Source organism: Nocardioides aestuarii (assembly GCF_039527245.1).
Classification (GTDB): domain Bacteria; phylum Actinomycetota; class Actinomycetes; order Propionibacteriales; family Nocardioidaceae; genus Nocardioides; species Nocardioides aestuarii.
The window spans coordinates 731,963-785,187 of sequence record NZ_BAAAJT010000002.1 but is presented as its reverse complement, the minus strand read 5'-3'; the positions used below and the strand labels follow the sequence as shown (position 1 = coordinate 785,187).

Annotated in this window: 58 protein-coding genes, 3 tRNA genes and 1 pseudogene (1 of these 62 cut by a window edge); 38 read left to right on the top strand and 24 right to left on the bottom strand. The window is 72.2% G+C overall.

Annotation, left to right across the window (positions count from 1 at the left end; translation table 11 throughout):
* Positions 1 to 65: 65 nt before the first annotated feature.
* From ABD091_RS03965 to ABD091_RS03950, 4 genes are read right to left on the bottom strand one after another with little or no spacing between them, the layout of a single operon-like run.
* A complete protein-coding gene (locus ABD091_RS03965; RefSeq protein ID WP_343915846.1) occupies positions 66 to 848 on the bottom strand; it encodes an enoyl-CoA hydratase-related protein in 783 nt (260 codons plus the stop codon).
* Positions 838 to 1,437 (bottom strand): nicotinamidase, encoded by a 600-nt coding sequence (locus tag ABD091_RS03960; RefSeq protein ID WP_343915845.1) that lies wholly within the window; start codon positions 1,435 to 1,437, stop codon positions 838 to 840. Before ABD091_RS03960 ends, ABD091_RS03965 begins: the two co-directional genes overlap by 11 nt.
* 13 nt (positions 1,438 to 1,450) lie before the next feature.
* Positions 1,451 to 2,215 (bottom strand): alpha/beta hydrolase, encoded by a 765-nt coding sequence (locus ABD091_RS03955; RefSeq protein WP_343915844.1) that lies wholly within the window; start codon positions 2,213 to 2,215, stop codon positions 1,451 to 1,453.
* Between the two features lie 15 nt (positions 2,216 to 2,230).
* Positions 2,231 to 3,523, bottom strand: a complete 1,293-nt coding sequence (locus tag ABD091_RS03950) for a nicotinate phosphoribosyltransferase (protein ID WP_343915843.1) — start codon at positions 3,521 to 3,523, stop codon at positions 2,231 to 2,233.
* A 77-nt stretch (positions 3,524 to 3,600) separates the two neighbouring features.
* Here ABD091_RS03950 and clpS point away from each other — a divergent pair, with 77 nt between their 5' ends.
* Genes clpS through ABD091_RS03915 form a run of 7 tightly spaced genes read left to right on the top strand, consistent with a single transcriptional unit; the run spans position 3,601 to position 7,854 of the window.
* The gene (gene clpS / locus ABD091_RS03945; protein WP_379189196.1) at positions 3,601 to 3,846 is read left to right on the top strand and encodes an ATP-dependent Clp protease adapter ClpS; all 246 of its coding nucleotides are present in this window, start codon (positions 3,601 to 3,603) and stop codon (positions 3,844 to 3,846) included.
* The gene (locus ABD091_RS03940; protein ID WP_343915841.1) at positions 3,847 to 4,431 is read left to right on the top strand and encodes a DUF2017 domain-containing protein; all 585 of its coding nucleotides are present in this window, start codon (positions 3,847 to 3,849) and stop codon (positions 4,429 to 4,431) included.
* 9 nt (positions 4,432 to 4,440) lie between these two features.
* Positions 4,441 to 4,902: an NUDIX hydrolase gene (locus tag ABD091_RS03935; RefSeq protein WP_343915840.1), complete on the top strand. Its 462-nt coding sequence runs from the start codon at positions 4,441 to 4,443 to the stop codon at positions 4,900 to 4,902.
* Between the two features lie 14 nt (positions 4,903 to 4,916).
* Positions 4,917 to 5,489 (top strand): M67 family metallopeptidase, encoded by a 573-nt coding sequence (locus tag ABD091_RS03930; protein ID WP_343915839.1) that lies wholly within the window; start codon positions 4,917 to 4,919, stop codon positions 5,487 to 5,489.
* Positions 5,490 to 5,507: 18 nt separating this feature from the next.
* Entirely contained in the window at positions 5,508 to 5,792 is a 285-nt protein-coding gene (locus ABD091_RS03925; protein ID WP_343915838.1) for a MoaD/ThiS family protein, read from the top strand.
* A complete protein-coding gene (locus ABD091_RS03920; RefSeq protein ID WP_343915837.1) occupies positions 5,789 to 6,739 on the top strand; it encodes a PLP-dependent cysteine synthase family protein in 951 nt (316 codons plus the stop codon). Before ABD091_RS03925 ends, ABD091_RS03920 begins: the two co-directional genes overlap by 4 nt.
* A gap of 8 nt (positions 6,740 to 6,747) precedes the next feature.
* Positions 6,748 to 7,854, top strand: a complete 1,107-nt coding sequence (locus ABD091_RS03915) for a DUF3152 domain-containing protein (RefSeq protein ID WP_343915836.1) — start codon at positions 6,748 to 6,750, stop codon at positions 7,852 to 7,854.
* Here ABD091_RS03915 and ABD091_RS03910 read toward each other — a convergent pair.
* A complete protein-coding gene (locus tag ABD091_RS03910; RefSeq protein ID WP_343915835.1) occupies positions 7,851 to 8,870 on the bottom strand; it encodes an alkaline phosphatase family protein in 1,020 nt (339 codons plus the stop codon). The two genes, ABD091_RS03915 and ABD091_RS03910, sit on opposite strands and share 4 nt — an antisense overlap.
* Positions 8,871 to 8,895: 25 nt before the next feature.
* A complete protein-coding gene (locus ABD091_RS03905; protein WP_343915834.1) occupies positions 8,896 to 9,957 on the bottom strand; it encodes a class I SAM-dependent methyltransferase in 1,062 nt (353 codons plus the stop codon).
* 108 nt (positions 9,958 to 10,065) lie between these two features.
* On the opposite strand from ABD091_RS03905, the gene ABD091_RS03900 reads away from it, so the two are divergent.
* Entirely contained in the window at positions 10,066 to 11,019 is a 954-nt protein-coding gene (locus tag ABD091_RS03900) for a LysR family transcriptional regulator (RefSeq protein WP_343915833.1), read from the top strand.
* On the opposite strand, the gene ABD091_RS03895 is transcribed toward ABD091_RS03900, so the two are convergent.
* Positions 10,988 to 11,884 (bottom strand): LLM class flavin-dependent oxidoreductase, encoded by an 897-nt coding sequence (locus tag ABD091_RS03895; protein ID WP_343915832.1) that lies wholly within the window; start codon positions 11,882 to 11,884, stop codon positions 10,988 to 10,990. The genes ABD091_RS03900 and ABD091_RS03895 overlap by 32 nt on opposite strands.
* A gap of 77 nt (positions 11,885 to 11,961) precedes the next feature.
* On the opposite strand from ABD091_RS03895, the gene murI reads away from it, so the two are divergent.
* Complete coding sequence (murI, locus tag ABD091_RS03890) at positions 11,962 to 12,783, top strand: glutamate racemase (RefSeq protein WP_343915831.1); 822 nt, start codon at positions 11,962 to 11,964, stop codon at positions 12,781 to 12,783.
* Positions 12,780 to 13,535, top strand: coding sequence for an MBL fold metallo-hydrolase (locus ABD091_RS03885; protein WP_343915830.1), 756 nt, complete (start codon positions 12,780 to 12,782; stop codon positions 13,533 to 13,535). The genes murI and ABD091_RS03885 overlap by 4 nt, the downstream gene beginning before the upstream one ends.
* Positions 13,536 to 13,613: 78 nt before the next feature.
* Here the strand turns inward: ABD091_RS03885 and ABD091_RS03880 are convergent, their stop codons facing one another.
* The 3 genes from ABD091_RS03880 to ABD091_RS03870 are packed head-to-tail and all read right to left on the bottom strand — an operon-like array spanning position 13,614 to position 15,790.
* Positions 13,614 to 13,964 (bottom strand): TfoX/Sxy family protein, encoded by a 351-nt coding sequence (locus tag ABD091_RS03880; protein ID WP_343915829.1) that lies wholly within the window; start codon positions 13,962 to 13,964, stop codon positions 13,614 to 13,616.
* Positions 13,965 to 13,976: 12 nt separating this feature from the next.
* On the bottom strand, positions 13,977 to 14,627 hold the full coding sequence (locus tag ABD091_RS03875; RefSeq protein WP_425571483.1) for a response regulator: 651 nt from the start codon (positions 14,625 to 14,627) through the stop codon (positions 13,977 to 13,979).
* Complete coding sequence (locus ABD091_RS03870; protein WP_343915827.1) at positions 14,624 to 15,790, bottom strand: sensor histidine kinase; 1,167 nt, start codon at positions 15,788 to 15,790, stop codon at positions 14,624 to 14,626. The genes ABD091_RS03875 and ABD091_RS03870 overlap by 4 nt, the downstream gene beginning before the upstream one ends.
* Positions 15,791 to 15,931: 141 nt before the next feature.
* On the opposite strand from ABD091_RS03870, the gene ABD091_RS03865 reads away from it, so the two are divergent.
* The 4 genes from ABD091_RS03865 (at position 15,932) to rdgB (ending at position 19,070) form a co-directional block, all read left to right on the top strand.
* Positions 15,932 to 16,828, top strand: coding sequence for an ABC transporter ATP-binding protein (locus tag ABD091_RS03865; RefSeq protein WP_343915826.1), 897 nt, complete (start codon positions 15,932 to 15,934; stop codon positions 16,826 to 16,828).
* The gene (locus ABD091_RS03860) at positions 16,825 to 17,610 is read left to right on the top strand and encodes an ABC-2 transporter permease (protein WP_343915825.1); all 786 of its coding nucleotides are present in this window, start codon (positions 16,825 to 16,827) and stop codon (positions 17,608 to 17,610) included. The genes ABD091_RS03865 and ABD091_RS03860 overlap by 4 nt, the downstream gene beginning before the upstream one ends.
* Before the next feature lie 124 nt (positions 17,611 to 17,734).
* Complete coding sequence (gene rph, locus ABD091_RS03855; protein WP_343915824.1) at positions 17,735 to 18,472, top strand: ribonuclease PH; 738 nt, start codon at positions 17,735 to 17,737, stop codon at positions 18,470 to 18,472.
* Positions 18,465 to 19,070 (top strand): RdgB/HAM1 family non-canonical purine NTP pyrophosphatase, encoded by a 606-nt coding sequence (gene rdgB, locus ABD091_RS03850; RefSeq protein ID WP_343915823.1) that lies wholly within the window; start codon positions 18,465 to 18,467, stop codon positions 19,068 to 19,070. Before rph ends, rdgB begins: the two co-directional genes overlap by 8 nt.
* Positions 19,071 to 19,171: 101 nt before the next feature.
* Here rdgB and ABD091_RS03845 read toward each other — a convergent pair.
* The 3 genes from ABD091_RS03845 to bcp form a co-directional block, all read right to left on the bottom strand.
* Positions 19,172 to 19,253 (bottom strand) — tRNA-Leu (locus ABD091_RS03845).
* Between the two features lie 40 nt (positions 19,254 to 19,293).
* Positions 19,294 to 19,641, bottom strand: coding sequence for an HNH endonuclease signature motif containing protein (locus ABD091_RS03840; protein WP_343915822.1), 348 nt, complete (start codon positions 19,639 to 19,641; stop codon positions 19,294 to 19,296).
* Positions 19,642 to 19,820: 179 nt separating this feature from the next.
* Positions 19,821 to 20,291, bottom strand: coding sequence for a thioredoxin-dependent thiol peroxidase (gene bcp, locus ABD091_RS03835; protein WP_343915821.1), 471 nt, complete (start codon positions 20,289 to 20,291; stop codon positions 19,821 to 19,823).
* Between the two features lie 68 nt (positions 20,292 to 20,359).
* On the opposite strand from bcp, the gene ABD091_RS03830 reads away from it, so the two are divergent.
* Genes ABD091_RS03830 through ABD091_RS03805 form a run of 6 tightly spaced genes read left to right on the top strand, consistent with a single transcriptional unit; the run spans position 20,360 to position 23,426 of the window.
* Complete coding sequence (locus ABD091_RS03830) at positions 20,360 to 21,061, top strand: energy-coupling factor ABC transporter permease (protein WP_343915820.1); 702 nt, start codon at positions 20,360 to 20,362, stop codon at positions 21,059 to 21,061.
* On the top strand, positions 21,058 to 21,414 hold the full coding sequence (locus tag ABD091_RS03825) for a PDGLE domain-containing protein (protein ID WP_343915819.1): 357 nt from the start codon (positions 21,058 to 21,060) through the stop codon (positions 21,412 to 21,414). Before ABD091_RS03830 ends, ABD091_RS03825 begins: the two co-directional genes overlap by 4 nt.
* On the top strand, positions 21,414 to 22,082 hold the full coding sequence (cbiQ, locus tag ABD091_RS03820; RefSeq protein WP_343915818.1) for a cobalt ECF transporter T component CbiQ: 669 nt from the start codon (positions 21,414 to 21,416) through the stop codon (positions 22,080 to 22,082). Before ABD091_RS03825 ends, cbiQ begins: the two co-directional genes overlap by 1 nt.
* Positions 22,079 to 22,822, top strand: a complete 744-nt coding sequence (locus ABD091_RS03815) for an energy-coupling factor ABC transporter ATP-binding protein (RefSeq protein WP_343915817.1) — start codon at positions 22,079 to 22,081, stop codon at positions 22,820 to 22,822. The genes cbiQ and ABD091_RS03815 overlap by 4 nt, the downstream gene beginning before the upstream one ends.
* 10 nt (positions 22,823 to 22,832) lie before the next feature.
* Positions 22,833 to 23,081 (top strand): DUF3618 domain-containing protein, encoded by a 249-nt coding sequence (locus ABD091_RS03810; protein WP_343915816.1) that lies wholly within the window; start codon positions 22,833 to 22,835, stop codon positions 23,079 to 23,081.
* 12 nt (positions 23,082 to 23,093) lie between these two features.
* On the top strand, positions 23,094 to 23,426 hold the full coding sequence (locus ABD091_RS03805) for a GroES family chaperonin (protein WP_343915815.1): 333 nt from the start codon (positions 23,094 to 23,096) through the stop codon (positions 23,424 to 23,426).
* Positions 23,427 to 23,433: 7 nt separating this feature from the next.
* Here the strand turns inward: ABD091_RS03805 and ABD091_RS03800 are convergent, their stop codons facing one another.
* Positions 23,434 to 24,669: an MFS transporter gene (locus ABD091_RS03800; protein ID WP_343915814.1), complete on the bottom strand. Its 1,236-nt coding sequence runs from the start codon at positions 24,667 to 24,669 to the stop codon at positions 23,434 to 23,436.
* Between the two features lie 66 nt (positions 24,670 to 24,735).
* Positions 24,736 to 25,293, bottom strand: coding sequence for a calcium-binding protein (locus tag ABD091_RS03795; protein ID WP_343915813.1), 558 nt, complete (start codon positions 25,291 to 25,293; stop codon positions 24,736 to 24,738).
* 311 nt (positions 25,294 to 25,604) lie between these two features.
* Between ABD091_RS03795 and ABD091_RS03790 the strand changes: the two genes are divergently transcribed.
* From ABD091_RS03790 to betT, 3 genes are read left to right on the top strand one after another with little or no spacing between them, the layout of a single operon-like run.
* A complete protein-coding gene (locus ABD091_RS03790) occupies positions 25,605 to 27,110 on the top strand; it encodes an aldehyde dehydrogenase family protein (protein ID WP_343915812.1) in 1,506 nt (501 codons plus the stop codon).
* Positions 27,107 to 28,876, top strand: a complete 1,770-nt coding sequence (betA, locus tag ABD091_RS03785; protein WP_343915811.1) for a choline dehydrogenase — start codon at positions 27,107 to 27,109, stop codon at positions 28,874 to 28,876. The genes ABD091_RS03790 and betA overlap by 4 nt, the downstream gene beginning before the upstream one ends.
* Entirely contained in the window at positions 28,873 to 30,894 is a 2,022-nt protein-coding gene (gene betT / locus ABD091_RS03780; RefSeq protein WP_343915810.1) for a choline BCCT transporter BetT, read from the top strand. Before betA ends, betT begins: the two co-directional genes overlap by 4 nt.
* A 15-nt stretch (positions 30,895 to 30,909) precedes the next feature.
* Here betT and ABD091_RS03775 read toward each other — a convergent pair whose 3' ends face one another.
* From ABD091_RS03775 to ABD091_RS03750, 6 genes are all read right to left on the bottom strand, one after another.
* On the bottom strand, positions 30,910 to 31,596 hold the full coding sequence (locus ABD091_RS03775) for an HNH endonuclease family protein (RefSeq protein WP_343915809.1): 687 nt from the start codon (positions 31,594 to 31,596) through the stop codon (positions 30,910 to 30,912).
* A 48-nt stretch (positions 31,597 to 31,644) separates the two neighbouring features.
* The gene (locus tag ABD091_RS03770; RefSeq protein WP_343915808.1) at positions 31,645 to 32,421 is read right to left on the bottom strand and encodes a LamG-like jellyroll fold domain-containing protein; all 777 of its coding nucleotides are present in this window, start codon (positions 32,419 to 32,421) and stop codon (positions 31,645 to 31,647) included.
* A 119-nt stretch (positions 32,422 to 32,540) separates the two neighbouring features.
* Positions 32,541 to 33,098 (bottom strand): antibiotic biosynthesis monooxygenase, encoded by a 558-nt coding sequence (locus ABD091_RS03765; protein ID WP_343915807.1) that lies wholly within the window; start codon positions 33,096 to 33,098, stop codon positions 32,541 to 32,543.
* A gap of 52 nt (positions 33,099 to 33,150) precedes the next feature.
* A complete protein-coding gene (locus ABD091_RS03760; protein WP_343915806.1) occupies positions 33,151 to 33,537 on the bottom strand; it encodes a VOC family protein in 387 nt (128 codons plus the stop codon).
* A gap of 109 nt (positions 33,538 to 33,646) precedes the next feature.
* Positions 33,647 to 33,719 (bottom strand) — tRNA-Lys (locus tag ABD091_RS03755).
* A gap of 76 nt (positions 33,720 to 33,795) precedes the next feature.
* Positions 33,796 to 35,253 (bottom strand): phytoene desaturase family protein, encoded by a 1,458-nt coding sequence (locus ABD091_RS03750; RefSeq protein ID WP_343915805.1) that lies wholly within the window; start codon positions 35,251 to 35,253, stop codon positions 33,796 to 33,798.
* A gap of 326 nt (positions 35,254 to 35,579) precedes the next feature.
* Here ABD091_RS03750 and ABD091_RS20215 point away from each other — a divergent pair.
* The 3 genes and pseudogenes from ABD091_RS20215 to ABD091_RS03740 form a co-directional block, all read left to right on the top strand.
* A pseudogene (locus ABD091_RS20215) lies at positions 35,580 to 35,747 on the top strand (ATP-binding protein); the annotation flags it as partial.
* A 66-nt stretch (positions 35,748 to 35,813) separates the two neighbouring features.
* Positions 35,814 to 36,761 (top strand): pirin family protein, encoded by a 948-nt coding sequence (locus tag ABD091_RS03745; protein ID WP_343915804.1) that lies wholly within the window; start codon positions 35,814 to 35,816, stop codon positions 36,759 to 36,761.
* 52 nt (positions 36,762 to 36,813) lie between these two features.
* A complete protein-coding gene (locus ABD091_RS03740; RefSeq protein ID WP_343915803.1) occupies positions 36,814 to 37,449 on the top strand; it encodes a response regulator in 636 nt (211 codons plus the stop codon).
* A gap of 19 nt (positions 37,450 to 37,468) precedes the next feature.
* On the opposite strand, the gene ABD091_RS03735 is transcribed toward ABD091_RS03740, so the two are convergent.
* The gene (locus ABD091_RS03735; protein ID WP_343915802.1) at positions 37,469 to 39,499 is read right to left on the bottom strand and encodes an ATP-binding protein; all 2,031 of its coding nucleotides are present in this window, start codon (positions 39,497 to 39,499) and stop codon (positions 37,469 to 37,471) included.
* Between the two features lie 215 nt (positions 39,500 to 39,714).
* On the opposite strand from ABD091_RS03735, the gene ABD091_RS03730 reads away from it, so the two are divergent.
* The 7 genes from ABD091_RS03730 (at position 39,715) to ABD091_RS03700 (ending at position 48,901) form a co-directional block, all read left to right on the top strand.
* Positions 39,715 to 40,704, top strand: coding sequence for a LacI family DNA-binding transcriptional regulator (locus tag ABD091_RS03730; protein WP_343915801.1), 990 nt, complete (start codon positions 39,715 to 39,717; stop codon positions 40,702 to 40,704).
* Between the two features lie 50 nt (positions 40,705 to 40,754).
* Positions 40,755 to 42,050, top strand: a complete 1,296-nt coding sequence (locus tag ABD091_RS03725; protein WP_343915800.1) for a sugar ABC transporter substrate-binding protein — start codon at positions 40,755 to 40,757, stop codon at positions 42,048 to 42,050.
* Positions 42,051 to 42,148: 98 nt separating this feature from the next.
* Positions 42,149 to 43,030 carry a carbohydrate ABC transporter permease gene (locus tag ABD091_RS03720; RefSeq protein ID WP_343915799.1) on the top strand — a complete coding sequence of 294 codons (882 nt, stop codon included), beginning with the start codon at positions 42,149 to 42,151 and terminating at the stop codon, positions 43,028 to 43,030.
* Between the two features lie 15 nt (positions 43,031 to 43,045).
* Positions 43,046 to 43,954, top strand: coding sequence for a carbohydrate ABC transporter permease (locus tag ABD091_RS03715; RefSeq protein ID WP_343915798.1), 909 nt, complete (start codon positions 43,046 to 43,048; stop codon positions 43,952 to 43,954).
* 29 nt (positions 43,955 to 43,983) lie between these two features.
* Positions 43,984 to 45,573: a glucoamylase family protein gene (locus ABD091_RS03710; protein WP_343915797.1), complete on the top strand. Its 1,590-nt coding sequence runs from the start codon at positions 43,984 to 43,986 to the stop codon at positions 45,571 to 45,573.
* A 6-nt stretch (positions 45,574 to 45,579) separates the two neighbouring features.
* The gene (locus ABD091_RS03705; RefSeq protein ID WP_343915796.1) at positions 45,580 to 47,031 is read left to right on the top strand and encodes a sulfatase family protein; all 1,452 of its coding nucleotides are present in this window, start codon (positions 45,580 to 45,582) and stop codon (positions 47,029 to 47,031) included.
* A gap of 22 nt (positions 47,032 to 47,053) precedes the next feature.
* Positions 47,054 to 48,901, top strand: a complete 1,848-nt coding sequence (locus ABD091_RS03700) for a GH39 family glycosyl hydrolase (RefSeq protein WP_343915795.1) — start codon at positions 47,054 to 47,056, stop codon at positions 48,899 to 48,901.
* Between the two features lie 54 nt (positions 48,902 to 48,955).
* On the opposite strand, the gene ABD091_RS03695 is transcribed toward ABD091_RS03700, so the two are convergent.
* A tRNA-His gene (locus tag ABD091_RS03695) sits at positions 48,956 to 49,031 on the bottom strand.
* 121 nt (positions 49,032 to 49,152) lie between these two features.
* On the bottom strand, positions 49,153 to 49,812 hold the full coding sequence (gene orn / locus ABD091_RS03690; protein ID WP_343915794.1) for an oligoribonuclease: 660 nt from the start codon (positions 49,810 to 49,812) through the stop codon (positions 49,153 to 49,155).
* Positions 49,813 to 49,901: 89 nt separating this feature from the next.
* On the opposite strand from orn, the gene ABD091_RS03685 reads away from it, so the two are divergent.
* The 5 genes from ABD091_RS03685 to ABD091_RS03665 form a co-directional block, all read left to right on the top strand.
* Positions 49,902 to 50,378, top strand: a complete 477-nt coding sequence (locus ABD091_RS03685) for a MauE/DoxX family redox-associated membrane protein (RefSeq protein ID WP_343915793.1) — start codon at positions 49,902 to 49,904, stop codon at positions 50,376 to 50,378.
* Positions 50,378 to 51,124 carry a DsbA family protein gene (locus ABD091_RS03680; protein WP_343915792.1) on the top strand — a complete coding sequence of 249 codons (747 nt, stop codon included), beginning with the start codon at positions 50,378 to 50,380 and terminating at the stop codon, positions 51,122 to 51,124. Before ABD091_RS03685 ends, ABD091_RS03680 begins: the two co-directional genes overlap by 1 nt.
* A 41-nt stretch (positions 51,125 to 51,165) precedes the next feature.
* Positions 51,166 to 52,182, top strand: a complete 1,017-nt coding sequence (locus ABD091_RS03675) for an adenosine deaminase (protein ID WP_343915791.1) — start codon at positions 51,166 to 51,168, stop codon at positions 52,180 to 52,182.
* Between the two features lie 151 nt (positions 52,183 to 52,333).
* Positions 52,334 to 52,978 (top strand): response regulator transcription factor, encoded by a 645-nt coding sequence (locus tag ABD091_RS03670; RefSeq protein WP_343915790.1) that lies wholly within the window; start codon positions 52,334 to 52,336, stop codon positions 52,976 to 52,978.
* A gap of 60 nt (positions 52,979 to 53,038) precedes the next feature.
* Positions 53,039 to 53,225, top strand: the start of a protein-coding gene (locus ABD091_RS03665; protein WP_343915789.1) for a response regulator transcription factor. It continues 434 nt past the right edge of the window; the window shows 187 of its 621 coding nt (coding positions 1-187); it begins with the start codon at positions 53,039 to 53,041; the stop codon falls past the right edge of the window.

Below are 53,225 nucleotides of genomic sequence, written 5' to 3'. Positions count from 1 at the left end.
CGCTTCCCACGGGTTCTAGCCCGTGGGAAGCGCATCGGATCCGACGTTAGCCACCGAGATGCGACCTACTCCCCGGTGAAGCGGGGCCGGCGCTTCTCGCTGAAGGCGCGCATGCCCTCGGCGGCGTCGGCGGTGCGCAGGAGCACGGTCTGACCGGAGCGCTCCCGCTCGAGCGCGGCCTCCAGGCCGGAGAGCGTGGCGGCGTTGACCGCCTTCTTGGTCGCGGCGAAGGCGAGCGGCGGCCCCGCTGCGACCCGGCGTACGACGGCGTCGACGGCGTCGGCGAGGTCGGTGTCGGGGACGACCTGGCCGACGAGCCCGGCGTCGAGCGCGTCGGCGGCCGTCAGCGGCTCGGCGAGCAGCGCCATCCGCATCGCCCGGGCGCGCCCGATCGACGCGGCGACGGTCGCGGTCGACCCGCCGTCGGGCATCAGCCCGATCCGGGTGAAGGCGAGCAGGAAGGTCGCCGACTCCGCCACGACCGCCAGGTCGGCGGCCAGGGCGATCGAGCAGCCGACGCCGGCGGCCACGCCGTTGACCGCGGCCACGACGGGCTTGTCGAGCATCGTGACCGCCCGGACGATCCGGTTGGCCCGGTCGAGCGCGGAGACGTCGAAGTGGTCGATCGCGTCGCCGCCGTCGACCGCGCTGATGTCGGCGCCGGCGCAGAACGCCGAGCCGCTGCCGGTCACGACCACGACGCCGACGTCGTCGTCAGGACCGGCCTGCTCGAGACGCTCGGCGAGCTCGTCGGCGAGGGTGTCGGAGAGGGCGTTGAAGACCTCGGGCCGGTCGATCGTGAGCCGCAGGACCCCGTCGGCGAGGTCGACCAGCAGGTCAGACGACAAGGATCCCGGCCTCCGACATCTCGGCGAGCGCCGCCTCGGTGGACTCCTCCGCCACGCCGGCGCACAGGTCGGTGAGCAGCCGCGTCCCGAAGCCCTCGCGGACGGCGTCGAGTGCTGTCGCGCGCACGCAGTAGTCGGTGGCGATCCCGCAGACGTCGACCTCGGCGACGCCGCGCTCGCGCAGCCAGTCGGTGAGCGACTGCTCCTGGGCGCGGCCCTCGAACCCGGAGTAGGCGGCCTGGTGCTCGCCCTTGAGGAAGATCGCGTCGAAGGGCTGGGGGTCGAGGTTGGGGTGGAAGGCCTCGCCGTCGGTCCCGACCCTGCAGTGCACCGGCCAGGTGTCGCGATAGTCGGGGTCGCGCGACCAGTGGTCGCCCGGGTCGACGTGGTGGTCCTTGGTCGCCACCACGTGGTCGTACGCCGGGGCGCGCGGGTCGAGGCCGCCGTCGGTGCGCCGGGTCCAGTGGCGCAGCAGGTCGCCGATCTCGCTGGCGACCCGCGCCCCGCCGGTCACCGGCAGGGAGCCGCCCTCGCAGAAGTCGTTCTGGACGTCGACGACGATCAGGGCACGCTGGGGGGAGCTGCTCATCGCCCCAACCTAGTCACGAACGGGGCAGCCAGGCGATGACGTCGGGGATCACCGCGTCCCACAGGCCCCACTCGTGGTCGCCCGGTCGGAAGTCGGTGGTGACGTCGATGCCGCGCTCGGCGGCCCGCGCGGCGAGCAGCTCGTTGACCGGCAGCAGCCGATCCTCGTCGGTGCCGCACCCGATGTAGAGCGGCGGGACGGTCGCGGGGTCGACCTGCTCGAGGAGGTGCTGGAGCATCGCCTCCTGCGGCACGGACCCACCGAAGGCGTTCTCGAGGATGTCGCGACGCTCGGGCCGCGACTCGAGCTGGGAGAGGTCGACGGCACCGGACAGGCTGGCGACGCCGGCAAACCGCTCGGGGTGGGTGAGGCCGAGCTTGAGCGCGCCGTAGCCGCCCATCGACAGCCCGGCGACGTAGGTGTCCTCGGGCCGCTGCGAGAGCCGGAACATCTCCGCCACCCGCTGCGGCAGCTCCTCGGAGATCCAGCTCCACCACCGCTGGCCGCGGGGCTCGTCGCTGTAGAAGCTCCGGCCGGCGGCCGGCATCACGACGGCGAGGCCGGCGGCGCGGGCGTGCCGCTCGATCGCGGTGTAGCGCACCCACGCGGTGTGGTCGTCGGAGAGGCCGTGGAGCAGGAACATCACCGGCCAGCCGTGCTCGGGCACCGGGACCGGCGGCACGCCGATCTGGGCGCGCGTGGACTGGGGGAGCACCACGGAGAGGGACGTGCCCATCTCCAGCGACTCGGAGAAGAGGTCGACGTCGAGGAGTGCCATGGGGTCAGCCTTCCATCAGCCTTCGATCCGGGTGGGGATGCAGGGCTCGCCGCGGCTCATCTGCTGGGCGGCCAGCGGGAGCTCGGCCCGGGCGGCGGTGTGGCGGTCGCGGGCGGCGGCCAGCGGCTCGCGGCCGACGACCTCGCCGTCGCGCACGAGCGGCACCAGCAGCGCCCGGTCGTCGCCGTCGTCGGTGGGGGCCTGGCCGATGCCGACGACCTCCGCCTCCGCGACGCCGCCCGGCGTACGCCGCCGCAGGGCGTACTTGCGGCCGCCGACCGAGACCTTGTCGTGGCTCTTCTTCGCGACGGGCGCGAGCCGGCCGTCGGCACCCTCGCGGGCGACGAGCTTGTAGACGAAGCCACAGGTCGGGTGGCCCGACCCGGTCACGAGCTGGGTGCCGACGCCGTAGGCGTCGACGGGCGCGTTGGCGAGCGACGCGATCGCGAACTCGTCGAGGTCGCTGGTGACGACGATGCGGGTTCCGGTGGCGCCGAGGGAGTCGAGCTGAGCACGGACCTGGTGGGCCAGCACGCCGAGGTCGCCGGAGTCGATCCGCACCGCGCCCAGCTCGTCGCCGGCGACCTCGACGCCGAGCCGGACCGCCTCGGCGACGTCGTAGGTGTCGACGAGCAGCGTCGTGCCGCGTCCGAGCGAGTCGACCTGCGCGCGGAAGGCGTCGGCCTCGGAGTCGTGGAGCAGCGTGAAGGAGTGGGCCGACGTGCCGGCGGTGGGGACGCCGTGGCGCTGCCGGGCGGCGAGGTTCGAGCTCGACGCGAAGCCCGCGACGTACGCCGCACGGGCGGCCGCGACGGCCGCCTCCTCGTGGGTGCGTCGCGAGCCCATCTCGATGCAGGGCCGGTCACCGGCGACCAGCGTCATGCGGGAGGCGGCCGAGGCGATCGCGGAGTCGTGGTTGTAGATCGAGAGCAGCACTGTCTCGAGCAGCACCGCCTCCGCGAAGGTCGACTCGACGACCATCAGCGGCGAGTGGGGCAGATAGACCTCCCCCTCGGCATAGCCCCACACGTCGCCGGAGAACCGGTAGGCCGCCAGCCACTCGAGGGTCGGCTCGTCGACGACGCCGCCCTCCCGCAGCACCGCCAGCACCTCGTCGTCGAAGCGGAAGGCCTCGATCGCGTCGAGTGCCCGGTCGACGCCGGCCACCACGCCGTACCTCCGGCCCTCGGGGAGCCGTCGCGGGAAGAGCTCGAAGACAGCCCGGCGATCGGCGGTGCCGGCGGCGAGCGCGGCCTGCAGCATGGTCAGCTCGTAGTGGTCGGTCAGCAGCGCCGAGGAACGAGTCACGCGGGCCACTGTGCCACCATGAGGACGTGTCAGCGCCGAGCCCGGTCGAGGTCGACCCGACGCAGGTCCCCGACGAGATCACCCTGGTGGCCAAGCCGTGGGTGACGATCGTCTGGAACGACCCGGTCAACCTGATGTCCTACGTCACCTACGTCTTCCAGAAGTACTTCGGCTACGACAAGGACAAGGCCGAGCGGCTGATGATGGAGGTGCACCGCGACGGCAAGTCTGCCGTCAGCACCGGGTCGCGCGAGGAGATGGAGCGCGACGTCCAGGCCATGCACGAGTACGGCCTGTGGGCCACGATGGAGAAGCAGAGCTAAGTGTCCGGATTCGCTCGCCACCGCCGCAGCGGCCACGTCATCGCGACCTTCTCCGGCTTCGAGGCCGACCTGCTGCGGTCGCTCGCCGGCCAGCTCGTCGAGCTGCTGCGCAACGAGGCCGCCGTCCCCAGGAACGTCGAGGACACCTTCGAGGCGATGATGGACTTCTCGGGCCCGACCTCCGCGCCGGAGGACCCCGTCCTCGCCCGGCTGTTCCCGACCGCCTACGAGCACGACGACGAGGCCGCCGCCGAGTTCCGCCGCTTCACCGAGGGCGCACTGCGCGACGGCAAGGCCGACGGGGCCGCGACCATCATCGACACCCTCGAGGACGCCGGGCTGCCGCCCGAGCTGACCGAGGACGGGCTGATGATCGACGTCGAGATGGAGGAGCCGGTCGCCGAGGCGTGGCTGCGGTCCTTCACCGACCTCCGCCTCGCGTTGGCCACCCGGCTCGGGGTCGAGGAGGACGACGAGGACCTGTGGGAGGCCATGCCCGACGACGACCCGCGCGTGCAGGCCTACGACATCTACCAGTGGGTGGGCCTGCTCCAGGAGACCCTGGTCGACGCCCTCTCCGAGTGAGGAGCACGAGTGCCGATCCCCGACCACGTCGCCGAGCTGCGCGAGCTCGTGGGACCCATGGAGCTCTGGCTGCCCGGCGTCACCGCCGTCGTACGCCGCGGGGACGACGTGCTCTTCGTCCGACGCGCCGACACGGGGGAGTGGACCCCGGTCACCGGCATCCTCGACCCCGGTGAGGAGGCAGCGGTCGGTGCCGTGCGCGAGGTGCTGGAGGAGACCTGCGTCGTGGCCCGCGCCGACCGGCTCGCCTCGACCTCCGTGGTCGCCGGCGTCACCTACGAGAACGGCGACCGCGCGTCCTACCTCGACCTCTGCTTCGCCTGCACCTACGTCTCGGGCGAGGCGGCGGTCGGCGACGACGAGAGCAGCGACGTGGCCTGGTTCCCCCGCGACGCGCTCCCGCCGATGAGCGACCACATGCGTGCCCGGGTCGACGCCGCCCTCGCCGACGAGGTCGCCGCCCGCTTCTAGCCCGGACGGCATACGTGCTGGTCGCCATGACGACCGGAGCGTATGACGCCCGGCGGAACGTCGAGAAGCCCACATGGTGGCCGTGGTGGGGCGCAAGCCGGGTGGTCCCTACCCTTGGAGGCGTGCTGAGGATCGACCGAGCGACCTACGACGGCATCGTCGCCCACGCGAAGCGGGACCACCCCGACGAGGCGTGTGGCGTGGTGGCGGGTCCCGAGGGTTCCGACCGGCCCGAGCGGTTGGTCGAGATGGTCAACGCCGCGGGCAGCCCGACGTTCTACGAGTTCGACTCCACCGACCTCCTCCACCTCTACAAGGAGATGGACGAGCGCGACGAGGAGCCGGTCGTGATCTACCACTCCCACACCGCCACCGAGGCCTACCCGAGCCGCACCGACATCGGTCTGGCGATGGAGCCGGGAGCCCACTACGTGCTCGTCAGCACACGGGAGCACGGGAATACTGACGGCCCCGTGGAGTTCAGGTCCTACAGGATCGTCGACGGCGAGGTGACCGAGGAAGAGGTCACCGTGACGGAGCCTGACACTGGGCCCGAGACCGACGGTCCTGCCCCCGCAACAGACTGAGTATTGAGGAGCATCCCCATGGCCATCGAGGTCCGGATCCCGACCATCCTGCGCACCTACACCGGCGGCGAGAAGGCCGTCACGGGCAGCGGCGCGAGCCTGGCCGAGCTCATCGACGACCTCGAGGCCAGCCACCCCGGTCTCCGGGAGCGGCTGCTCGAGGACAAGGACGGCAGCGACGACCTGCGCCGCTTCGTCAACGTCTACGTCAACGACGAGGACGTGCGGTTCCTCGGCGGTCTCGAGGCGGAGCTGAGCGACGGCGACCAGGTCGTGGTCCTGCCTGCTGTCGCAGGCGGATGACCCGCTTCGACCACCTCCTCGCCTCGGTCGGCGGTACGCCGCTGGTCGGGCTGCCGAGCCTCTCCCCGGCCCCCGACGTGCGGCTCTGGGCCAAGCTCGAGGACCGCAACCCCACCGGCTCGATCAAGGACCGCCCGGCCCTGAAGATGATCGAGATGGCCGAGAAGGAGGGCCGGATCAAGCCCGGCGACACCCTCCTCGAGCCGACCAGCGGCAACACCGGCATCTCGCTGGCGATGGCCGCGAAGCTCAAGGGCTACCGGCTCGTGTGCGTGATGCCGGAGAACACCTCCGAGGAGCGGCGCCAGCTGCTGCGGATGTGGGGCGCCGAGATCGTCTCGAGCCCGGCCGCAGGCGGCTCCAACGAGGCCGTCCGCGTCGCGAAGGGCATCGCCGCGGAGAACCCCGACTGGGTGATGATGTACCAGTACGGCAACGACGCCAACGCCCTCGCCCACGAGGAGGGCACCGGTCCCGAGCTGCTCGCAGACCTCCCCTCGATCACCCACTTCGTCGCCGGCCTCGGCACCACCGGCACGCTGATGGGCGTCAGCCGGTTCTTCCGTCGCGAGAAGCCCGACGTGCGGATCGTCGCCGCGGAGCCGCGCTACGGCGAGCTTGTCTACGGGCTGCGCAACCTCGACGAGGGCTTCGTCCCCGAGCTCTACGACGCCTCGCTGATCGACAGTCGCTTCTCGGTCGGCCCGCGTGACGCCGTACGCCGGGTGCGCGAGCTGCTGGAGCAGGAGGGCATCTTCGCCGGGATCTCGACCGGCGCGATCCTCCACGCAGCCCTCGCCCAGGCGACCAAGGCCGTGAAGGCCGGGGAAAGCGCGGACATCGCGTTCGTCGTGTGCGACGGTGGCTGGAAATATCTCTCGACCGGCGCCTACGAGGGCACCGTCGACGAGGCCGAGGACCGACTCGAAGGACAGCTCTGGGCATGAGGCAGACCGTGGCAGCCGTCGTCCTGACCCTGGCCGCCACGTTCGTGCCCGGCGTGGCCAACGCCGGCACCACCGAGCCGCCGGTGCCGACGTCGCCGCCCACGGTCACCGGTGACCCCGTCTTCCGCGGCGAGCTGCGCGCCGAGCCCGGCACCTGGGAGCCCGCCGAGGGCCTCACCTTCAGCTATCAGTGGCTGCGTGCGGGCGACCCGATCGACGGGGCGACCGCGCGACGCTACGTCCCCCGGCTCGACGACATCCGGGCTCGGCTCTCGGTGGTCGTCACGGCGACCGACTCCCTGGGTCAGCCGTCCGAGCCGGCGGTCAGCGAGCCGACCACGCGGGTGCGGAAGGCCGAGCTCGAGCTGCTCGAGCGCCCCGGGGTGACCGGCACCCGGCGCTGGACCCGCCGGCTCACTGCCGACACGGGCGACTGGAGGCAGCCGCGCGTGCGCACGTCCTTCCGCTGGCTGCGCGACGGCACGCCGATCGACGGCGCGACCCGTCGCCGCTACCGGCTCGACCACACCGACGTCGGCCACCGGGTCCAGGTCCGGGTCACGGCTCGCAAGGAGGGCTACCGGACCACCACGGCGACCTCGCGCCGTGGCCCGAGGATCGGCCACCTCCGGCCGGTCCGGCGTACGGCGACCTACCGGATCGAGACCCGCGGCCACATCACGGCGCGCATGAAGGTCTTCCGGCGCCAGGTCGCCGAGACCTTCGCCGACCCGCGTGGCTGGCGCTCCGCCGGCGTCGCGTTCCGCCGGGTGTCGCAGGGCGGCGACTTCTCCGTGGTCCTCGCCGAGGCCAGCGAGGTGCCGCGGTTCTCCTCGGTCTGCAGCGCCCAGTGGAGCTGCCGGGTCGGGCGCTACGTGATCATCAACCAGACCCGCTGGAAGCACGCGTCGCCGTCGTGGAACTCCGCGGGGCAGCCGCTGCGCGGCTACCGCCACATGGTGGTCAACCACGAGACCGGCCACTGGCTCGGGCACGCCCACCGCGGCTGCACCGGCCGGGGCGACCTGGCGCCGGTCATGCAGCAGCAGTCGAAGGGCCTCGACGGCTGCCGACACAACCCCTGGCCGCTCGCCTCCGAGCGCTGGTACGACTAGCGCAGGTCGAGCGCGGCGTCACGCCCGAACCGGCTCCCAGGGACCGGGTCGAGGCCGAGCAGCCGGACCACCACGTTGGCGACGTCGCCGTTGCGGACCGGCTGGCGCGCGGCCTGGTAGCGGGTCCGCCGGTGGTCCGGGTCGCGGTAGTCGGGGTTGAGGTCGTAGAGGTCGGCGCCGTCGGCCACCCCGGCCCCCCACGCCACGAAGGGGATCCGGTAGTTCGCTAGCTTCGTGGGGTCGTCGTGGCCATCGCCCCGGCCGCCGTGGTCGGCGGTCACGACCACGGCCGTGTGGCGGCGCAGCGACCGCTTCGACCGGATCGTGCGCAGCACCGTCCCGACCAGCTGGTCGGCGTGCTCGCACGCCTCCAGGTAGGCCTTGGAGGAGAATCCGTGCTCGTGCCCGGCACCGTCAGGCCACGAGAGGTGGAGCATCGTCAACGCCCGACCGCGGTGCCGCAGGTCGCGGCGAGTCATCCGGGCGAGCGTGTCGTTGTTCGGCTCCAGCACGAACCGGGCGATGCCCTGCGGCCAGGAGCGGTCGAGCAAGCTCAGCTTCGGCTTCGACGTGAAGAGCGCGGGGCGGCCGCCGTCCGCTCGTACCACCGAGAACATCGAGGCGACCCGGTGGCCGGCCGCCTCCTGCACGGTGGCCGGCTCGAGGCGCTCGTCGTTCCAGAAGACGCCGTGGCCGCCGTGGTCGGCCTCGATCCGGCGGCCGGTGACCATGCCCGTGTGGTTGGGCAGCGTCGCCGTCATCTCGCGCTCGGTCCGCGCGTCGAGCGTGCCGGCGCCCCGGTCCAGCATGCGGTGCAGGACCGGGGCGCGGTCGGGTCCCAGCCGCCGGAGGGCGTAGGTCCCGAAGCCGTCGAGCGTGATGACGACGACCCGGGTGGTGCGGGGAGCCTTCCGGGGCTGCGCGCCACGGTCGGCGCGGGCGGACGCGCCCGGTGCGACGAGCAGCGTCGCGACGAGAGCGAGCAGGACGGCGAGGCACCAGCGCGGGTTGGCCACGGGCCGAGCGTACGCCGCCGCGCGGTCAGGGGCGCACCTCCAGGACCCGGTTGAACGGGGTCTCGGCGGCCGACCGGAATCGCGTGAACCCGGCCTCGGCCACGATCTCCCGGACCCGCTCGGGACCCGCCTGGGTGCCGATCGCCAGGCCGACCTCCTGCGACAGGGACGCGGGCGTGCACAGCAGCGTGGAGAAGCCGTAGTAGGTGCGGCCGACCGGGTTGAGGTTGTCCTCGAGCCGGTCGCCGGCCATGGGCTCGACGATCATCCAGGTCCCGTCGTCGGCCAGCGCCTGCCGGACGTGGCGCGCGGCGCCGACCGGGTCGCCCATGTCGTGCAGCGCGTCGAACGTCGTCACCAGGTCGAACCCGCCACCCCCGAAGTCCTGGGCGGAGGCGCACTCGAAGCTGACGCGGTCGGCGACTCCGGCGTCGGCCGCGCGCTGCCGGGCGACCTCGACCGAGGCGCGGTGGTAGTCGGAGCCGACGAACGTCGCCTCCGGGAACGCCTGGGCCATGAGCACCGTCGAGGCGCCGTGGCCGCAGCCGACGTCGGCGACCCGGCCGCCGCCACGCAGGACGTCGACCACCCCGACCGCCGGGAGCCACTCCTGCACCAGGTGAGCGTGGTAGCCGGGTCGGAAGAACCGCTCGCAGCCGTGGTGGACGTCGGTGTTGTGCTCGTGCCAGCCGACACCGCCGCCGGCACGGGCGACCTCGGCGACCCGGCCGGCGTCGGCGACGGTGCCGACGGCGATCTGGAACAGGCCCGGCAGGAACGCCGGGCTCGACTCGTCCGTGAGGGCGACGGCGTGCTCGGCCGGCAGCGAGAACCGGCCGGTCGTGGCGTCGTAGTCGACGAAGGAGCCGGCCGCCTGGGCGCCGAGCCACTCGCGGACGTAGTGCTCGTCGGTGCCGGTGGCGGCCGCGAGCTCCTCCGGTGTCAGCGGTCCGCCGGCGAGGGCGCGGTACCAGCCGAGGCGGTCGCCGAGGACCACGAGGGCGGCGTTGAGCGTGGCGCCGACCTCGTCGACGGCGCGGAAGACGAAGGACATGAGGCGGTCCCCGTCGATCTGGGTGGTGGTCATGGTGGGTTCCCTCCGTAAGTGATGGTCCGTGGGTGGTGGTCCGTGGACGGTAGGGAGTCCGCGGGATTAGCCTCAACGGATGAGGCTGGAGGTCCATAAGCAATGCTGATGGAACACCTGCGCGCCGTGCGCGTGCTGTGCGCGATCGACGCCCAGGGCTCGTTCTCGGGGGCGGCCCGGGAGCTCGGCGTCAGCCAGTCGGCCGTGAGCCAGCACGTCGCGACCCTGGAGCAGCGGCTGGGCCTGGCCCTGGTCGAGCGCGACACCCGGCCCGCGGGACTCACGGAGGCCGGCCACGCGGTCGCCCGCCACGGCCGGGCCGCGCTCGCCCGGCTCGACAGCGCCGAGCAGGAGCTCGCCGAGATCGCCGGACGGCGGGCGGCCCGGCTGCGGTTCGGCAGCTTTCCGTCCGCGCTCGCGACCTTCGTGCCCGAGGCGCTCGCCGGCGTACGCCGCGCGCTGCCCACCCTCAGCCTGACCGTGGTCGACGACCACCTCCAGCGGCTGCTGCCGCGCCTCGACGACGGCGAGCTCGACGTGGCGCTGGTCTACGAGCACCCCGACCTGCCGGTGAGCACCGGCCGGCCGCTCCATCGCGTGCCGCTGCTCGACGACGAGTTCCGCCTGGTGCTCCCCGCGGGCCACCCGCTCGCGGGGCGTCCGGTGGCCGACCTGACCGCGCTGGCGCAGGAGCCGTGGGTGGGTGGTCTCCCCGGAGCCTCGTGGTTCCGGATCGTCCGCGAGCGGTGCCGGGCCGCGGGCTTCGAGCCCGAGGTCCGCTTCTCCTCCGACGACTACGTCGCCGTGCAGGCCTTCGTCGCCGCCGGCCTGGGGGTCGCGGTGATCCCGGGGCTGGCCGCCGAGGCGCTGCTGCCGGGGACGGAGGTGGTGCGGGTCCGCAGCGGCGTCCCGTCCCGGCGGGTGGTGGCGGTCCGACCCGAGGACGCGTTCCCCGCGCCCGCGACGCAGGCGATGCTCGACGCGCTGGTGGCCAGCACCCGGCGCTACCGCACCGCCGCGCCGCCGCCCGTCAGGCGAGGCGTGGGAGGACGTGCTCGCTGACCAGCGCCAGCTGGCGCACGTCGTCGGCCACCGGCCACAGGTAGGTACGGGTCACCCCGGCCTCGGCGTACGCCGCCAGCAGGTCGGCGCAGTGCCCGGCCGGGCCGACGCACACCCGTGAGTGGAGGGCGTCGGCGTCGGCGCCCAGCGCCGGCGCCAGACGGTCGCGCACGACCCGCTCTGCCTCCGCCCGGTCCTCGGTCACCCAGGTCCACGCCGTCGCGACCGCGACCGGCAGGTCGCCGCGCCCGGCCGCGGCGAGCTCGTCCCGCAGCAGCAGCCGGCCGTCGGCGAGCCGTCCCGGGTCGGTGTGCATGGCCGACGCGAGCCACCCGTCGCCCCACCGGGCGACGCGGCGTAGGCCGGCCGGTGATCCCCAGCTCGCCAGCCACAGCGGCACGCCGCCGGGCCGCACGGGTCCGGGGTCGAGCCGCCCGCCGGGAGCCGGGTCACCGCGGAGCACCCTGCGCAGCAGGGAGGCGTCGTCGTCGAGACGACGCCACCGGTCGTCGAAGTCGACCCCGACCGAGGCCAGGTCGTGGCGCGACGAGCCCGCCCCGACGCCGGCCACCACCCGACCCCCCGAGAGGACGTCGAGCGCCAGCAACGCCTTGGCGAGCGGCAGCGGGCCGCGCACCGTCGGCAGCGCCACGGTCGTGGCGAGCTCGAGGTCGCCGGTGTGCTCGACGACGGCGGCCAGCGCGGTCGGTCCGTCGAGCCACGGGACGCCGAAGTGGACGTGGTCGTTGGCCGACACGGCGGCGTACCCACCCTCGCGCGCAGCGCGGGCCACCTCGGTGAGCCGCTCCAGCGAGAGACCCTCGCCGCCCAGGTCGACCTGCGGCAGGTGCACCCCGAGCTCCATCCCGGCATTCTGCCCCCGACGTGACGTCCGCCGCGTCGACGTGCCAGCCGGGGTGCCGTGGTCGTAGCCTTGCGGCTGTGCCAGCAGCCACCGGGGTCGACCGCGACGCGCCGATCGGCATCTTCGACTCCGGCTTCGGCGGCCTCACCGTCGCCCGGTCGGTCATCGACCAGCTGCCGCACGAGTCGGTCGTCTACCTCGGCGACACCGCCCGCCAGCCCTACGGCCAGAAGCGGATCGCGGAGGTACGCGAGTACGCGCTCGAGTGCCTCGACCACCTCGTCGACCGTGGTGTGAAGGCGCTGGTCATCGCCTGCAACTCGGCGTCGGCCGCGGTGCTGCGCGACGCGCGCGAGAGGTACGACGTGCCGGTGGTCGAGGTGATCCTGCCGGCCACCCGCCGTGCCGTGGCCGCCACCCACGCCGGCCGGATCGGCGTCATCTGCACCCGCGCCACCGCCGAGTCGATGGCCTACGAGGACGCCTTCGCAGCGGCGCCGCAGGTCGACCTGCTGGTGCGGGCCTGCCCGCGCTTCGTCGACTTCGTCGAGGCCGGCATCACCGGTGGCGACGAGCTGCTCGCCGTCGCCCGCGACTATCTCGAGCCGCTCACCGAGGCCGGCGTCGACACCCTCGTCCTCGGCTGCACCCACTACCCGCTGCTGACCGCCGTCGTGCAGCTCGTCGTCGGCGACGGCGTCACGCTGGTCTCCAGCGCGGAGGAGTGCGCCAAGGACGTCTACAAGATGCTGGTCGAGACCGACCTGATGCGCGACGGCGGTGAACCGACCTACGAGTTCCTCACCACCGGAGCCCCCGACGACTTCGCCACCATCGGCCGTCGCTTCCTCGGCAACGAGCTCGCGATGGCCACCCAGTTCGCCGGCGGTCTCGCATGAGGCTGACCGTGGTCGGCTCCTCCGGCAGCTATCCCGGACCCGACTCGCCGGCGAGCTGCTACCTCCTGGAGTCCGACCACGAGGGCCGCACCTGGCGGATCCTGCTCGACCTCGGCTCCGGTGCCCTCGGTCCGCTCCACCGCTACGCCGACCCGCTGGCGATCGACGGGGTCTTCCTCAGCCACCTCCACGCCGACCACTGCCTCGACCTCTGCGGCTACCACGTGCTGCGCCGCTACCACCCCGACGGACCGCAGCCCCGGGTGCCGGTGTGGGGGCCGCCCGGCACCGCCGACCGGATGGCGCGTGCCTACGACCTCCCGCTCGACCCCGGCATGCACGACGACTTCGACTTCCGCGAGCACGGCGAGCCGGTCGACCTCGGGCCGTTCCGGGTGGAGGCGATCCGGGTCGAGCACCCCGTCCACGCCTTCGGGCTGCGGGTCACCGCCGACGGTGTGACGCTCGGCTACTCCGGCGACACCGCGCCGTGCCAGGGCCTCGAGGACGTCGCCCGCGAGGTCGACCTGCTGCTCGCCGAGGCTTCGTTCCACACGCTCGCCGACAACCCGCCGGGCATCCACCTCACCGGCGCCGACTGCGGCGAGACCGCCGCCCGCCAGGGCGTCAAGCGGCTGCTGCTCACCCACGTCCCGCCGTGGCACGACCCCGAGCAGTCGTTGCGCGAGGCGCGGGCGGCCTACGACGGCCCGACCTCGCTCGCCCGTGCCGGCGACGTCATCGAGCTCTAGTCGCGCGAGTCGCGGGTTTGTGACTGGCGAGTCGCGGGTCCGTGACACCCGAGTGTGCACAAGTCCGCGACTGAGCTGTCACAGATCCGCGACTCGGCCCTTCGGCGGGAGGGTGCGGACATAGGCGACCCCCGTCGCGACGTACGCCGCCACCGACTCGTCGGTGGCCACCGACGCCGGGTCGAGGTGGAGCCAGCCGGTCATCGCCCGACCCCGCATCTCCATCGGCGTGACGCCCGGCCGGGCGAGCAGGTCGGCGGACGACTCGGGATCGACCCGCAGCATCGCCCCGCCGTCGCTGGCCGCGGCGATCGCCATGTGGCCGTCGACCATGAAGCCGAGCCCGCCGAACATCTTCTTCTCGGTCACGCCCGGCTCGGCCGCGATCGCCGACCGGATCCGTTCGGCGAGCTCGTCGTCGTAGGGCATGGCGTCGTCCTCTCATTCCATCCCGGCGTCGTGGACCAGGATCGCGATCTGGACCCGGTTCGTCACCTGCAGCTTGTCGAAGACCCGGGACACGTGGGCCTTCACCGTCGGCACCGACAGGTGGAGGCGGGCCGCGATCTCGGCGTTGCTGAGGCCGTGGCCGACCTCGCGGGCGACGTCGAGCTCCCGGTCGGTGAGCGCCTGCAGCGCCGTGCGCGCCGACGCGACCCGGTCGTCCCCGGTCTCGCGACGCAGCCGTTCGATGAGGGTGCGGGTGGCGGTCGGGGAGAGCATCGGGTCGCCGGCCACCACGGTGCGGATCGCGGCGACGATCTCCGGCGGTGGGGTGTCCTTGAGCAGGAAGCCGTCGGCGCCCGCCGCGAGCGCGCCGACGACGTGCTCGTCGGCGTCGAAGGTCGTCAGCACGATGACGCGCGGCGGGTCCGACCGCCGGTGGAGCTCGCGGGTCGCCTCGAGACCGCCGAGCACGGGCATCCGGATGTCCATGAGCACGATGTCGGGGCGCAGCTTGGCCGTCAGCGCGATCGCCACCCGTCCGTCCGGCGCCTCGCCGACCACGTCGAGGTCGGGCTGGCCGCCGAGCATCAGGCTGAGGGCCGAGCGCACCAAGGGGTCGTCGTCGACGACGAGGACCCGCGTCACGTCCGCCACGGCAGCCACCCGTGGAGCTCGAAGTCGGCGCCGTCACGACGGTGCTCGAGCGTGCCGCCGCGGAGCTCCGCGCGCTCGGTCAGCCCGACCAGCCCGAGACCGCTGCCGGGCGTCGTGGTCGGGCCGAAACCGAGCGGGTTGCGCAGCTTGATGTCGATGCCCGTGTCCGGGCTGCCGCTGACCTCGACCCGCAGTCGGGCCCCGGGTGCGTGCTTGCGCACGTTGGTGATGCCCTCCTGCACGATCCGGTAGACGGTGCGGCCCACGACCTCGGGCAGCGCCTCGGCGCGCGCGGACAGGTGGTCGTCGAAGGTGACCGCGAGACCCTCGTCCTGGGCCTCGGCGACCAGCGACGCGACGTCGGCGTAGGTCGGCTGCGGCCGCTCGGCGATCTCGCCGGTGCCGGGGTCGCGCAGCACGCCGAGGACGTCGCGCAGCTCGGTGAGGGCCTCGTGGGCCTGGCTCCGCACGACCTGGGCGCTGTCGCGGAGCGCGACGGCGTCGAGGTCGTCGCGGTAGGCCATCGCGCCGGCGTGGAGGGAGATCTGGGAGATCCGGTGGGCGAGGACGTCGTGCATCTCGCGGGCGATCCGCGCGCGCTCGGTCGTGCGGGCCTGGGCGACCCGCATCGCCTGCTCGGTCTCGGCCCGCTCGGCCCGCTGCCGCAGCGACCACAGCAGGATGCGGCGGGAGCCGAGATACATCCCCCACCCGAAGATCGCGATCGTGATCGCGACGTTGAAGGCGAAGCCGACCCAGAAGGGTTCGGCGTTCTCGATCGGCTGGGTGTCGACGTAGCCCTGGTAGCAGACGAGGCCGACCGCCGCGGCGATCGCGATCGGCCCGAGCCGCTGCCGGGTCGCGAGCGAGACCGCGGCGAGCGTGCCCGGGCCGGCGGCGACGCCGGAGACGAGCGACGCGACCGCCGTGGCGAGCGTGACCGCCAGCGGCCACCGGCGTCGGTAGAGCACGAGGACGTAGCACGCGACACCGACCACCAGGTCGATCCACCAGAGCCAGCGGTAGTCGTCCCACTGGCCGCGGAAGGTGCTGCTCCAGACCAGGGCCGACAGCAGCAGGCAGATCGTGTAGCGCCACGCGTGACCCCACAGGGTCAGCCGCGGCTGGTACTCCGCGGGGTCGGGTCGCTCCACGACGACGAGCGTAGGACCCTGCGACCGACGCCGACAGCATGCCCGGGTCGCGCGGTCCTCATACTTTGGTCGCGGTCGCGGCGCCGGAACTCATCCCTGCGACGGATCCGCAGGGGCGGGCGCCGCGGCAGGCTGGTGCCCGTGATCGAGGTGACCGGACTGACCAAGTCGTACGGCGGCTTCACGGCCGTCGACGACGTGTCGTTCCGCTGCGAGCCCGGCCGGGTGACCGGCTTCCTGGGGCCCAACGGAGCAGGCAAGACGACGACGATGCGCGCGATGGTGGGGCTGACCCCGCCGACCCGCGGCACGGTGACCATCGGGGGGCTGCGCTACGCCGACATCCCCAACCCGGGTCGTCACGTCGGCGTCCTGCTCGACGCCTCCGCCCAGCACAACGGCCGCACGGGCCGCGAGGTGCTGACGATCGGGGCCCGCACGATGGGGCTCCCGGACAGCCGGGTGGAGGAGATGCTCGAGCTGGTCTCGCTCACCGGCCCCGAGGCCAAGCGGCGGCTGCGCAACTACTCGCTCGGCATGCGCCAGCGCCTCGGCGTCGCCCACGCGCTCCTCGGGGACCCGTCGGTGCTGATCCTCGACGAGCCGGCCAACGGCCTCGACCCCGCCGGCATCCGGTGGATGCGCTCCCTGCTGAAGGGGTACGCCGACCGCGGCGGGACCGTCCTGCTCTCCAGCCACCTGCTCCACGAGGTCGAGCAGATCGCCGACGAGATGATCCTCATCGGCCGCGGCCGGATCGTCGCCCAGGGCGACCGGCGCTCGCTGCTCGCGGAGCGGCACACCGGCACGCTCGTCACCGCCGAGGACATGGACGCGCTCACCAAGGCGCTCGACGCCGCGGGCCTGTCGGCCCACGCCGCGGGCGAGGGCCTCAGCGTCGAGGCCGAGCCGGTCGAGGTGGGCCGCGTCGCGGCCGCCGAGCGGATCGTCCTCACCGACCTCCGGGGCGCCGACGGCGGCCTGGAGAACCTGTTCCTCGAGCTCACCGCCGACACCCAGCGAGAGGGCAACGCATGACCACCACCCAGGCACCCATGACCCTCGACGTGAGCGGCACCCCGCGGGTGCCGTTCTCCCGGTTGGTCCGGGTCGAGCTCCGCAAGGCGCTCGACACCCGGGCCGGACGGTGGTTCACCGGCTCGATCGTCGGCCTCTGCCTGCTCGTCGTGACGATCTACGCGCTGGCAGCACCCGACGAGGCCCAGACCTTCGGCGACGTCCTCGGGGTCTCGGGTGCCGTGCTCGGCTACTTCCTGCCGATCCTCGTCATCCTGATGGTCACCAGCGAGTGGAGCCAGCGGACCGGCCTGGTGACCTTCGCGCTCGAGCCCCATCGTGGCCGGGTCGTGGCGGCCAAGCTCTGCGGGGCGCTGGTGCTGGGTGCGGGACTGATCGTCCTCGCCCTGGCGGTCGGCGCGTTCGGCACCGTGCTGGGTGGCGGTGAGTGGACGGTCGAGACCGAGATCCTGGTCAACGGCTTCCTCATCGCCAACCTCATCAGCATCCTGCTCGGCTTCGCCATCGGCATGGTGCTGATGAACAGCCCGGCGGCGATCGTCACCTACTTCATCTACAGCCTGGTGCTGCCGATCGCCGTCGGCATCCTCGCCAGCTTCCAGGAGTGGTTCGCCGACCTCGCTCCCTGGATCGAGTTCAACACCGCGCAGACCCCGCTGTTCACCGGTGACTACACGCCGAACGGCGAGGAGGTCGCCCAGCTGCTGGTCAGCGGCACCATCTGGTTGGTCCTGCCCTTCGCGATCGGTCTCTGGCGTTTGCTTCGCGCAGAGCCCAAGTAAGGGTCACACTGACAGTCAGTACGAACACTGCCCGGTCTCGGCCGGGCGCGAGAGCCGGCGGGTCGGGTCTTCCACGGGGGTGGGGCTCGACCCGCCTTCTCGTGCGGTCACTAGGGTCGGGGGCATGAACAGCACCGCCACGCGCGCCGACGGCCGCGCCGACGACGAGCTCCGCCCGATCACGATCACCCGCCACTGGCTCGACCACGCGGCCGGCTCGGTCCTGGTGGAGTTCGGCAGGACCCGGGTCCTGTGCGCGGCGTCCGCGACCGAGGGAGTCCCGCGCTGGCGCAAGGGCTCGGGCCTGGGCTGGGTCACCGCCGAGTACGCGATGCTGCCGGCGTCGACCAACACCCGCTCCGACCGCGAGTCGGTGCGCGGCAAGATCGGTGGCCGCACCCACGAGATCTCCCGCCTCATCGGGCGCTCGCTGCGCGCGGTCATCGACTACAAGGCACTCGGCGAGAACACGATCGTCCTCGACTGCGACGTCCTCCAGGCCGACGGCGGCACCCGAACCGCCGCGATCACCGGCGCCTACGTCGCGCTCGCCGACGCGGTCTCCCACCTGCGCTCGACCGGCGCGCTCCACGGCGAGCCGCTCACCGGCTCCCTCGCCGCGGTCAGCGTCGGCATCATCGACGGCGCCCCGCGGCTCGACCTCCCCTACGAGGAGGACGTCCGGGCCGAGACCGACATGAACGTCGTGATGACCGGCGACGGGAAGTTCATCGAGGTCCAGGGCACGGCCGAGGGCGCGGCCTTCGACCGGGCCGAGCTCGACGCGCTCCTCGGCCTGGCCGAGAAGGGCTGCGCCGACCTCACCCGCATCCAGCAGGAAGCGCTGGCGACCGGTGGCTGAGGTCTTCCTGGCGTCCCGCAACACCAAGAAGCTCGGCGAGATGGAGCGGATCCTCGCCCCGATCGTCGAGGGCGTGCGGGTGCTCGGGCTCGACGACGTCGTCGAGTACGCCGAGCCGGTGGAGGACCAGCCGACCTTCGAGGGCAACGCGCTGCTCAAGGCCCGGGCCGGGCTCGCGGCGACGGGGCTCCCGACGCTGGCCGACGACAGCGGACTCTGCGTCGACGCCCTCAACGGGATGCCCGGCGTGCTGTCCGCGCGCTGGTCCGGCCCGCCGAAGGACGACGCCCGCAACAACCGGCTGCTGCTCGACCAGCTCGCCGACGTCCCTGACGAGCGGCGTACGGCCCACTTCGCGTGCGCCGTCGCCTTCTGCCACCCCGACGGCACGGAGCTCGTCGTCGAGGGCCGGATGGACGGCCGGGTCCTGCGCGAGCTCCGGGGGAGCGGCGGCTTCGGCTACGACGTGCTCTTCGCCGCCGTCGAGCACCCCGACCTCACGACCGCCGAGCTGTCGCCCACGGACAAGGACGCCATCAGCCACCGCGGCCGGGCCCTCCGCCAGATCGCCCCTCTGGTGGCCCACGCCCTCCGCTGACCGGGCACTTCCGCGCCCTTCCAAGCCGTCGAGCCGTCACTTCCAGGCCCTGGGAACGGATCGAGCCGTCACTTCGTCACCGGACAGGTGTGTTCAGTCGGTGCCGAAGGAGGGACTTGAACCCCCACGCCCGAAGGCACGGCATCCTAAGTGCCGCGTGTCTACCGATTCCACCACTCCGGCGAGTGACGTCAGCCTAGGCGGCCCGACGGTGTAGCTGTTCTCACGGGTCGATGTGCGTGTACTTCCCCCTGCTTCGACCGGCAAAGGACTCGGTCTGCGAGTGGCAGTTGGGGCAGAGGTAGCGCAGGTTGCCGGCCCGGTTGTTGTGGTAGTCGCCGTCGATGTGGTCCACAGCGAGTCGGAGCTCGCGCCCGTTCCACCACCCGGTGTTGCCGCACCAATCGCACTCGTACGGACGTCCGACGTCGGTCAGAGCGCGACGGAGCAGAGCAGGGTTGGTGCGGCGTGACCCCCGAGGCACCACGGTGAGGATGTCGCCCGCCAGCCGGCGTGACCACGGCCCGGCGCCGTTCTGGTGGCGAACGAAGTGCGACGTGTCCAGGCCCATCGCCTTGATCGTTCGACTGATGTGGGCATGAGTCCCACCGGCTTGGTTCAGCCCCAGATGTCGGAGGACACCGGCCACAGAGGTGCTGCGGGACACGGCGTCGGACAAGATCTCCGGGGTGTACTTCCTCCGGCCGCTAGTCACACCACGACGCTAGGGGCGACCGCCGACAGTCGCGATCAGTCGAGACCCAGGTCGCGGCGGAGCTTGGCGACGTGGCCGGTGGCCTTGACGTTGTACTGCGCGACCTCGACCTTGCCGTCCTCGTCGAGGACGAACGTGGAGCGGATGACGCCCTCGACGACCTTGCCGTAGAGCTTCTTCTCGCCGTAGGCCCCGTAGGCCTGGTGGACCGCGAGGTCCTCGTCGGAGAGCAGCGGGAGGGTGAGGGCGTCGCGCTCGCGGAACTTGGCCAGCTTGGCGGGCTTGTCCTTGGAGATGCCGAGCACCTCGTAGCCGGAGTCCTTGAGGGAGTCGAGCGACTCTGAGAAGTCGCAGGCCTGCTTGGTGCAGCCGGGCGTCATCGCGGCGGGGTAGAAGTAGACGATCACCTTGCGTCCGCGCAGGTCGGCGAGGCTCACCTGGTCGCCGGTGTCGGAGGTGAGGGTGAAGTCGGGGGCCTGGTCGCCGGGTGACAGCTGCTGGCTCATGGGTGGGGTTGCTCCTGTCCGGTCGGGCAGTTGTTGCGAATTATGTGCAACAACGTAGTGTGTGCGACATGCACGTCCCCGACGGTTTCCTCGACGCGCCCACCTCGATCGCCACCGGCGCGGTCGCGGTGGCCGGGATCGCGGTGGCCCTGCGCGGCGCCCGCCGTGAACTCGACGACCGTACCGCCCCCATGGCCGGGCTCGTCGCGGCGTTCGTGTTCGCCGCCCAGATGCTCAACTTCCCGGTCGGCGCCGGCACCAGCGGTCACCTCCTCGGGGGAGCGCTCGCGGCCGTGCTCGTCGGACCGTGGACGGCCGCCCTCTGCCTCGCGGTGGTGCTGCTGGTGCAGGGACTGCTGTTCGCCGACGGCGGCATCACCGCGCTGGGCACCAACATCTCGCTCTTCTCGATCGTCGCGGTCGGGGTCGGCTGGTTGGTCTTCGCCGGTCTCCGCGCCGTGCTGCCGACGAGGCTGTCGATCGTGCCCGCCGCGGCCGGCGTCGCGGCCTTCGTCAGCGTCCCGGTCACCGCGGCGGTCTTCGTCGGGCTGTTCGCCATCGGCGGCCAGGCGCCGGTCCCGCTCGACACCATGCTGACCGCGATGCTCGGCTGGCACGTCCTGATCGGTGTCGGCGAGGCGCTCATCACCGGGCTGGTCGTCAGCAGCGTCGTCGCCGCCCGACCGGACCTCTGCTTCGGTGCCCGGCCCGCACTCCGTGCGCGGCGCGAGGCCCTCGTCGCCTCGACCGGCCAGCAGGCCGCCGCGTGAAGACCGCGATGAAGACCAAGACCTTCCTCCTCAGCGGGCTGCTCGTCGCGCTCGTCCTCGGCGGCGTCGTGAGCTTCTACGCCTCCTCGCACCCCGACGGCCTCGAGTACGTCGCGGAGGAGGTCGGCTTCATCGACTCCGCCGGTGACCACGCCGCCGCCGACGGCCCCATGGCCGACTACGCCGTCAAGGGTGTCGACGACCAACGCCTGGCCGGTGGCCTGGCCGGCGTGATCGGCATCGGCGTCACCCTGCTGCTCGCCGGCGGCATCGCGTTCGCCGTACGCCGCCGCGGCGGCAGTGGCGCCGACGGGGCCGACGTGGACCGCGCGCCCGTCCCGAGCGAGCGCTGATGGGCGCCGGTCACGGCCACCGGCTCCACTTCCACGGGCACTCGGTCGTCCACCGGGCCCAGCCCCACCACAAGATCCTGGCGCTGCTGGGGTTCGTGCTGCTCGTCGTGGCGACGCCGCGCGAGTGGTTCGCGGCCTACCTCCTGCACCTGTCGTTGCTGCTCGTCGTCATCGCCGCGAGCCGGGTCCCCGTCACCTACCTGCTCAAGCGCCTCGTCGTCGAGGTGCCGTTCGTCGTCTTCGCGCTGCTGATGCCGTTCATCGCCCACGGCCCGCAGGTCGAGGTGCTCGGCGTCGCCGTCAGCGAGCCGGGCCTCCTCGCGGCCTGGGGCCTGCTCGTGAAGGGCACCCTGGGTGTGCTCGCCTCCCTGACGCTGGCGGCGACGACCGAGCCGCAGGACGTCCTCCGCGGCCTCGAGCGGCTCCGGATGCCGCAGCTGGTCGTGCAGATCATGGGCTTCATGATCCGCTACCTCGACGTGGTCTCCGGCGAGCTGTCGAGGATGTTGACGGCGATGCGCTCGCGCGGCTGCGACCCGCGACGCCCGCGCCACTGGCCCGCGCTGGCCCGGTCGCTCGGCGCCCTGTTCATCCGCTCCTACGAGCGGGGGGAGCGGGTCCACCTCGCGATGCTCTCCCGCGGCTACACCGGCAGGCTTCCCTCATGAGCACCCCGACCCTCGACGTGCAGGGCCTCGTCTACGCCTACCCCGACGGCCACGCCGCGCTCCGCGGCGTCGACCTCCACGTCCACCGCGGCGAACGGGTCGCCCTCCTCGGGCCCAACGGTGCCGGCAAGACGACCCTGGTGCTCCACCTCAACGGCATCCTGACCGGCGACGCCGGGACCGTGTCGGTGAGCGGGCTGCCGGTGGTGAAGCAGAACCTGCAGGACGTACGCCGCCGGGTCGGCATCGTCTTCCAGGACCCGGACGACCAGCTCTTCCTCGGCAGCGTCCGCCAGGACGTCGCCTTCGGTCCGGCCAACCTCGGGGTCCGGGGTGCGGCGCTCGACCGCCGGGTGATGGACGCGCTGGAGCAGGTCGGGATGGCCGAGTTCGCCGACCGGCCGCCCCACCACCTCTCCTTCGGCCAGCGGCGTCGCGTGGCGGTCGCGACCGTGCTCGCGATGGAGCCGGAGATCCTCGTCCTCGACGAGCCGTCCTCCAACCTCGACCCGGCGTCGCGACGCGAGCTCGCCGACATCCTCCGCTCGCTCGACGTGACCGTCCTGATGGTCACCCACGACCTGCCCTACGCGCTCGAGCTGTGCCCCCGCTCGGTCGTCCTCGCCGAGGGCGCGGTCGTCGCCGACGGCGCGACCTTCGACGTCCTGACCGACGACGTCTTGATGAAGGAGCACCGCCTCGAGCTGCCCTTCGGGTTCGACCCGCGCACGATCGGATAGCGTTGCGCACGTGAGCAACGAGGTGACGTCGCTGGAGCACGAGATCGAGGAGACGCGGGAGCGTCTCGCCCACACGATCGACGAGCTCCTCCACCGTGCCCACCCGAAGACGATCGTGAGCCGCGAGGTCACCAGCATCAAGCAGTACTTCGTCGACCCCGCCACGGGCGCCCCGCGCACCGACAACATCCTCAAGGTCGCCGGCTCCGTCGTCGGCGCGGTCGCGCTCTTCGTGGCCGTACGCCGCGTCGCGCGCTGAGCGGGCGTCGTCATGACCGACGGTGCGCCCATCCGGATGCTCCACGACCGGGTGCTGGTCGAGGTCGACCGCGAGTCCGGCGAGCGCCGCTCGAGCGGCGGCATCGTGATCCCGGCGACGGCCGCGATGGGCGCGCGGCGCCTGACCTGGTCACGGGTCATCGCCGTCGGTCCCCACGCCCGTGCCGTCGAGAAGGGCGATCGGGTGCTCTTCGACGCCGACGACAAGTCCGAGGTCGAGGTCCACGGCGAGCTCTACATGGTGATGCGCGAGCGCGACGTCCACGCCGTCGCCGCCGACCGCCTCTCCGACGGCAGCGACGACCTCACGGGCCTCTACCTCTGAGGCCCGGTCACGGCGCCGGAACCGCCTCGTCGACGTACACCCGGGTGTGGCGGAACGGCGAGAACGCCAGCATCAGCGCAGCGACGCCGAAGGCGACGGCCGCCGAGGCCAGGACGGCCCCGGTCCCGATCCGGTCGGCCGCGACCCCGGCGACGGGCGAGACGACGACGATGACGGCTCGGTTGAGCGAGCGCAGCGTGGTGTTGGTGCGAGCCTGGAGCCCGTCCGGCGTGCGCGACTGGCGGAACGCCATCTCGTGGGAGTTGCTGACGCCCATCGCCCAGCCGTGCCCGAGCTGGCCGAGAGCGAGCACGACCGCTGCCTGCCATCCATCCGGCAGGGCGGCCGCGCCCACCATGACGAGGACGGCCACGGCGCTGACGGCATGGCTGGTGATCACGGCGCCGCCGGTCCCCACCGCCCGACCGACGGCGGTGCTCGTGGTGGCGCCGACCAGTGCTCCCACACCACCGACGGCGAGGACGAGCCCCACCTGCAGTGCCGTGAGGTCGAGCCGCAGGTAGGCGAACGGGACGACGAGCACGATGAGCACGGTCTGCCCCGCGAACCAGACATGGGTCGAGAGCGCCAGGCGGCGGAGCCCGGACCCGCCGTAGGCCCACCGTGCGCCCTCGACGACCTCGCCGATCAGCGGCCTCCGTTCCGCGACGGGTCCGCGCGGCTCCTCGACGCGGGTGAGCGAGGCCGTCGTGGCGGCCGCGAACAGGTAGGTCGCGGCGTCCACCAGCACGGCGAGCGGAGCGCCGACGAGCCGGACCAGTGCTCCCGCGAGCGCGGGGCCGCCGGTCTGGGCGACCGCTCCCGCACCGTCCAGCCGTGCGTGCGCCCACTGCAGCCGGTCGGACGGGACGAGTCGCGGCACGAACGAGAGCGAGGCCGCGTCGTTGACGAGTGACGCGACTCCGAACGCCACCACGACCGCCAGCAGCAGCGGCAGGGTCAGGACGTCGAGGCTCCAGGCGAGGGGGATCGAGGCGAGCAGCGCGGCTCGGGCGAGGTCGGTGGCCACTATCACCGGACGGCGGCGTACCCGGTCCACCAGCGCCCCGACCACCAGGCCGAGCACGAGGTAGGGCATCCACCGGGCCGAGCTCAGCCACCCGACCTCGGTCGGTCCTCCGTCCAGCGTCACCAGGACGAGGGTCTGCAGGGCGAGGGTCGTGATGGCCGTGCCCATGCCCGAGACCGCCTCGCCCCACCAGAACCGGCTGAACGACGACACGACCGTCACCCTAGACAGGAGCCGCGCGCTGCTGCGCCGCCACATCGTGTGCGGCGGCGGACCGGCTCAGCCGGGATTCGCCACGTCGACGACGTCCTCGCACCCGTGGAGGGTGTCGGCCGGGTCCGGCCCCTGCTGGTAGCCCACGGTGTCGTGCCCGGGCCCGCACAGGAAGACGTCGGGATCGCCGTCGTTGCGAGCCACGTAGATGAAGTCGTCGCCCCGGCCCAGCCGCACTCGGTCGGCCCCGGGCCCGTCCTCGATCTCGAGGTCGTCGTGCCGACCGCTGCGGATGACGTCGTCGCCGGCGCCCCCTTCGAGGTGGTCGCGCCCGGGGCCGCCGCGGAGGACGTCGTCGCCGGGACCGCCGTAGGCGTTGTCGTGGCCGGCGCCACCCTTCAGCACGTCCCTGCCCCGCTGCCCCTCCAGCGAGTCGGACCCGGCCAGGCCGACGAGCCGGTCGTGGCCCGCCTTGCCGTAGATCTCGTCGTCCTGCGCGGAGCCTCGGAGGACGTCGCCGCCGGCCGTGCCCCGGAGGACCTCGGCCACAGCGGGTCCACCGCTGAGGACGATCGATCCCGCGACTCCGGCGGCGACCAACCACCCCGTGAGTGTGTTGCGCATGTGTCTCCCCTTCGTTCGTGGTGCCTGCTGTTCCGGAGACGCACGCATGAGTGCGCTGGTTGTGCGAGTGGCGGAAGTGACGTCGAGGTCGCTAGGTTGCTGTGGCCGGTCGATCTCTGACCGGCACCGTCGCGGGCGACCGCGGCGCGGCTGGTGGCCAATCCCGTTCGGGCGGGGTCCACCGGGAGCCGTCACGGGTGCACGTCGCCCGGTCCCACCACCTGTGCGAGGAACCGTCGTTGGTCCAGACCAGTGGCGTCGGGGGAGTACTGCGCAGGACACTGAGGCAGGACCAACCGCAGAGGGAGGCCATGGACACCCTGTTCATCGACGGCGCGTGGGTCGCCGCACAGGACTCGGGAACCAGGAAGATCACGTGCCCGGCCGACGGCCGGGAGGTCGTCGTCGTCGCGGAGGCGACGGAGGCGGACGCGGTGGCAGCCGTGGCTGCGGCGCGTGCGGCGTTCGACGAGGGCCCGTGGCCCTCGACGCCTGCCGTGGAGCGCGCCGCGCTGCTGAGACGGCTCGCCGACCGGCTCGAGGCCGAGAAGGACGAGGTCGCCCGGCTCGAGTCGCTCGACACCGGCAAGCGCTTCGTGGAGTCGCAGATCGACGTCGACGACATCGTCAGCGTCTTCCGCCACTTCGCCGACGTCGCGACCGCCGACGCGGGCCGGGTCGTCGACACCGGGATGCCCGACGTGTCGAGCCGCGTGGTCCACGAGCCGGTGGGCGTCTGCGCGCTCATCACGCCGTGGAACTACCCGCTGCTCCAGACGGCGTGGAAGGTCGCGCCCTGCCTGGCCGCGGGCAACACCTTCGTCCTCAAGCCCAGCGAGCTCACCCCGAGCACCTCGATGTGGCTGATGCGAGCGTTGCAGGACTGCGGCCTGCCCGACGGCGTGGCGAACCTCGTCCTCGGCGCCGGCGCCAGCGCCGGTGCGCCGCTGGTCAACGACCCGCGGGTCGACCTGGTCTCCTTCACCGGCGGCCTCGAGACCGGCAAGCGGATCATGGCCGACGCGGCGGCGACCGTGAAGCGCGTGGCGCTCGAGCTCGGTGGCAAGAACCCCAACGTGGTCTTCGCCGACGCCGACCTGCCGGCCGCGATCGACAACGCGCTGACCGCGGTCTTCCTCGACTCCGGCCAGGTCTGCTCGGCCGGGGCCCGGCTCATCGTCGAGGCGAGCGTCCACGACCAGGTCGTCGACCAGCTCGTGGCACGCGCGCAGGACATCCGACTCGGCGGGCCGTTCGACGACGACGCCGAGACCGGGCCGCTCATCAGCGAGGCCCACCGGGCCAAGGTCGAGCAGTACGTCGCCGACGCGCTCGAGGACGGGGCGGAGCTGCGCTGCGGCGGTGGTCGCCCGGAGGGCGCGGCGTACGACGCGGGCTGGTACTTCGAGCCCACGATCCTCGACCACTGCGCCACCGACATGCGCTGCGTGCGGGAAGAGTCCTTCGGGCCCGTGCTCACCGTCGAGACCTTCGAGGGCGAGACGCGCGAGCAGGCGGAGCAGGCGGCGATCAGCCTCGCCAACGACACGATCTACGGCCTGGCCGGCGCGGTGTGGAGCGAGAACGCCGGCCGCGCCGAGCGCGTCGCGTCGAAGCTGCGCCACGGCACGATCTGGATCAACGACTACCACCCCTACGTCGCCGCGGCGGAGTGGGGCGGCTTCAAGCAGTCCGGCAACGGCCGCGAGCTGGGGCTGATGGGCCTCGAGGAGTATCGCGAGACCAAGCACGTCTGGCACAACACCCGGCCGGCCCCCGCCGGCTGGTTCCCCGACCGGACCGGAGGCGACCAGTGAGGAAGCACTACGACTACGTCATCGTCGGCGGAGGGTCGGCCGGGTCGGCGCTGGGCAACCGGCTCTCAGCCGACCCCTCGACCAACGTCCTGGTGCTGGAGGCGGGTCGCAACGACTCGAAGCTCGACCCCTTCATCCACATGCCGGCCGCGCTGCCCTACCCGATCGGCAACAAGCTCTACGACTGGAAGTACGAGTCGGACCCGGAGCCCCACATGGGCGGCCGCCGGGTCTTCCACGCGCGCGGCAAGGTGCTCGGGGGCTCGAGCTCGATCAACGGCATGATCTTCCAGCGCGGCAACCCGATGGACTACGAGCGGTGGGCCGCGGAGCAGGGGATGGAGGCGTGGGACTACGCCCACTGCCTGCCCTACTTCAAGCGGATGGAGACCTGCCTCGCCGGCGCCGACAGCTGGCGGGGTGGCTCGGGGCCGCTCGTCCTCGAGCGGGGCCCCGCGACCTCGCCGCTCTTCGGTGCCTTCTTCGAGGCCGTGCAGCAAGCAGGCTATGCGTTGACCGACGACGTCAACGGCTACCGCCAGGAGGGCTTCGCGAAGTTCGACCGCAACGTCCACCGTGGTCGCCGGCTCTCGGCGGCGCGGGCCTACCTCCACCCGGTGATGCACCGCAAGAACCTCGACGTGGAGACCCTGGCGTTCGTCACCGGCATCCGGATGGACGGCAACCGGGCCACCGGTGTCGACTACACCCGCGGCGGCAAGCTCCACCGGTCGGTCACGGCCGGTGAGGTCGTCCTCTGCGGTGGCGCGTTCAACAGCCCCCAGCTGCTGCAGCTCGCCGGCATCGGCGACCCGGAGCACCTGCGCGCGGCGGGCGTCACGCCGTCGGTGGAGCTGCCCGGGGTGGGGGAGAACCTGCAGGACCACCTCGAGGTCTACATCCAGCACTCCTCCAAGCAGCCGGTGTCGATCGCGCCCTGGCTGGCCCACCACCACAAGCCGCGGATCGGCGCCGAGTGGCTCTTCGCCCGCAAGGGCGTCGGCGCGTCCAACCACTTCGAGGCGGGCGGGTTCATCCGCTCCAACGACGAGGTGGAGTGGCCCAACGAGATGTTCCACTTCCTCCCGATCGCGATCCGCTACGACGGCAGCAAGCCCGCGGAGTCCGACTACGGCGTCCACGGCTACCAGGTCCACATCGGGCCCATGTTCGCCGACACCCGCGGCCACGTCCGGATCAGGTCCACGGACCCGCGCGAGCACCCCTCGATCCTCTTCAACTACCTCTCGACCGAGAACGACCGTCGGGAGTGGATCGAGATGGTCCGGGCGGCCCGGACCATCCTCGAGCAGCCGGCGTTCGCCGCCTTCAGCGGCGGCGAGATCTCGCCGGGACCGTCGGTGCAGACCGATCAGGAGATCCTCGACTGGGTCGCGGAGGACGCCGAGACGGCGCTCCACCCGTCGTGCACCGCCAAGATGGGCACCGACGACATGGCCGTCGTCGACCCCTCGACCATGCGCGTCCACGGCACCGAGGGCCTGCGCGTCGTCGACGCCTCCGTCTTCCCGTTCGTCACCAACGGCAACATCTACGCACCGGTGATGATGGTGGCGGAGAAGGCGGCCGACCTGATCGCCGGCAACACCCCGCTGCCCGCGGAGGAGGTGCCGTGGTACCGCCACGGCGCCGGGATGCCGCCGTACCCGCCCGGCGACCCCCGCAACGACGCGTGGGACGCGAAGTCCGCCCTGCCCAGCGCCGCCGGCGCCCGGCAGACCGGCACGACAGGAGGCAACGCATGAGCACCGACACCCGCCCGGTCGAGACCGAGGGACCCGAAGCAGGGTCCGGCGACGGCCGGTGGGGCGGCCCGCCGGCACGGATGGCGGTCTTCGTGCCGTCCGCGGTCGTGATCTGCCTGGTCGCCGTCTGGGCCCTGGTAGCACCCAAGAACGCCGAGAACACCTTGGCCGACCTGGTCGGCACGGTGACGACGGGCTTCGGCTGGTTCTACGTGCTGCTGGCCACGGTGATCCTGCTCTTCGTCCTCTACCTGGGCATCTCCCGCTACGGCAACGTGCGCCTGGGTCCCGACCACTCGCGACCGGAGTTCTCCACCTTCGCGTGGGCCTCGATGCTCTTCGCGGCCGGTATCGGCACCGACGTGATGTTCTACTCCGTCGTCGAGCCGGTCACGCAGTACGTCGCACCGCCGACCGGCGAGGCCGAGAGCGTCCAGGCAGCCCGGGACGCCACGGTGTGGACGCTCTTCCACTACGGCATCACCGGGTGGGCGATGTATGCCCTCATGGGCCTGGCGCTGGGCTACTTCGCCTATCGGGCCAACCTGCCCCTGGCCGTGCGATCCGCGCTGCACCCGGTGTTCGGCAAGCGGATCGACGGGCCCCTGGGCCATGCGGTCGACACCGCCGCGGTGCTCGGCACGGTCTTCGGCGTGGCCACCAGCCTCGGCATCGGCGTCGTCTTCCTCAACATCGGCCTCAACGTGCTGTTCGGCGTGGGGGTGGGCGTCGGTGCCCAGATCGCGCTGGTCGTGCTGGCCGTCACGATGGCCGCCGTCTCGGCCACGACGGGCGTCGACAAGGGCATCCGGCTGCTCTCGCAGCTCAACGTGCTGCTCGCGCTGGGGCTGGCGGCCTGGGTGCTCGTGACCGGGAAGACCACCTTCATCCTCAACGCCGTCGTCATGAACGTCGGAGACTTCGTCGGCACCTTCCCGGCCAAGACGATGGAGACCTTCGCCTTCGTCGACAACGCCGAGTGGATGTCGCTGTGGACGCTGTTCTTCTGGGCGTGGTGGATCGCGTGGGCGTCGTTCGTCGGCATGTTCCTGGCCCGCATCTCGCGCGGCCGCACGATCCGTCAGTTCGTGGCCGGCACCATGGTGATCCCGTTCAGCTACATCGTCATGTGGATCTCGATCTTCGGCAACGCGGCCATCGACCGGGTGCGTGGCGGCGACGCCGACTTCGCGGAGGTCGCCCAGCAGTACGACGGTGCCGGCTTCTACAGCCTGCTCCAGGACTACCCGCTGGCCAACGTCGTCATCGTCATCGCCTTCTTCGTGGGACTGCTGTTCTACGTGACGTCGGCGGACTCCGGCGCGCTGGTCATGGGCAACCTGTCGTCGAAGCTGCGCTCGGTGCAGGACGACGCCGCGCCGTGGATGCGCATCTTCTGGGCCGCCGTCACCGGCGTGCTGACGATCGCGATGCTGGCCGTCGGCGGCATCTACGCACTGCAGTACGCGACGATCGTCTTCGCCGTGCCGTTCGCGATCGTGCTCGTCCTCGTCATGTGGGGGCTGCTCAAGGCGCTGCGGGTCGAGGCCTACCGGGTCGACGCCGGTGAGCACCACCTCCCGACCATGCTGTCGGCACGCGGCACCCGAGAGGGGCGCGAGGCGTGGCGCGACCGGTTGGCCCGCGCCGTCAACTTCGTCGACGCGGACGACGCCCGTCGCCACCTCGACGGTGTCGTCGCGCCCGCCCTGGCCGACGTCGCGACCGAGCTCACCGAGCGCGGCGTCCAGGCGGTGACCGAGACCGGCCGCGACTACGTCGAGCTGCACACCGAGGGTGGGGAGCACCCGTTCGTCTACCGGGTCGAGCTCGCCGAGCACCCCGTGCCCGCCTACGGCGGGCGCATGGTCGGTGACCACTCGCGCTACGCACGACTGGAGGTGCACCTCGACGGTGGCGGCCAGGACTACGACGTCATGGGCTTCACCGGCACGCAGGTGATCCACGACTGCCTCGACCAGTACGAGCAGCACCTGGAGTTCCTGCGCATGGTGTGAAGGCAGCTGACCTGATCAGCGTCGGACGACACGGGCACGTGTGAAGCGCACGGTGTCGCCGCCCGATCCGCACCTGCGGACCAGGCGGCGCACCGTGCGCTTCTCGGTCCTGTCGACCCGCAGCTGCCAGCGCGACTTCACCACGACCCAGTCGCGGATGTAGCGGCAGCGCGCCTTCTTGCGTGGCAACCACTCCGCCGGGTCGCCGTCGGACTTGGTGCGGTTGGACGACGCCGTGACCGCCGTGAGGCTGCGTCGGTCGCCGAGGTCGTTGGCGAAGCGCCGCCGGGTGCCCGCGGTCCAACCGCGGGCCCCCGAGGCCCATGCTTCGGCGAGCGGGACGAGGTGGTCGATGTCGAGGTCGGAGGAGTCGGTGACCTGCTCGGCGTCGTACCACGAGAACCACTCGCCACCCGACAGTGAGCAGCCGTCGCCGACGGTCGGGTCGTCGACCGCCTCCTGGCGCAGCACCTCGTCGCGGGTGTCGCAGCCGTCGCCGTCGACGTCGACCCAGTGGACGAACTTCTCCCGGTCATAGCCGGCCGCACGCTCGCGCCCCACGTCGAGCCGCCGGACGAGCCGACCCAGCCTCGTCTCCGCGGAGCGGTCCGCAACAGCGGAGGCCGTGGGCGCTGCGGGCGCGGCGGCGCCGAGGGCGAGCCCGGAGACGAGGAGGGCCAGGGCGAGGAGTCGGGCGATCACGGCCACAGGCTAGGTCGGACCGCCGACACCGGCGGCCCGACCGGCCGTTCAGCCGACGGACGAGACGAAGAGGTAGGGCCCGTCGACGCGGCCGTGGAACTGGTCGACCGACCCCGGCCCCAGCTTCTTGGCCCCGATCCGTATCGGCGCGGCGTTGGCGACCTTGCCGGTCGGGGCGTCCTTGTCGGCGACCAGGGCGCCGTCGACGAACAGCCGGACGCCGTGCTCGCTGGTCCGCCAGCAGACCAGGCGGTGCCACCGCCCGTCCGTGACCGGCTCCGCACTGCGGACCAGGATCCGGTCGATGTCACCGCGCACGACGCAGCTCGGGAGCCCCTGGTCGATCTGCAGCTTCCACTGGCCGCCGGCCTGCCGGTGGTAGCCCTTCTGGAAGGCGTTCATGTGCGCGGTCGCCTGCGACTTCGCGATCTTCACCCGCACCCCGAAGCGGAAGTCACGTCGACCGGGGTCCCACGCCTTCCGGTCGGGACCCTCGAGCAGGCCGTAGCCGCCCGCGACGGGGTAGCGCAGCGCCTTGCCCGGCTTGCCCCTCACCCGCTTGAAGCGCCCGCTGTCGAGCCTGACCCTGACCTTCCCCTTGCCGGCGGCGTTCTTGAACGTCGTCCCGTCGCGGACGGCACCGCGGCCGTCGAAGGTCAGGCGGAACACCACACCGGTCCGGGCCGCTGCAGCCCGCGGTGCCGCGTCCTCGCCTGCCGAGGGGACGGCGAAGCCCCCGGCCAGGACCAGGGCGGCGGCGGACACGACGGCCACCGCCGCTCGTCGGGCCCGGCGTGCGTTGCGCGTGCTGTCCATGGGGGTCATACCCGATCACCTCACCAATGCTGTGGGTTCCCACCGAAATCGATGGACCGACATTCGTGCGGACCGGAGGCGGTTGGAACAATGCGGCGGACGGATACCCCAAATGTGGTAGCCGTGTCTCAGCGGTGGAGCCACCACGCGAGCCGCGCGGTCATGAAGGGAAGGGCCACGTAGGTCATGACCGGCGTCATCACGACGGTGGTGAGGAGGACCCGCAGCACCACCTGGAGGTCCGGCGCCACCAGCCCGAGCAGGACCGTGGTCAACAGGCTGAGCGGGAAGAAGGTCAGCCAGATGACCGTGGCCTGCTTCCAGCGCGGCGGGGCGGCGCGTGGCGCCCCGGGCTCGACGACCTCGGCCTCCGTCGGCTCGTCGAACCAGCCCTCGATCCCGGTACGCCGCTCGACGCGCTGCTCCACGACGCCGAGGTCCTGCGCGGCCCCCAGCCACCAGGCGCGCTGCGTCGAGGACTCCCAGGCTGCGAGCGCGTCGTGGTCGGCGAACCGGTAGAGCATGTGCCACTCGCGCGACTCCGGGCCCGACTGCACCCAGCCGGCGCCGAGGAAGCCGGGGAACTCGCCGGCGAGAGTCGCCCCGGCGCGTACCCACGCCACCATCTCGGCCGACTTCGTGGGGTCGAGCTGGCGGGTGATCGACACGGTCACGGGGGAGGACATGTCCTCCAGCGTCCCGGCAGCTCCCGTGACCGTGCAAGACGGGAGGGGTCGGTCAGGTCCGCCCGACGTCGTCGAGGCACATGATGTTGCCCTCGCTGTCCTTGAACCACGCGGCGTGACCCTCGCCGGGCATCTCGGCGACGTCGCCGTCCCACTCGATCCCCGGCAGGTCGTAGTGCTCGAAGGCGAGGCCGCGCCCGCGGAGCTCGGCGACCTCGGCCGCGACGTCGGCGACGTGCCACTGGGCGATCGTGTGGCCCGCCTGGCCGGCGTACTCGGTCTCGTAGAGGTGGAAGTCGGTGCCGCCGCCGGTGGTGAAGACCAGCCCTCCGGGCATCTCTCCGGTGGGGGTCAGGCCGAGCACGTCGGCATAGAAGGTGCGAGCGCGTCCCAGGTCGGAGGCCGGGATGTTGGCTGCGACGGTGCTGTCCTTCAGCATGTCTGCTCCTCGGGTCGGGGAGTGCCCGAGACCGCTCCGGAAGGCCCTCCACGCTAGTACGCCGAAGGCCCCTCCGGACCGGTGGTCTGGAGGGGCCTTCGAGGTGGTGTACGCCATCAGGGACTCGAACCCCGAACCCGCTGATTAAGAGTCAGCTGCTCTGCCAATTGAGCTAATGGCGCGTGCTGTGGAGCGACCTGAACATTACACCGGGCCGTCGGCCACGAGAAATCGAGGGGAGGGTGCGACGGGTCACCGTCACCGTCCCTCGAGGACGGCCTGCGCGGCGTTGTGCCCGCCCACACCGGCGACGACTCCGGCACGCCGCGCGCCGGAGCCGCAGACGAGCACCGAGCCGACGTCGGTCTGGACCCCCCAGCGCTGGGCGGGGGTCTCCAGCCGCGCCCGGTTCGGCGCCCACGGCCACTCGAGGTCGCCGTGGAACAGCTGGCCGCCCGGGGTGGCGAGGTCGTCCTCGACGTCCTGCGGGACGGCGGCGGTCAGGCAGGGACTGCCGTCGTGGTCGGTGGCCAGCAAGGAGCGGACCGGCTCGGTGAGGAGCTCGTCGATCGAGGCGAGCGCCCGCTCGACGGCCTCGTCCCGGCGCGCGTCGCGGTCGTGGGCGAAGAGCGCTGCGGGCGTGTGGTGGCCCAGGAACGTCAGCAGGTGCCGGCCGTCCGCCGACTCGTCGCCGAGGACGCCGGTCTCGAGCAGGGACGGGGAGCGGAGCTCTCCGGGCAGGGCCGCTGGCAGCCGTCCCTCGGCGGCGTCGAGTCGCGCCTGCTCGAGACCGGCGTAGCCGCCGACAGGGAGGCCGGCGGCGAGGGCGGTCGCGGGGTCGTCGCCCGAGCGGAGGGAGGGCAACCGCTCGACCAGCATCGTGATCGCGAGCTGGGAACCCGCCGGCTTGCTGTCCGGGTCCTCGCCGTCCCCGAGCAGGATGCGCAGGACCCACGGGGCGACGTCGGAGAGGACGTGGCGGCTGCCGACGGTGTGGCCGCCGGTCGCGTCGTGCCACGTGACCTCGGCGCCCTCGTCACCGCCCTCGATCCGGGACACGCCGGCACTGGTGAGGATCTCCGCCCCCGCCTCGACGGCCGCCTGCGCCAGCAGGTCGGCGCCCCGGCCGCCGAGGGGCAGCGGCTGGTCGGCGCCGGGACGGCGGCCCAGGTGGCGGTGGAGAAACGTGCGGTTCGGCGCCAGGGAGGGGTCGTGCAGCGAGGCGGACGTGCCGACCAGGGCGTCGGCCGCGACCAGGCCGCGGACGGTGTCGTCGGTGAAGCGCCGCTCGACCGTCTCGCCGATCGGCCGGAGGACCAGGTCGGCCCACGCCGCGTCGTCCACGGCCTCGCGGACCGCGCGCTCGACGGGCAGTGGCTCGAGCAGGGTCGGCGCCACCCGGTCGATCACTCCGGCGACGTCGGTGTGGAAGGCCCGCCAGGCCTCGTGGTCGTCGTGCCCCGGCGGCGGGGCGCAGGGTGTCGGCAGGGGAGCACGCGGCAGGTCGAGACCGAGCTCCTCGACCACCCCCAGCGGCAGCGGTGAGAGGAAGGACGAGTGCCGCGCGAAGCGTGCACCGTGACCCGGGAAGAGGTCGGTCGCCCCGGCGACACCTCCCCTGCGCTCGAGTCGCTCGAGGACCAGCACCGACAGCCCTGCGCGGGCCAGGTAGGCGGCGGCGACCAGTGCGTTGTGGCCTCCTCCGACCACGGTCACGTCATACGCTTGCCTCTGCGAACTCACGGGCTAAACCTAGCCCGCCACGAAGCGGGGGATCAGGGTGGCCGGACACCAGCCGACACGCGCCTCGGTGGTCGGGTTCACCCTCGTCGCGGTCGCCGGAGCGGCGGTGGTCCGCCGCCCCGCAGGTGCGCTCGGGTCCGAGATGTCGCCGGTCGGCCTCGCGATCGCACTGGTCCTCCCGGCGCGCCGCGCCGGGTCTGGATGCCGGTGCTCCTGGTCGCTCCGGCTCGACATCGAGGGGACCGAGGCCCTGCTGACCGTGCGCGACACCGGCATCGGGATCCCGCCCGGAGCAGCAGCACCGCTTCACCCGGTTCTTCCGCCCCAGCCTCGCGACCCACCACGCCAGCAAGGGCAGCGGCCTCGGGCTGTCGATCGTCCGTGCGGTCGTGGAGCAGCACGGAGGCGTGAGGACCGTCGACAGCACGTCGGGCGTGGGCACCTGCTCGAGGTCCGGCTGCCGCTGACCACTTCCGGGAATGTCAAGACTTCAACTATCGTTGGAGTAGGAAACCCCTAGCAGGAGGTGCCCGATGCCCGCCGTGACCGTCGACGACCTGACCACCCTGGAGCGCCTCAAGACCCCCGGACTCGGCGACCAGCCGCGACCGGTGTGGCAGGTGACCACGGCGCCGCAGGGCTACGAGGGGGAGGGCTTTCCCGTCCGCCGTGCCTTCGCGGGCATCGACCTCGCCCTGCTCGACCCGTTCATCATGATGGACCAGATGGGCGAGGTCGACTACGCGCCCGGTGAGCCCAAGGGCACGCCCTGGCACCCCCACCGCGGGTTCGAGACGGTCACCTACATCATCGACGGCGTCTTCGACCACCAGGACTCCCACGGGGGCGGTGGCACGATCACCAACGGCGACACCCAGTGGATGACGGCCGGGTCGGGCCTGCTCCACATCGAGGCGCCGCCGGAGTGGCTGGTGCAGAAGGGGGGCCTGTTCCACGGCCTCCAGCTCTGGGTCAACCTCCCGCGCGACGCCAAGATGAACGACCCGAAGTACCAGGACATCGGCTCGCGCCAGGTGCGGTTGCTGACGTCGCCGGACGCGGGTGCCCTGGTGCGCGTCATCGCGGGCTCCGTGGGCGGGTTCGACGGCCCGGGGTCGACGTTCACCGACATGACCCTCCTCCACGCGACCGTGGAGCCGGGCGCCCGTCTCGAGCTGCCGTGGAACGTCGACCACAACGCGCTGGTCTACGTCCTCAACGGCGAGGGCACCGTCGGCACCGACCAGCGGCCGATCCGGATGGGTCAGGCGGCGGTCCTCGGCCCCGGTGACTACGTGACCCTCGCGGCCGCGCCGCGCCAGGAGAGCCGGTCGCCGAAGCTCGACGTCGTGGTCCTCGGCGGCAAGCCGATCCGTGAGCCGCTCGCGTGGGCCGGCCCCTTCGTCATGAACACGAAGGCCGAGGTGCTCGCGGCCTACGAGGACTTCCAGAAGGGACGCTTCGGGCACATTCCCGCCTGAGCCTGCGCCGGTCCCGACCGGTAGGTTGAGGCCCCCACGAGGAGGGAGGCCCGTGCCCACCAGAGTCCTGCTGGTCGACGACCACGCCGTGCTCGCCGAGAGCCTGTCGCTGCTGCTCGGCAGCCAGTCCGACCTCGAGGTCGTCGGGACGGCGCGCACGCTCGCCGACGCCCGTCGACTGGTCGAGACGTCGCGGCCCGACGTGGTCCTGCTCGACGTCGCGCTCCCTGACGGCGACGGGATCGCCGAGATCCCGGCGCTCCTCGAGCGGCACCCCGGCGCGCGGGTCGTGGTCCTCACGGGCACGACCTCCGACCGCGTGCTCGTCGGGGCCGTCGAGGCCGGCGCGGCCGGCTTCCTGTCCAAGTCCGGCGGCGTACGCCGGGTGGTCGACACGGTCCGCGCGGCAGCCGCCGACGAGGCCGTGCTGCCGGAGGCGACGTTGGAGCGGCTGCGGCCGCTGATGCGGCAGCGGGCCGACGAGCGGCACGTGAGGCTCACCGAGCGCGAGGTGGAGGTCCTCCAGCTCGTCGCGGAGGGCCTCACCAACGCAGCCATCGCCGAACGGTTGGTGGTCAGCCTCCACACGGTACGCAACCACGTCGCCCGGATCTCCCGCAAGCTCGGTGCCCACTCCAAGCTCGAGGCGCTCTCGATCGCCCTCCGTCAGGGGCTCGTGACCCCGTGACGCGCGCCGCCGGACGGCCTCAGGCGGCAGGCAGGGTGAACTCGACGACGGTGCCGACACCGCCCGCGCCGGGCCGTGCGGAGATCGTGCCGTCGTGGCGCGTGACGATCCGCTTCACGATCGCGAGGCCCAGCCCGGTGCCCTGGTAGGCCGGGTCGGAGCCGTGGGCGCGGGCGAAGCGCTCGAAGACGTGCTCGTGCTCGCCCTCGGGGATCCCGATGCCGTTGTCGGCGACCTCGACCGTCACCCAGCCCGGTGCACGCACGTCGGCGCTGACCTCGACCCGCGGGACGGTGCCGGGCGCGACGTACTTCAACGCGTTGCCGACGAGGTTGTCGAGGAGCTGCCCGGTGAGCAGCCGGTCGGCGCGCACGACGGGGAGCGGGCCCCAGGTGACGCGGTCCTCGGCGCCGCGACCGTGGGTGACCCCGCGCAGCACCTCGCCGAGGTCGACCCGGGCGAGGTCGAGCTCCCGGCCCTTGCTCGCCGCGTCCTCGAGGAGGCCGTCGACGAGCTCCTGCAGCCGGTCGGCCGAGCCGCCGAGCCGCTCGCCGAGCCGCAGCAGCGTCGCGGGGTCGGCGTCGCCCGAGCGCAGCATCTCGAGCATGACCTCGTTCCAGCCGATCATGGCGGCCAGCGGGTTGTGGAGGTCGTGGGCGACGGTCGCAGCGAACGCCTTGAGCGCTGCCTCCTGCTCGACCTCGTCGGTGACGTCGCGGAAGACCATGACCGCCCGCGCCACGTCGTCGACCGAGAGCGCCGCGAGCGGTGTGGCGGAGACCCGGACGTGGCGGGTCGACCCGTCGCGGCGCTGCATCAGGACGTCCTCGTGCACGTGCTCCCCGCGGAGCGCGCGGACGGACGGACGCCGGTCGCGGTCGATCTGCTGGCCGTCGGAGGTGACACCACGGTGGGCGAGCTGGTCGGGGGAGTGGACGGCGTCGATCTCGAGCATCCGCATGGCCGCCGGGTTCTGGATCAACACGCTGCCCCGGCCGTCGACGGCGGTGACCCCCTCGTCCATCGAGTCGACGATGGAGGTCAGCAGCTGGGCCTGGTGACGGCTCTCGGAGTGGGCCGCGGCGAGTCGCTGGATCAGCTCCTCGCGCTCGTCGCGGGCGATCGCGACGAAGAGGCCGAGCAACGACAGCATCACGACGTAGCCCTGGACCGTCAGCGCGGCCAGGCGGGGGTCGTCGATGAGGGAGAAGGGGCCCTGCCCGAGCAACGTGAAGGTGACCGCGACCCCGCCCGAGACCACCGAGACCAGGGCTGACACGACGGTCGGGTAGCGCTTGGCGCTCCACACGACGGGGACGACCAGGGTGAAGGCCAGGGGGAGCTCGACGGTGAAGACGAGCGCCATGGTCGCGACCGTCGTCGCTCCCAGGGCGACGGCCTCGACGGGGTGGCGATCGACGGCCCGGGTGACGCGCTCCCACCGCGCCTGCCGGCACTGGGCGGCGAGCAGTCCGAGCGACCCGACCACGACCGTGCCGGCCAGCAGTCGTCCGGCCCACACGACCAGCTCGACGGGGGTGGTCGCGACGTGGGTGATCGAGCCGACGGCCAGTCCGCCCGCGGCCACGGCCACCACAGCCGCAGCTGCTCCGGTCCAGACGAGGGTCGCGAGGGACTGCAGGCTCTCGAGCCGGGGTCGCGGGACCCCGAGCTCGTGGGCGAAGCGGCGCAGCAGCGTCAGGTGGACGACGGTCTGCAGCACGTTGACGCCCCCCAGTGCCACGGCCAGCAGCGCTGGAGCTCCGGTGAAGAAGTTGACGGCGAAGGCCGCGCCGAAGAGGGCGGCGGTGTCGACGCCCAGCGGGCGGGCCCCGCGGAGCACGAACCACACCAGCGCCACGCCCGCGGCGGGCCAGACCATGGCGAACGACCCGCCGTCGAGGACGGTGAGTCGACCCACGAGCGCCGCGACCGTGAAGGCGGTGACCCCGACGCCCAGCCCGGCGTACGACGCGTGGGGAGACCGCGGCGCGGCTGCGGGCGCGGGCGTGGGGGTCCGAGGGCGGGTCAGCGGCTCGGCGATGGTCATGCGAGACCTCCGCATCCTTCGGCGCGCCGTCGTCGGGGGGCCGGCGAGGGGGGCCGGCGTGCCGCTGCTGCGAGCGTACGCCGGGCGCACGTGCCGCGTAAACGTTTGCCGAAATCTCTGCCACGCGAGAGGGGTTGACAACTGCTGGTGACGACCGTCACGGTGTAACCGGTTACAGAAACCGGTTACACGATCCCAGCACGAGGAGAGCGCTGATGCCGAGCACGATCCGCGACGTCGCCCGCGAGGCGGGCGTCTCGATCGCGACCGTCTCGCGGGCGATGCGCGACTCCACCTCGGTGCGGCCCGACACCCGCGACCGCGTCATGGCCGCGGCGCGCGAGCTGGAGTACACCCCGAGCCAGCTCGGTCGCCAGCTCGCCGAGCGCCGCTACGCCGCCAACGGCATCGTCTTCCCCGACCTCTCCGGCCCCTACTACGCCGAGGTCGTGATGGGCTACGAGGACGTCGCCGCAGAGCTGCGCCGGTCGGTCCTGATCCTGTCCACGCACGGTCGGGCCGACGCCGACGCCGCGGTGCGCGACATGGCCGGTCGGTGCGACGGCCTCGTCGTGCTGCAGCGCACGGTGAGCGACGAGGTGGTCGAGCAGCTCGCCGCGCGCGGCACCCGGATCGTGCTCGTCGCCCGGCCCCCGGTCGGCGACCTGATCACTGTCAACGCCGAGAACTCGGGCAGCGCCCGGGCCCTGGGCGAGCACCTCGTCGCTGGCGGTGCCCGCCGGATCGTCTTCGTCGGTGACCCCGCCGCCAGCCCCGACGTGGCCGAGCGCTGGCAGGGGCTGAGCGACGCCGCCTCCGGCGCCGGGGCCGAGATCCGGTTGGCTCAGTGCTCCGAGCTCAGCGAGGCGGCCGGCGCCGCCGAGGCGCTCACCCTCCTCGCCACCGGCGACCTTCCCGACGCGATCGCCTGCGCCAACGACGAGCTCGCGCTCGGCCTGCTCGGGGAGCTGCGCGCCGCCGGCGTCGACGTCCCCGGACAGGTGCAGGTCACCGGGTGGGACGACGTGATGGCCGCCCGCTACGCCGACCTGACGACCGTCCGCCAGCCGATGCGCGAGCTGGGCGCCACCGCCGCCCGGCTCCTCGACGACCTGATCACCGGTGCTGCTCGGGGCATCGGTGATCCGCACACCCACCTCCCCACCGAGCTCGTCGTCCGGGGCACCACCCGGCACGGCGGCTGAGCAGCACCGCGACAACCCCCTCGAAGAACCCCCACGAAAGGTCAACCCCGATGAGAAGCACCCACCGACGCACCAAGGGCCTGGCAGGCATCGCTGCTGTTGCCGCGACCAGCCTGGTCCTCACCGCCTGCGGCCGCACCGACTCCGGCGCGGGTGGCGAGGCGCAGAGCGACGAGGTCTCCGGCGGCGAGGCCACCGGCACGATCGAGGTCTGGGCCATGGGCACCGAGGGCGAGGTCCTCCAGGACTTCTCGGCCGCCTTCGAGGAGGCCAACCCCGAGGCGACCGTCGAGGTGACCGCCGTGCCGTGGGAGTCCGCCCACGACAAGCTCGCGGGTGCCATCGCCTCGGGTGAGACCCCCGACGTCAGCCTCATCGGCACGACCTGGATGGGCGAGTTCGCCGAGGCCGGCGGCCTCATGCCGACCCCGGAGAACCTCGTCGACGAGGCCGACTTCTTCCCGGGCGCGTGGCAGTCCACCGAGGTGGGCGGCACCTCCTACGGCGTGCCGTGGTACGTCGAGACCCGCGTCCTCTACTACCGCTCCGACCTCGCGAAGCAGGCCGGCTGGGACGAGGCGCCGAAGACCTGGGACGAGCTGAAGACCTTCGCGCAGGACATGGAGTCCAAGGCCGGGGCCGAGTACGGGCTCAACCTCCAGCCCGGCCAGACCGGCTCGTGGCAGACGATGCTCCCGTTCGCCTGGTCCAACGGTGCGACCCTCACCGACGAGGCCGGTGAGGAGTACACCATCGACAGCCCCGAGATGGCCGAGGCGCTCGACTACTACACCTCCTACTTCGACGAGGGCCTGAGCCCGACGCGGCTGCTCGACCCGGGCGAGCTCGAGAGCGGCTTCGCGAAGGGCGACTACGCCGCCTTCATCTCCGGCCCGTGGCACGCCGGTCTCGTCGAGGACGCCGGGGTCAAGCCCGACCAGTACGAGGTCGCGACGATCCCCAGCCCGGACGGCGAGCAGGGCAGCTCCTTCGTCGGCGGTGGCGACCTCGCCGTCTTCAACGACTCCGACAACGCCGACTCGGCGTGGAAGTACGTGCAGTGGCTGAGCGAGGCCGAGACGCAGACCGCGTTCTACGAGGAGGTCGGTGACCTGCCGGCCGTCCAGTCCGCCTGGGACACCGGCGAGCTGGCCGAGGACGAGCAGCTCCAGGTGTTCGGCACCCAGCTCGAGACCGCCGTCTCCCCGCCGGCCGTGCCGACGTGGGAGCAGGTCGCCGGCTCGATCGACTCGATCACCGAGCAGGCCTCGAAGACCGACCTGGCCTCCCAGGAGGCCGTGGCCGAGATGCAGTCGAAGGCCGCGGCCATCGGCACCGGGCTCTGACGGGAAGTCAGGAGACCGACGTGTCCACCCAGACCACGACGACGCCCGCGCAGCCGGGCGCGCCCGCTCCGACCCAGAAGCGGGCGAGGAGCAGGCACGTGGATCCCACGCGGCGGCAGCAGGCTGTCGCCGCGTGGGTGCTGGCCCTGCCGTTCATGGCGCTGTTCCTGGTCTTCACGGCCGGGCCGGTGCTGGCGAGCCTCGGCATGAGCTTCACCGACATGCGCAGCACCGACGTCCGGACCCCGTTCGGCGTCAACTTCGTCGGCATCGAGAACTACCAGGAGCTCCTGGCCGACCCGCTGTTCCGCAAGGTCACGCTCAACACCCTGCTCTACCTGCTCCTCGGCGTGCCGCTCACGATGGGGGTCGCGCTCGCCGCGGCCGTCGGCCTCAACAGCATCCAGCGCTTCAAGGGCTTCTTCCGGGTGTCCTTCTACCTGCCGGTCGTCACCAGCATCGTGGCCGTCTCGGTCGTGTGGAAGTTCCTGCTCCGCGAGAACGGCGGGCTGGTCAACACCGTGCTCGGCTGGGTCGGGATCTCCGGCCCGGGTTGGCTCGACAGCACCACGCTGGCGCTGCCGACGCTGGTCGTGATGGCCGTGTGGCGCAACTTCGGCACGCTGATGGTGATCTTCCTGGCGGCGCTGCAGACGGTTCCCCGCGAGCTGCTCGAGGCTGCCGAGACCGACGGCGCGTCCGGGTGGGCGCGGTTCCGCCTGATCACGCTGCCCATCCTCCGGCCGACGATGCTCTTCGGCGCGGTCATCACCTCGATCGGCTACCTCCAGTTCTTCGAGGAGGCCTTCGTGATGACCAAGGGCGGCCCGCTCGACGCGACCCGCTCGATCACCTTCTTCACCTTCGACCAGTGGGGCTACGGCAACTACGGCTACGCCAGTGCGGCCGCCTACCTGCTGTTCCTCGCGATCGTGCTCCTCACCTGGGTGCAGTTCCGGCTGCTCCGTGAGAAGGACTGAGGGAAGGACACCGACATGGCACAGACCCTCGACGCCCCCACACCTCCGGCGACTCCGCCGACCCACGAGGCCGTCGACCACGGGCCGCGGCCGAGGTCGAAGGACGGCAACGTCCGCACCCCGAAGTGGCTCTACGCCGTCATGACCGTCGGCCTCTTCTTCGTCGTGCTGCCGTTCGTCTGGATGGTGATCTCCTCCTTCAAGCCGGAGGCGGAGGTGATGTCGATCCCGCCGACCTGGTGGCCGGAGACGATCACCACCTCGAACTACTCGACGCTGTTCAGCAAGCTCGACTTCCCGACCTACTTCGCCAACTCGGCGATCGTGGCCGGGGCCGTGGCGCTGGGCAACGTGATCTTCTGCTCGATGCTCGGCTACGCCTTGGCGAAGCTCGACTTCCCCGGCAAGAAGGTCGTCTTCGGCCTCGTCCTCGGCACGCTGATGGTGCCCGGGGTGGTCACGTTCATCCCGCTGTTCGTGCTCACCACCAACATCGGCCTGGCCAACAGCCTGCCCGGCATGATCCTGCCGTTCCTCGCCGGCCCCTTCGGCGTCTTCCTGATGCGCCAGTACGTGCTGACGATCCCCGACGAGCTGATCCAGGCCGCCCGCGTCGACGGTGCCGGCGAGCTGCGGATCTTCTTCTCGGTCGTCCTGCCGCTCTGCGGCCCGGCCGTCGCGACGCTCGGCGTGCTGACGTTCCTCACGTCGTGGAACAACTTCCTCTGGCCCCTGGTCATCGCCACGTCGGAGGACAAGTTCACCCTCCCGGTCGCCCTGGCCCTCTACTCCGTCGGTCAGAACGCCACCAAGTACGGCCTGCTCCTCGCAGGCTCCGTGGTCGTCGTGCTCCCCGTGCTCGCCGTGTTCCTGGTGCTCCAGCGCCGGATCATGCAGGGCATCGCGATGACCGGCATCAAGTGAACCCCTCTCGGAAAGGTCCACCCAGCCCCATGAAGATCCAGTTCCGACGTTCCCTGCTCGCCGCTGCGGCGGTCGGTGCCGTGCTGGTCAGCTCGTCGCCGTACGTGCCGACGCTGGCCGCCGAGGACAGTGCACCCGCCCCGGCCCCCGCGACCGACACGACCGCCGTGCTCGAGGGCTACGCCGCCGACACCTGGGCGTCCGTCGACGCCATGGTCGTCGACCGGACCGGCCTGCCGGCCGACAACGTCGGCGGCCGCCTGAAGCCGGGCAGCCGCAGCACCTTCACGTCGCCGACGAACATCGGTGCCTACCTCTGGAGCACCGTCGCCGCGCGCGACACCGGCCTGATCGGTGCCAAGGACGCCCGCAAGCGCATGGCGCGGACCATCGCGACCGTCGGCAAGCTCGAGAAGCACGAGCCGAGCGGCCAGTTCTACAACTGGTACGACCCCAGGACGAGGGAGAAGCTGCGGGTGTGGCCCGAGTCGGGCGACGAGGTCCAGCCCTTCATGTCCAGCGTCGACAACGGCTGGCTCGCCACGGGCCTGCTGCTCGCAGCGCGGGCCGAGCCCGCCGTCGCCGACGAGGCCGACGCGATCCGCGAGGACATGGACTTCGGCTGCTACTACAACGAGGCGGAGGGCCAGGGCGGCCAGATCCGCGGCGGCTTCTGGGACGAGGACTTCGGCGACCCGGTCCGGGTCAAGGGTGACTACTGCGGCATGGGTGAGGACGTCTGGTACACCGGCCACCACTACGGCGCCTTCAACACCGAGCCCCGGATGGCGTCCTACCTCGGCATCGCCGAGGGCCAGATCCCGCAGAAGCACTACTACGGGACCTTCCGCACCTTCCCGGCCACCGACAACTGCGACTGGGCCTGGACCGAGGCGCCCCCGACCGGCGAGTGGCGCACCTACACCGCGGGCGGCGAGGACGTCGACGTCTTCGAGGGCGCGCTCGACTATCGCGGGATGAAGGTCGTCCCCACCTGGGGCGGCTCGATGTTCGAGGCGCTGATGGTGCCGCTGTTCGTCCCCGAGGAGACCTGGGGCGCCCGCTCGTGGGGCGTCAACCACCCGCTCTACGTCCAGGGCCAGATCGAGCACGGCCTCGAGGAGACCGACTACGGCTACTGGGGCTTCTCGCCGTCCAACAACCCCGCCGGCGGCTACCGCGAGTACGGCGTCGACGCGCTCGGCCTCGACGGCCCCGGCTACACCTCCGACCAGGAGCGCACCGACTGGGAGCAGCCCTGGGAGGGCTGCCGCGACGGTGAGCCCGCCCCCACCGCCGCCGACTACGGCGACGGTGTCGTGACGCCCCACGCGTCCTTCCTGGCGCTGCGCTACGCCCCCGAGGCAGCGATGGAGAACCTCGCCAACCTCCGCGAGGACTTCGACGCCTACGGCCCCGGCGGCTTCTACGACGCGGTCGCGGTCGAGAGCGGTCAGGTCAGCAAGCGCTACCTGTCCCTCGACCAGGGCATGGTCATGGCCGCACTCGGCAACGCGCTGGCCGGTGACGACATGCGTGACTACGTCACCCCCGGCGGTCTCACCGAGCAGGTCAAGCCGCTGATGGAGCAGGAGGTGTTCGGCGCCTCGCCGCGCTGACCCGCCATGGCTGTCGGTGACGCGGGCGCCCGCCGCCCCAACATCCTGCTGGTCGTCGCCGACGACCACGCCGCCAACGCGGTCGGCTGCTACGGCGGCCCGCACGCGGTGACACCGCGGATCGACACGCTCGCGCGTGACGGGATGCGGTTCACCGAGTGCGGGTGCACCAACTCGCTGTGCGCACCGAGCAGGGCGGCGATCCTCACCGGCACCTACAACCACGTGAACGGCGTGACCACGCTGTCCACCGAGTTCGACGCGCGGCAGCCGGCGTTCCCGGGCCTCCTCCGGGACGCCGGCTACCGCACGGCCCTGATCGGCAAGTGGCACCTCGGCCACGGGGGCGAGCACGACCCGCAGGGGTTCGACCACTGGGAGGTGCTGCCGGACCAGGGCGACTACCACGACCCGACGTTCCTCACGATGGACGGCGGGTCGCACGTCCGGGGCGGCTACGCGACCGACCTGATCACCGACCTCTCCCTCGACTGGCTGCGGTCCGTCGAGGACGACGGGCCGGACCGGGCACCGTGGTGCCTGCTGGTGCAGCACAAGGCGCCGCACCGACCGTGGGAGCCCGCCGAGCGCCATGCGGACCTCACCTTCGAGTCCGCCGGGGGACAGCCCGAGACGTTCCGTGACGACTACTCCGAGCGGGCCTCCGCGGCCCGCGGCGCCCGGATGCGCGTGGGGCGGGACCTGACCCGCGAGGACCTCAAGGCCGACGCTCCGGTCGCCCGCGAGACCGACCCGGCGGCCTACGCCGACTGGGCGCTCGAGCGCTACCTCACCGACTACCTGCGCTGCGTCGTCGCGGTCGACGAGGGCGTGGGCCGGCTGCTCGACCACCTCGACGAGACGGGCCAGGCCGACGACACCGTCGTCGTCTACACCAGCGACCAGGGGTTCTTCCTCGGCGAGCACGGCTGGTACGACAAGCGCTTCATGTATGCCGAGTCGCTGCAGATGCCGCTCCTGGTGCGCTACCCGCCGTTGGTCGCCGCGGGGTCGGAGTCCGACGCGCTGGTCCTCAACGTCGACTTCGCCCAGACTTTCCTCCAGCTCGCGGGCGTCCCCGCGCTCGACCGGATGCAGGGCCGCTCGATGGTCCCGCTGCTGGCGGGCACGACGGCGGTCGAGGCCGGCTGGCGCGAGGAGACCTACTACCGCTACTGGGAGCACCTGGACGGCTCCCACCACGTCGCCGCCCACCGCGGTGTCCGCACCCGCACCCGCAAGCTCGTCCACTACTACGGCTCCGGCTGCGACCAGCCCGGCGCCTCGTCCGAGGCGACCGCCGAGGAGTGGGAGCTCTTCGACCTCGAGCGCGATCCGCGAGAACTGCGCAGCGTCCACGACGACCCGGCGTACGCCGACGACCTGGCGCGGCTGCGCACCGCGCTCGACGACCTCGCCCGCGACCTGGGCGACACCGTTCCGACCACCACCGCCTGACCCCCCAACAGAAGGAGTACCCGTGAGCATCGACGCCCGCACCGACTGGGAGAACCGGATCGGACTCCGCTCCGGCGCCTGGGACGGCGACTTCCGCGGCACGGCCCCGGAGCTCGACCCGCCCACCGGTCTGAGCGCGGTCGCCGGCGCGTCCCAGGTGACGCTGACCTGGGACCCCGTGCCCGGAGCGATCGGCTACCAGCTCCACGTCGGTCCGGACGCCGAGGGCACCTTCGTCCCGCTCGACCACCACGGCCGCGACGTGACCTCGGTGCCCCACCCGCCCTACGTCGACACGACCGGGACGCCCGGGGTCGAGCGTCACTACCGGGTCTCCGCGCTCTCCGACGTCCACGTCGGCGGTCCGCTCAGCGACGCTGTTCCCGCCACCCCCGGGAACGGCGACGCCGGGCCGGTGACCGTGGCGGTCGACGCCGCCGGTGACCTCGGCGAGCTGCCGCGGCCCTGGCGGATGATGATCGGCAGCGAGCACCTGTCCCACGCGCTGTCGACCGACGAGACCGGCGGCCGGGTCGTGGGGGAGGAGCTGACCGCGGCGCTGTCGGCGGCCCACAGCGAGCTCGGCGTCTCCCACGTGCGAGCCCACGGCATCCTCTGCGACGACCTCGCCGTCTACCGCGAGGTGGACGGGGACCCGGTGCACGACTTCAGCGGCGTCGACCGGGTCTACGACCACCTGCGCTCGCTCGGCATGTATCCCGTCGTCGAGCTCTCCTTCATGCCCCACGACCTCGCGAGCGACCCGTCGAAGACGGTCTTCGACTACGGCGCGATCATCTCGCCGCCCCACGACTGGCAGCGCTGGTACGACCTGATCCGCGACCTGGTCGCCCACCTCCTCGAGCGCTACGGCGACGAGGTCGTCGAGCACTGGTCGTTCGAGGTCTGGAACGAGGCGAACCTCGAGGTGTTCTGGTCCGGCACGCCCGCGGAGTTCCTCAAGCTCTACGACGTCACGGCCGCCGCCGTGCGCGACGTCGACGAGCGGCTGCTCGTCGGTGGTCCGTCCTCGGCCGCCGCGGGCTGGTGCGAGGAGCTGCTGGCGCACTCGTCGCGCACCGACACGCCCGTCGACTTCCTGACCACCCACACCTACGGTGCGCCGCCGCTGGACTTCCGACCGATGCTCGAGCGCCACGGCAGGGGCGGCACCCCCATCTGGTGGACCGAGTGGGGCGTGACGCCGACCCACTTCTACGAGGTCAGCGACGCCGTCTTCTCCGGCATGTTCCTCGCCCGCGGCATGCTCTCGGCGATGGGCCGGATCGAGGCGCTGTCCTACTGGGTCGTCTCCGACCACTTCGAGGAGCTCGGCCGTCCGCCCGAGCTGCTCCACGGCGGCTTCGGCCTCCGCACGGTCGGCGAGCTGCGCAAGCCGCGGTGGTGGGCCCTCGCGATGCTCGAGCGCCTCGGCTCGACCCGGTTGCCCGTCGCCTTCGACGGCGACGGCGCGGGCTCCCTCGTCGAGGCCGTCGCCGGGTCGTCGGATGACGGCGTCAAGACCGTCGCGCTGTGGAACCTCACGCTCGACCAGTCGAAGGCGACCGGCGACCGCGCACTCGAGCGCGAGGTGACCGTCTCCGTCACGGGCCTGACCCCAGGGGCGGCGTACTCACTCACGCACGAGCGGGTCGACGCCGACCACTCCAACATCGCGGCGGTGTGGGGCGGCCTCCGCGAGGAGGGCCAGGCGTGGCCGACCGAGGAGCAGTGGGCGACGCTGCGCGAGGCCGACCGCCTCGAGGAGCTCGACCCGACCACCACCGTGACCGCGGACGCCGACGGCGTCGTGTCCGTGACCACGACCATGCCGATGCCGTCGATGAGCCTGCTGACGCTGGTCCCCTGACGGGCAGGAGACGCAGAAGGGCCCCGGCGCGAAGCCGGGGCCCTTCTGGCTGTCTGGGGTGAGTGACGGGGCTTGAACCCGCGACCCTCGCGACCACAACGCGATGCTCTACCAGCTGAGCTACACCCACCATGGCGGATCCGCGGCCGAGGCCTGCGGACCGGGAGAGAGTGTAGCCGCCAGCGCCGCCACCTCCCGCATCGGGAGGCCCTGCCCTGCCGAACGCGGGATCGGCGACCTCGGCGGCGGGTTCAGCTCGTGGCCGGGCCGTCCTGCGGCGCGTCGTTGTCGGCCGTCTCGCCGGTCAGGCCGGTGAGGGAACCGCCGTGGCGCCCGGCGATCTCGCGGGCGGTGTCGGAGTCGGGGCCTGGGGAGGGGAGGAAGACGGCCTCGCGGTAGTAGCGCAGCTCCTCGATGCTCTCCTGGATGTCGGCGAGCGCGCGGTGGTTGCCGCGCTTGGGCGGCGACTGGAAGTAGGCCCGCGGGAACCACCGTCGCGAGAGCTCCTTGATGGAGGAGACGTCGACGATCCGGTAGTGGAGGAACGCGTCGAGCGCGGCCATGTCGCGGCTGATGAAGGACCGGTCGGTGGCCACGCTGTTGCCGGCAAGAGGCGGCCGGCTGCCCGCGGCGCAGTGGTCGGCGAGGTAGGCCAGCACCTGCTCCTCGGCCTCGCCGAGGGTGATGCCTGAGGAGAGCTCCTCGAGCAGGCCGGAGTTCTCGTGCATGGTGCGCACGAAGTCGCCCATCTGCTCCAGCGCCTCGGCCGGCGGCTTGATGATCAGGTCGATCCCGTCGCCGAGGACGTTGAGGTCGAAGTCGGTGACCAGCGCCGCGACCTCGATCAGGGCGTCGGCCTCCAGGGACAGGCCGGTCATCTCGCAGTCGATCCACACCAGTCGTTCGTTCACGAGGGGCCACCCTACGCGCCCGGGCCGATGCTCAGCCTCCCCTCAGGTGCGTCAGCAACTCCTCAGCCGGCGGACCTACGGTCCCGATCGTGAGGGACTGGGTCGGGCTGCTCGCCCGTGTTGTGACGGGCGGCGTGTGGGTCGTGGCAGGTGCGCTGAAGCTGCCCGACCCGGCCGCAAGCGTCCGCGCCGTCCGTGCCTACGACCTGCTGCCCGAGGCGGTGGTCCCGACCGTCGGCCACCTGCTGCCCGTCGTCGAGGTCGTCGTCGGCCTCCTGCTGCTGCTCGGCCTCCTGACCCGGCCGGCCGCCGTCGTGTCGTCGCTGCTGTTCGTCGCGTTCGTCGTCGGCATCTCCGCGGCGTGGGCGCGGGGGATGAGCATCGACTGCGGCTGCTTCGGCGGCGGCGGGTTCGACGCCGACGCGCGCGAGAAGTACCCGTGGGAGATCGCCCGCGACGTCGGTCTGCTCGCCGCCTCCGCGTGGCTGGTCGTCCGTCCCTCCTCCCACCTGTCCCTGGACCGCCGCCTGCTCGGCGGATCCACCCCGAGCCCGAGGAGCACCTGATGGGGAAGAAGGCCGCCCAGGAGAGCCGCACCGCCCGCGCCGCGGAGGTGCTGGAGACGCAGCGGCGCGAGGAGTCACGGCGCCGGCGTACGACGATCAGCGCGGTCGTCGCTGCGCTCGTCGTCATCGTCGGCCTCGGCTACCTCGTCTCCACCACCCTCGACTCCTCGGGCGAGTCCGCCCTCACGCCGGGCGGCGTCGACGGCTACGTCGTGACCGTGGGGGACGACGCTGCCCCGACGACGCTCGACTTCTACGAGGACCCGCAGTGCCCGATCTGCCAGCAGTTCGAGTCGGAGATCGGCGACGACGTCGCCGCAGCCGTCGAGGCCGGTGAGGTGAAGGTCGACTACCACGTCGTCTCCTTCCTCGACGACGCCTCGCAGAACCAGTGGTCCTCTCGCGCGGCCAACGCCCTGATGGTCGTGCAGGACCTCGCCGGCCCCGAGGCCTTCGTCGCCATGCACGACCTGCTCTACGACAACCAGCCCACCGAGGGCACCGCCGGTCCGTCGGACGCCCAGCTCGTCGCCTGGGCCGTCGAGGCCGGCGCGCCGGAGGCGGCCGCTCGCCAGGGCATCGAGTCGGGGCGCTTCGACCAGTTCGTCGTCAACGCCACCGACCAGATGTCCAAGGACGGGGTCAACGGGACGCCCACGGTCTTCGTCGACGGGGAGAAGGTCGACGGCACGCCGGCCGACTCGGTCGCCGCCGTCCGCAAGGCGCTCGGCGGCAGCGGGTCCTGACGAATGGCCCCACCCCCGCGTCCGCTGCCAGACTCGCGCGGGTGAGCATCACCGACTTCATCGCAGGCCTGCCCAAGGCCGAGCTGCACGTCCACCACGTCGGCTCGGTCTCCCCGCGGATCGTCTCGGAGCTGGCCGAGCGCCACCCCGGCGTCGTGCCCTCGGACCCCGACGCGCTCCGCGAGTTCTTCGAGTTCCGCGACTTCGCCCACTTCGTCGAGGTCTACCTGGCCGTCGTCGACCTGATCCGGACCCCCGAGGACGTCCGGATGCTGACCTACGAGGTCGCGCGCGAGATGTCGGAGGGCCAGCAGCTGCGCTACGCCGAGCTGACCGTCACGCCCTACAACTCGACCGTGCGGGGGATGGGCATCGAGCCCTTCACCGAGGCGATCGAGGACGCCCGTGTCGCGGCCGAGCGCGACTTCGGCCTGGTCCTGCGGTGGATCTACGACATCCCCGGGGAGTCCGGGATCCCGGCGGCGGAGGCGACGCTCGACTACGCGCTGAACCACGCCCCCGACGCGCTGGTGGGCTTCGGCCTCGGTGGTCCCGAGATCGGCGTGCCGCGGCCGCAGTTCAAGCCCCACTTCGACGCGGCCCGCGCCGCGGGCCTGCGCAGCGTGCCCCACGCGGGGGAGACCACGGGACCCGAGACCGTCTGGGACGCGGTGCGTCTGCTCGGCGCCGAGCGGATCGGCCACGGCACCAGCTCGGCCCAGGACCCCGAGCTGCTCGCCCACCTGGCGCGGCACGGGATCGTCCTCGAGGTCTGCCCGACCTCCAACATCGCCACGCGCGCCGTCGAGACGCTCGACGTCCACCCGCTGCGGACCTTCGTCGAGGCCGGCGTGCCGGTCACCATCAACTCCGACGACCCGCCGATGTTCGGCACGACGCTCAACGAGGAGTACGCCGTCGCCGCCGACCTGCTCGACCTCGACGAGGCGGGCGTGGCCACGCTGGCGCACACGGCGGTTGCGGCGTCGTACGCGCCGGACGACGTGAAGGAGCGGGTGCACGCCGAGATCGACGGCTACCTGGCCGAGCACGGCTGAGCAGGCCTTGTGCTGCCCTCCGGGCAGCACAAGGCCCCGGGCGCTCATACCGCCCGGGGCCGACGCCATCCTGACCCGCCGACTAGCGCGAACGTGGCATTTGTGCGGGAGTGTCGCCACAGCAGGCCCGGTGTGTCGTATTTTCGGGGGCATGGCCCCCGTACGTGTCGCGATCGTCAACGACTACGAGATCGTGGTCGCCGGCGTCGCCGGTCTGCTCGCGCCCTTCCGCGACCGGATCGAGGTGGTCGAGATGGCCGCCAACACCGGGATCATCACCGAGGTCGACGTCGTCCTCTACGACACCTTCGGCGGGGTCCAGGGCGACGGGGTCGACCTCGACACCCTGGTCGACGACTCGGGTGCGCGCGTGGCGGTCTTCTCGTGGAACGTCGAACGTGAGCTGGTCGACCGGGCGCTCGAGCGCGGCGCCTGGGGCTACCTCTCCAAGGGCCTGACCGGTGAGGAGATCGCGAAGGCGGTCGAGGCGATCCACGCGGGACAGGTCGTGACCGCGCCGCTCCCCGTCGACGAGGCCGCCGAGGCGCTCGCCGGCAGCTGGCCCGGCCGGCAGTACGGCCTGACCCACCGGGAGTCGGAGGTGCTGGCCCTGATCACCCAGGGCCTGACCAACCAGGAGATCGCCGACCGGGCCTACATCTCGATCAACTCGGTGAAGACCTACGTCAGGACCGCCTACCGCAAGATCGGCGCCACCCGCCGCTCGCAGGCGGTGCGCTGGGGCATGGAGCACGACTTCGCGCCCGACCGCGCCCGCGTCGTCGTCGACCGGTGAGGCAACCGTTCGCCAAGTTCACCCTCAGGGGTGACGGGCGGGTGGCATAGGTTGCCGGGCGTGCCATTAGTACGCATCGCGGTCATCGACGACCACGAGATCGACGTCGCCGGTGTCTCCTCCGTCCTGGGTCGCTTCAGCGACCGGGTCGTGGTCGTGGCGGCAGACGACCCGGACCTCGACGTGGTGCTCTACGGCGCCCGCGAGCTCGAGGCGGGCCACGACACCGTGCTGCACTCCCTGCTGC

Coding starts and splice junctions, on each gene's coding strand:
- ABD091_RS03960 (WP_343915845.1), bottom strand. CDS start 1,437: ATGAGCAGCTCCCCCCAGCGTGCCCTGATCGTCGTCGACGTCCAGAAC.
- ABD091_RS03955 (WP_343915844.1), bottom strand. CDS start 2,215: ATGGCACTCCTCGACGTCGACCTCTTCTCCGAGTCGCTGGAGATGGGC.
- ABD091_RS03925 (WP_343915838.1), top strand. CDS start 5,508: ATGGCCATCGAGGTCCGGATCCCGACCATCCTGCGCACCTACACCGGC.
- ABD091_RS03920 (WP_343915837.1), top strand. CDS start 5,789: ATGACCCGCTTCGACCACCTCCTCGCCTCGGTCGGCGGTACGCCGCTG.
- ABD091_RS03905 (WP_343915834.1), bottom strand. CDS start 9,957: ATGACCACCACCCAGATCGACGGGGACCGCCTCATGTCCTTCGTCTTC.
- ABD091_RS03900 (WP_343915833.1), top strand. CDS start 10,066: ATGGAACACCTGCGCGCCGTGCGCGTGCTGTGCGCGATCGACGCCCAG.
- ABD091_RS03895 (WP_343915832.1), bottom strand. CDS start 11,884: ATGGAGCTCGGGGTGCACCTGCCGCAGGTCGACCTGGGCGGCGAGGGT.
- ABD091_RS03885 (WP_343915830.1), top strand. CDS start 12,780: ATGAGGCTGACCGTGGTCGGCTCCTCCGGCAGCTATCCCGGACCCGAC.
- ABD091_RS03880 (WP_343915829.1), bottom strand. CDS start 13,964: ATGCCCTACGACGACGAGCTCGCCGAACGGATCCGGTCGGCGATCGCG.
- ABD091_RS03860 (WP_343915825.1), top strand. CDS start 16,825: ATGACCACCACCCAGGCACCCATGACCCTCGACGTGAGCGGCACCCCG.
- rph (WP_343915824.1), top strand. CDS start 17,735: ATGAACAGCACCGCCACGCGCGCCGACGGCCGCGCCGACGACGAGCTC.
- ABD091_RS03840 (WP_343915822.1), bottom strand. CDS start 19,641: ATGGGCCTGGACACGTCGCACTTCGTTCGCCACCAGAACGGCGCCGGG.
- bcp (WP_343915821.1), bottom strand. CDS start 20,291: ATGAGCCAGCAGCTGTCACCCGGCGACCAGGCCCCCGACTTCACCCTC.
- ABD091_RS03830 (WP_343915820.1), top strand. CDS start 20,360: ATGCACGTCCCCGACGGTTTCCTCGACGCGCCCACCTCGATCGCCACC.
- cbiQ (WP_343915818.1), top strand. CDS start 21,414: ATGGGCGCCGGTCACGGCCACCGGCTCCACTTCCACGGGCACTCGGTC.
- ABD091_RS03815 (WP_343915817.1), top strand. CDS start 22,079: ATGAGCACCCCGACCCTCGACGTGCAGGGCCTCGTCTACGCCTACCCC.
- ABD091_RS03805 (WP_343915815.1), top strand. CDS start 23,094: ATGACCGACGGTGCGCCCATCCGGATGCTCCACGACCGGGTGCTGGTC.
- ABD091_RS03795 (WP_343915813.1), bottom strand. CDS start 25,293: ATGCGCAACACACTCACGGGGTGGTTGGTCGCCGCCGGAGTCGCGGGA.
- ABD091_RS03790 (WP_343915812.1), top strand. CDS start 25,605: ATGGACACCCTGTTCATCGACGGCGCGTGGGTCGCCGCACAGGACTCG.
- betT (WP_343915810.1), top strand. CDS start 28,873: ATGAGCACCGACACCCGCCCGGTCGAGACCGAGGGACCCGAAGCAGGG.
- ABD091_RS03770 (WP_343915808.1), bottom strand. CDS start 32,421: ATGACCCCCATGGACAGCACGCGCAACGCACGCCGGGCCCGACGAGCG.
- ABD091_RS03765 (WP_343915807.1), bottom strand. CDS start 33,098: ATGTCCTCCCCCGTGACCGTGTCGATCACCCGCCAGCTCGACCCCACG.
- ABD091_RS03760 (WP_343915806.1), bottom strand. CDS start 33,537: ATGCTGAAGGACAGCACCGTCGCAGCCAACATCCCGGCCTCCGACCTG.
- ABD091_RS03745 (WP_343915804.1), top strand. CDS start 35,814: ATGCCCGCCGTGACCGTCGACGACCTGACCACCCTGGAGCGCCTCAAG.
- ABD091_RS03735 (WP_343915802.1), bottom strand. CDS start 39,499: ATGACCATCGCCGAGCCGCTGACCCGCCCTCGGACCCCCACGCCCGCG.
- ABD091_RS03730 (WP_343915801.1), top strand. CDS start 39,715: ATGCCGAGCACGATCCGCGACGTCGCCCGCGAGGCGGGCGTCTCGATC.
- ABD091_RS03725 (WP_343915800.1), top strand. CDS start 40,755: ATGAGAAGCACCCACCGACGCACCAAGGGCCTGGCAGGCATCGCTGCT.
- ABD091_RS03715 (WP_343915798.1), top strand. CDS start 43,046: ATGGCACAGACCCTCGACGCCCCCACACCTCCGGCGACTCCGCCGACC.
- ABD091_RS03710 (WP_343915797.1), top strand. CDS start 43,984: ATGAAGATCCAGTTCCGACGTTCCCTGCTCGCCGCTGCGGCGGTCGGT.
- ABD091_RS03705 (WP_343915796.1), top strand. CDS start 45,580: ATGGCTGTCGGTGACGCGGGCGCCCGCCGCCCCAACATCCTGCTGGTC.
- ABD091_RS03680 (WP_343915792.1), top strand. CDS start 50,378: ATGGGGAAGAAGGCCGCCCAGGAGAGCCGCACCGCCCGCGCCGCGGAG.
- ABD091_RS03670 (WP_343915790.1), top strand. CDS start 52,334: ATGGCCCCCGTACGTGTCGCGATCGTCAACGACTACGAGATCGTGGTC.